At 65.7% G+C, this 42,124-nt stretch carries 42 protein-coding genes, 1 other RNA gene and 3 riboswitches (1 of these 46 running past the window's edge); of the genes, 23 read left to right on the top strand and 20 right to left on the bottom strand.

Going from position 1 to position 42,124, the window contains the following annotated elements:
* Window positions 1–509 precede the first annotated feature (509 nt).
* Entirely contained in the window at window positions 510–1,376 is an 867-nt protein-coding gene (locus tag AO716_RS09415) for a GNAT family N-acetyltransferase (RefSeq protein WP_055240638.1), read from the bottom strand.
* A 159-nt stretch (window positions 1,377–1,535) separates the two neighbouring features.
* On the opposite strand from AO716_RS09415, the gene ffs reads away from it, so the two are divergent.
* The 3 genes from ffs (at window position 1,536) to recR (ending at window position 5,660) form a co-directional block, all read left to right on the top strand.
* Window positions 1,536–1,631: signal recognition particle sRNA small type (gene ffs, locus AO716_RS17035), an RNA gene on the top strand.
* Window positions 1,632–1,707: 76 nt separating this feature from the next.
* The gene (locus AO716_RS09410) at window positions 1,708–5,016 is read left to right on the top strand and encodes a DNA polymerase III subunit gamma and tau (protein ID WP_082413458.1); all 3,309 of its coding nucleotides are present in this window, start codon (window positions 1,708–1,710) and stop codon (window positions 5,014–5,016) included.
* 47 nt (window positions 5,017–5,063) lie between these two features.
* Window positions 5,064–5,660: a recombination mediator RecR gene (recR, locus tag AO716_RS09405; RefSeq protein WP_055240637.1), complete on the top strand. Its 597-nt coding sequence runs from the start codon at window positions 5,064–5,066 to the stop codon at window positions 5,658–5,660.
* Between the two features lie 372 nt (window positions 5,661–6,032).
* On the opposite strand, the gene AO716_RS09400 is transcribed toward recR, so the two are convergent.
* Window positions 6,033–7,097: an ABC transporter permease gene (locus AO716_RS09400; RefSeq protein WP_055240636.1), complete on the bottom strand. Its 1,065-nt coding sequence runs from the start codon at window positions 7,095–7,097 to the stop codon at window positions 6,033–6,035.
* A complete protein-coding gene (locus tag AO716_RS09395) occupies window positions 7,094–8,029 on the bottom strand; it encodes an ABC transporter ATP-binding protein (protein WP_055240635.1) in 936 nt (311 codons plus the stop codon). Before AO716_RS09395 ends, AO716_RS09400 begins: the two co-directional genes overlap by 4 nt.
* Window positions 8,030–8,301: 272 nt before the next feature.
* Here AO716_RS09395 and AO716_RS09390 point away from each other — a divergent pair, with 272 nt between their 5' ends.
* Window positions 8,302–9,588: an aspartate kinase gene (locus AO716_RS09390; RefSeq protein ID WP_055240634.1), complete on the top strand. Its 1,287-nt coding sequence runs from the start codon at window positions 8,302–8,304 to the stop codon at window positions 9,586–9,588.
* A 99-nt stretch (window positions 9,589–9,687) separates the two neighbouring features.
* Here AO716_RS09390 and AO716_RS09385 read toward each other — a convergent pair whose 3' ends face one another.
* Window positions 9,688–9,924, bottom strand: a complete 237-nt coding sequence (locus AO716_RS09385; RefSeq protein ID WP_055240633.1) for a hypothetical protein — start codon at window positions 9,922–9,924, stop codon at window positions 9,688–9,690.
* 92 nt (window positions 9,925–10,016) lie between these two features.
* Window positions 10,017–10,232: a hypothetical protein gene (locus AO716_RS09380; RefSeq protein WP_055240632.1), complete on the bottom strand. Its 216-nt coding sequence runs from the start codon at window positions 10,230–10,232 to the stop codon at window positions 10,017–10,019.
* A gap of 111 nt (window positions 10,233–10,343) precedes the next feature.
* Here AO716_RS09380 and AO716_RS09375 point away from each other — a divergent pair, with 111 nt between their 5' ends.
* The 5 genes from AO716_RS09375 to AO716_RS09355 all read left to right on the top strand — a co-directional run bounded on the left by AO716_RS09375 (window position 10,344) and on the right by AO716_RS09355 (window position 15,107).
* Window positions 10,344–10,808 (top strand): MarR family winged helix-turn-helix transcriptional regulator, encoded by a 465-nt coding sequence (locus AO716_RS09375; protein WP_055240631.1) that lies wholly within the window; start codon window positions 10,344–10,346, stop codon window positions 10,806–10,808.
* Between the two features lie 188 nt (window positions 10,809–10,996).
* The gene (locus tag AO716_RS09370; RefSeq protein WP_235472047.1) at window positions 10,997–13,057 is read left to right on the top strand and encodes a BCCT family transporter; all 2,061 of its coding nucleotides are present in this window, start codon (window positions 10,997–10,999) and stop codon (window positions 13,055–13,057) included.
* A gap of 32 nt (window positions 13,058–13,089) precedes the next feature.
* The gene (locus AO716_RS09365; protein ID WP_235472046.1) at window positions 13,090–14,073 is read left to right on the top strand and encodes a 3-methyladenine DNA glycosylase; all 984 of its coding nucleotides are present in this window, start codon (window positions 13,090–13,092) and stop codon (window positions 14,071–14,073) included.
* The gene (locus AO716_RS09360; RefSeq protein ID WP_055240630.1) at window positions 14,010–14,534 is read left to right on the top strand and encodes an SRPBCC domain-containing protein; all 525 of its coding nucleotides are present in this window, start codon (window positions 14,010–14,012) and stop codon (window positions 14,532–14,534) included. The genes AO716_RS09365 and AO716_RS09360 overlap by 64 nt, the downstream gene beginning before the upstream one ends.
* Before the next feature lie 84 nt (window positions 14,535–14,618).
* The gene (locus AO716_RS09355) at window positions 14,619–15,107 is read left to right on the top strand and encodes a hypothetical protein (RefSeq protein WP_055240629.1); all 489 of its coding nucleotides are present in this window, start codon (window positions 14,619–14,621) and stop codon (window positions 15,105–15,107) included.
* Here the strand turns inward: AO716_RS09355 and AO716_RS09350 are convergent.
* Window positions 15,070–15,588 (bottom strand): DUF4442 domain-containing protein, encoded by a 519-nt coding sequence (locus AO716_RS09350; RefSeq protein ID WP_235472045.1) that lies wholly within the window; start codon window positions 15,586–15,588, stop codon window positions 15,070–15,072. The genes AO716_RS09355 and AO716_RS09350 overlap by 38 nt on opposite strands.
* A 142-nt stretch (window positions 15,589–15,730) precedes the next feature.
* Here AO716_RS09350 and AO716_RS09345 point away from each other — a divergent pair, with 142 nt between their 5' ends.
* The 7 genes from AO716_RS09345 to purL all read left to right on the top strand — a co-directional run bounded on the left by AO716_RS09345 (window position 15,731) and on the right by purL (window position 21,990).
* Complete coding sequence (locus tag AO716_RS09345; protein ID WP_055240628.1) at window positions 15,731–16,159, top strand: hypothetical protein; 429 nt, start codon at window positions 15,731–15,733, stop codon at window positions 16,157–16,159.
* Between the two features lie 84 nt (window positions 16,160–16,243).
* A complete protein-coding gene (locus AO716_RS09340; protein WP_055240627.1) occupies window positions 16,244–17,029 on the top strand; it encodes an amino acid ABC transporter substrate-binding protein in 786 nt (261 codons plus the stop codon).
* 9 nt (window positions 17,030–17,038) lie between these two features.
* Window positions 17,039–17,707, top strand: a complete 669-nt coding sequence (locus tag AO716_RS09335) for an amino acid ABC transporter permease (RefSeq protein WP_055240626.1) — start codon at window positions 17,039–17,041, stop codon at window positions 17,705–17,707.
* Window positions 17,694–18,470: an amino acid ABC transporter ATP-binding protein gene (locus AO716_RS09330; RefSeq protein ID WP_055240625.1), complete on the top strand. Its 777-nt coding sequence runs from the start codon at window positions 17,694–17,696 to the stop codon at window positions 18,468–18,470. Before AO716_RS09335 ends, AO716_RS09330 begins: the two co-directional genes overlap by 14 nt.
* Before the next feature lie 180 nt (window positions 18,471–18,650).
* Window positions 18,651–18,905, top strand: a complete 255-nt coding sequence (gene purS / locus AO716_RS09325; RefSeq protein WP_055240624.1) for a phosphoribosylformylglycinamidine synthase subunit PurS — start codon at window positions 18,651–18,653, stop codon at window positions 18,903–18,905.
* Between the two features lie 2 nt (window positions 18,906–18,907).
* A complete protein-coding gene (gene purQ, locus AO716_RS09320; RefSeq protein WP_055240623.1) occupies window positions 18,908–19,681 on the top strand; it encodes a phosphoribosylformylglycinamidine synthase subunit PurQ in 774 nt (257 codons plus the stop codon).
* Window positions 19,681–21,990 (top strand): phosphoribosylformylglycinamidine synthase subunit PurL, encoded by a 2,310-nt coding sequence (gene purL, locus AO716_RS09315; RefSeq protein ID WP_055240622.1) that lies wholly within the window; start codon window positions 19,681–19,683, stop codon window positions 21,988–21,990. Before purQ ends, purL begins: the two co-directional genes overlap by 1 nt.
* Before the next feature lie 63 nt (window positions 21,991–22,053).
* Here purL and AO716_RS09310 read toward each other — a convergent pair whose 3' ends face one another.
* The gene (locus tag AO716_RS09310) at window positions 22,054–23,280 is read right to left on the bottom strand and encodes an acyl-CoA dehydrogenase family protein (protein WP_055240621.1); all 1,227 of its coding nucleotides are present in this window, start codon (window positions 23,278–23,280) and stop codon (window positions 22,054–22,056) included.
* 47 nt (window positions 23,281–23,327) lie between these two features.
* Window positions 23,328–24,566: an acyl-CoA dehydrogenase family protein gene (locus AO716_RS09305; RefSeq protein WP_055240620.1), complete on the bottom strand. Its 1,239-nt coding sequence runs from the start codon at window positions 24,564–24,566 to the stop codon at window positions 23,328–23,330.
* Between the two features lie 79 nt (window positions 24,567–24,645).
* Window positions 24,646–24,758: riboswitch (SAM riboswitch) on the bottom strand.
* Between the two features lie 179 nt (window positions 24,759–24,937).
* Between AO716_RS09305 and AO716_RS09300 the strand changes: the two genes are divergently transcribed.
* A complete protein-coding gene (locus AO716_RS09300) occupies window positions 24,938–25,492 on the top strand; it encodes a GNAT family N-acetyltransferase (RefSeq protein WP_055240619.1) in 555 nt (184 codons plus the stop codon).
* A 31-nt stretch (window positions 25,493–25,523) separates the two neighbouring features.
* Here AO716_RS09300 and AO716_RS09295 read toward each other — a convergent pair whose 3' ends face one another.
* A complete protein-coding gene (locus AO716_RS09295) occupies window positions 25,524–26,114 on the bottom strand; it encodes a DUF1990 family protein (protein WP_235472044.1) in 591 nt (196 codons plus the stop codon).
* Window positions 26,111–26,503 (bottom strand): MmcQ/YjbR family DNA-binding protein, encoded by a 393-nt coding sequence (locus AO716_RS09290; protein WP_055240618.1) that lies wholly within the window; start codon window positions 26,501–26,503, stop codon window positions 26,111–26,113. Before AO716_RS09290 ends, AO716_RS09295 begins: the two co-directional genes overlap by 4 nt.
* 123 nt (window positions 26,504–26,626) lie before the next feature.
* Between AO716_RS09290 and AO716_RS09285 the strand changes: the two genes are divergently transcribed.
* Window positions 26,627–27,460, top strand: a complete 834-nt coding sequence (locus AO716_RS09285) for a DUF1206 domain-containing protein (protein WP_055240617.1) — start codon at window positions 26,627–26,629, stop codon at window positions 27,458–27,460.
* Here the strand turns inward: AO716_RS09285 and AO716_RS09280 are convergent.
* Genes AO716_RS09280 through AO716_RS09260 form a run of 5 tightly spaced genes read right to left on the bottom strand, consistent with a single transcriptional unit; the run spans window position 27,457 to window position 32,476 of the window.
* A complete protein-coding gene (locus AO716_RS09280; RefSeq protein WP_055240616.1) occupies window positions 27,457–28,332 on the bottom strand; it encodes a MetQ/NlpA family ABC transporter substrate-binding protein in 876 nt (291 codons plus the stop codon). The genes AO716_RS09285 and AO716_RS09280 overlap by 4 nt on opposite strands.
* 29 nt (window positions 28,333–28,361) lie before the next feature.
* Complete coding sequence (locus AO716_RS09275; protein WP_055240615.1) at window positions 28,362–29,576, bottom strand: acyl-CoA dehydrogenase family protein; 1,215 nt, start codon at window positions 29,574–29,576, stop codon at window positions 28,362–28,364.
* Complete coding sequence (locus tag AO716_RS09270) at window positions 29,573–30,997, bottom strand: NtaA/DmoA family FMN-dependent monooxygenase (protein WP_055240614.1); 1,425 nt, start codon at window positions 30,995–30,997, stop codon at window positions 29,573–29,575. The genes AO716_RS09275 and AO716_RS09270 overlap by 4 nt, the downstream gene beginning before the upstream one ends.
* A 29-nt stretch (window positions 30,998–31,026) precedes the next feature.
* Window positions 31,027–31,692 carry a methionine ABC transporter permease gene (locus AO716_RS09265; RefSeq protein ID WP_055240613.1) on the bottom strand — a complete coding sequence of 222 codons (666 nt, stop codon included), beginning with the start codon at window positions 31,690–31,692 and terminating at the stop codon, window positions 31,027–31,029.
* Entirely contained in the window at window positions 31,685–32,476 is a 792-nt protein-coding gene (locus AO716_RS09260; protein WP_055240612.1) for a methionine ABC transporter ATP-binding protein, read from the bottom strand. The genes AO716_RS09265 and AO716_RS09260 overlap by 8 nt, the downstream gene beginning before the upstream one ends.
* Before the next feature lie 102 nt (window positions 32,477–32,578).
* A riboswitch (SAM riboswitch) is annotated at window positions 32,579–32,684 on the bottom strand.
* A gap of 212 nt (window positions 32,685–32,896) precedes the next feature.
* On the opposite strand from AO716_RS09260, the gene AO716_RS09255 reads away from it, so the two are divergent.
* Window positions 32,897–33,460: an SAP domain-containing protein gene (locus AO716_RS09255; protein ID WP_055240611.1), complete on the top strand. Its 564-nt coding sequence runs from the start codon at window positions 32,897–32,899 to the stop codon at window positions 33,458–33,460.
* A gap of 10 nt (window positions 33,461–33,470) precedes the next feature.
* Here AO716_RS09255 and AO716_RS09250 read toward each other — a convergent pair whose 3' ends face one another.
* The 5 genes from AO716_RS09250 to AO716_RS09230 form a co-directional block, all read right to left on the bottom strand.
* Complete coding sequence (locus AO716_RS09250; protein ID WP_055240610.1) at window positions 33,471–33,887, bottom strand: CoA-binding protein; 417 nt, start codon at window positions 33,885–33,887, stop codon at window positions 33,471–33,473.
* A 71-nt stretch (window positions 33,888–33,958) separates the two neighbouring features.
* Complete coding sequence (locus tag AO716_RS09245; protein WP_055240609.1) at window positions 33,959–34,732, bottom strand: alpha/beta fold hydrolase; 774 nt, start codon at window positions 34,730–34,732, stop codon at window positions 33,959–33,961.
* 32 nt (window positions 34,733–34,764) lie between these two features.
* The gene (locus tag AO716_RS09240; RefSeq protein ID WP_082413454.1) at window positions 34,765–36,039 is read right to left on the bottom strand and encodes an MFS transporter; all 1,275 of its coding nucleotides are present in this window, start codon (window positions 36,037–36,039) and stop codon (window positions 34,765–34,767) included.
* Window positions 36,036–36,380: an ArsR/SmtB family transcription factor gene (locus tag AO716_RS09235; RefSeq protein WP_055240608.1), complete on the bottom strand. Its 345-nt coding sequence runs from the start codon at window positions 36,378–36,380 to the stop codon at window positions 36,036–36,038. The genes AO716_RS09240 and AO716_RS09235 overlap by 4 nt, the downstream gene beginning before the upstream one ends.
* A 54-nt stretch (window positions 36,381–36,434) precedes the next feature.
* Window positions 36,435–37,829 (bottom strand): LLM class flavin-dependent oxidoreductase, encoded by a 1,395-nt coding sequence (locus AO716_RS09230; protein WP_055240607.1) that lies wholly within the window; start codon window positions 37,827–37,829, stop codon window positions 36,435–36,437.
* Between the two features lie 37 nt (window positions 37,830–37,866).
* Window positions 37,867–37,982, bottom strand: a riboswitch (SAM riboswitch).
* Between the two features lie 307 nt (window positions 37,983–38,289).
* On the opposite strand from AO716_RS09230, the gene AO716_RS09225 reads away from it, so the two are divergent.
* From AO716_RS09225 to acs, 4 genes are all read left to right on the top strand, one after another.
* Window positions 38,290–39,117, top strand: a complete 828-nt coding sequence (locus AO716_RS09225) for an ABC transporter ATP-binding protein (RefSeq protein WP_055240606.1) — start codon at window positions 38,290–38,292, stop codon at window positions 39,115–39,117.
* A gap of 98 nt (window positions 39,118–39,215) precedes the next feature.
* Entirely contained in the window at window positions 39,216–40,262 is a 1,047-nt protein-coding gene (locus AO716_RS09220; RefSeq protein WP_055240605.1) for an aliphatic sulfonate ABC transporter substrate-binding protein, read from the top strand.
* The gene (locus AO716_RS09215) at window positions 40,262–41,113 is read left to right on the top strand and encodes an ABC transporter permease (RefSeq protein ID WP_082413453.1); all 852 of its coding nucleotides are present in this window, start codon (window positions 40,262–40,264) and stop codon (window positions 41,111–41,113) included. The genes AO716_RS09220 and AO716_RS09215 overlap by 1 nt, the downstream gene beginning before the upstream one ends.
* Window positions 41,104–42,124, top strand: partial view of an acetate--CoA ligase gene (gene acs / locus AO716_RS09210; protein WP_055240604.1) — the 5' portion only. 959 nt of this gene lie beyond the right edge of the window; the window shows 1,021 of its 1,980 coding nt (coding positions 1–1,021); its start codon is at window positions 41,104–41,106; its stop codon lies beyond the right edge, outside the window. The genes AO716_RS09215 and acs overlap by 10 nt, the downstream gene beginning before the upstream one ends.

Raw genomic sequence — 42,124 nt, 5'->3', positions numbered from 1 at the left:
AACTTGGCACACTATTGAGTTCTCAAACAACAGGCACATCCGGCCTACTCAGAAAAACCATTCCCAACCGGAAACTTTCTTTTCTTTTCGCACCGCTGTGGTGTTTTACCAGCATATTCCATCCAGGCCGTTTTAGCAATTCGGTGAATTCCGAAGAATTCCCACCAAACCGGCTATAAAAGCCCTTCCGAACCCAGCATCCAGTCCCAGGCTTTCCCGCCGGCACACAAGGCGCGCAGCAGATCCACCATCAAAAGGAAGTTGGGGTTTGGCCGCCATGCTTCGGGCGCTTCATGCTTTCCAGCAGAGCGTCCCGGCCGCGGCGACTCAGAAAACATTACACGTGCCCGGGCACCCGTGCAAATCCACAGGATGTGGTCTCGGACACCTGCGCGACCCCTCCTCGCGGCCCTTGCGAACCGTCTTTCCCGGCTTCCTCCCTTACCTATATACGTACGCCTATATAAGGGCCCTGAACAGTGCCTGCGTAAAACGTTTGCGGCGGAGCGCTACAGCCCGCGGTGGAAGTCAGCAACTACGGGGAAGGGCTTGAACCCGGCAGCCGTGTAAGTGGCGGTGGCTCCCTTGTTCGCGGACTCCGCGCACACAACCGCGGTGGAGGAACCCAGCTGCTGCAGGCAGAGGGCGGCCGCCAAGGTAATTGCCCTGCCGTGGCCGTGGCCCCGGTGGGCGCGGTGCACTCCCATAGGTTCGATCAGCCCCGGGCTGCCCGGACCCGACGACCAGACCGTGGCAGTGGCAACCGCCCGCCCGGCGGCGTCGTAGGCCAGCAGGCGGCGCGCCTGGGCATACAGCGGACCTGCGGCCATAGTGTGCCACCGATCCAATGTGAACCTGGATGTCCCGAAGGAAGCGTTCTGTACCTCCACCCGTGTCTGGGCCAGGTTCGGTCCAACCACTTCCAGCCGCAGCCCGGGGTCTTCCACCGGCTGACCAAGCTCACGGACTAAGGGAGTCCACAGCTCCCCCGGGGTCCAGCCCGCCTCCTTAATGCTCTGGCGCAGCGCTTCTCCTACGCGTGCCTCCACGGACGCTTCACCGGCCGGCAGGACTCCGCGTTTCGGATCTGCGGCGTCTGCCGCTATCCGGGCGGCAAGTTCGGCGTCCAGTGATGCCTCCGGGTCTATTGCCACGCGCAGCAGCGAAGCACCGTCCTGGAAACCGACGGCGAGCATCTTCCCGTCTCTGGCCCAAACCCTCAGGCGGGCAGCCAGATTCCGGGCACCGATCTGCCACGCCCAGCCCAAATCTCCCGGATGCAGCTGAACAGGGAGCCAGTCGAGCTGCCAGGCGCCCAGTGTCCGGGCAACCTCCGGCAGCTCCGGCGGCCTGGGAGTCTTCAGGATGATTGCCATAGTCCATGACACAACAAACGCCCCGGAGACTGGAGCCGCCGCGCCGCTTTTTGAGCCGGCGTGGTACATCCGCTCTCCTCTGCATGGTCCACGGCTGCAACAACTCCCAGGAGCGGACGCAGGACGGAAAGGGCGCCTGAAAAATCGGGTAGACTGTTTTCCGGCCCCTCATGTGGTGTCATCCTGTGAACTCCCCCAGGACCGGAAGGTAGCAAGGGTAAGCGGGCTCTGGCAGGTGCATGGGGGGTCTTTAATTTATCCGGAAACGGCGGTTTTCCACCGCCCCGGGTCCGGATGCGAACCGTCAGTGCCAACCGATAGGGTTCTATCTGTGAGTACAGCCCTTTACCGCCGCTACCGTCCCGAGAGCTTCGCGGACGTGATCGGCCAGGAGCATGTCACCGAGCCGCTGATGGCGGCCCTCTCAAAGAACCGCGTCAACCACGCCTACCTCTTCTCGGGTCCGCGCGGCTGCGGCAAGACCACCTCTGCCCGCATCCTTGCACGCTGCCTGAACTGCGCCCAGGGCCCCACGCCGATCCCGTGCGGAACATGCGACAGCTGCGTTGAACTTGCCCGCAACGGTGCCGGCAGCCTCGACGTCATCGAGATCGACGCGGCCAGCCACGGCGGCGTCGACGACGCCCGTGACCTGCGCGAACGTGCCACCTTCGCCCCCGTGCGCGACCGCTACAAGATCTTCATCATCGATGAGGCCCACATGGTCACTTCGGCCGGGTTCAACGCCCTCCTGAAGATCGTCGAAGAGCCGCCGGAACACATCAAGTTCATCTTTGCCACCACGGAACCGGACAAGGTCATTGGAACCATCCGCTCCCGCACACACCATTACCCGTTCCGGCTGGTCCCGCCGGAACCCCTGCTGGCCTACCTTGAAAAGCTCTGCGTGCAGGAAAACGTGCCGGTGGCTCCAGGCGTGCTGTCCCTCGTTATCCGGGCCGGCGGCGGGTCCGTGCGCGACTCGCTTTCGGTGCTTGACCAGCTGATGGCAGGCGCCGGGGAAGCCGGGCTCGATTACGAACTTGCCGTTAACCTGCTTGGCTACACTCACGTTGCGCTGCTCGACGACGTTGTTGATGCCTTTGCCGCCGGCGACGCCGCCACGGTCTTCAGCGCAGTGGACCGCGTCATCCAGACCGGTCAGGATCCGCGGCGCTTCGTGGAAGACCTGCTGGAACGTTTCCGCGACCTTATTGTGGTCAGCGCGATGCCGGACAGCGCCGCTGCGGTGCTCCGCGGAGTTCCCGAAGACCAGATCAACCGGATGCGCACCCAGGCCTCCCAGTTCGGCGGGGCTGAGCTCTCCCGCGCTGCCGACATCACCAACACCGCGCTGACGGAGATGACGGGGGCTACGTCCCCGCGCCTGCACCTGGAACTGCTCTGCGCGCGGATCCTCCTTCCCGCGGCGGACAAGTCCGAGCGCGGCACCGCTGCACGGGTGGACCGGATCGAACGCCGGCTCAGCTACGCAGGCGACGCCGCGCAGGCTATGCCGCAGGACACCTCCTCCCAGGCGGGCGGCCGCCCGGCTGTCCGGCCGGTTTCAGGCCCGACGACGGCGCCGGCAGCTTCTCCTCGGACCGCAGCTCCTCAGGCCGCACCCGAAACCCCGGAGACGGCAGCCCCGGCCGCTGTGTCCGCACCTTCCCCTGTTTCAGCACCTTCCTCCGGTGGTTCCGCAGACTGGGGAGGAACGTGGGCAACTCCGGCTGCGGACTCCGTTACTTCGCCTGGCAACGGTGCTCCTGCCACCCCTGCTGCACCCGCTGCCTCAGGGCGGACATGGGACGACGTGTCCCGTGAAGCGGCCTCTTCGCAGCCGGTGCAGCAGCCTGCACAGGGAACCCGTCCCGACTCGGGGCAGTCCGCGCAGGCCGGTCCTGACGCAGGCCGGACTCCGCAGTCCGGCGTCTCCCCTGCCGGTGCACCGCAGGGGCAGCCCACCGGCGGGCCTGCCCAGCAGCAAACCCAGCCGGCCCGGCAGGTCCCGCCGCAGGGCCAGCCTTCCGGTGCACCCAGCGAGGCAACCCGGCATCAGGCACCGGCACAGCAGCAGGCCCCGGCACAGCAGGGCGCCGCGCCCGCAGCACCTGCAGCCGGCGGCGCGGGGCAAGTTGAAATGATCCGCCGTGCCTGGCCGGAAATCATGGACGCCCTGACCAGCATCCGCAGGGCAACCTGGCTGAACGTCAGCAAGAACGCTTCCCCGAGGGCCTTTGACGGACGGGTCCTGGAACTGGCGTTCTCGAACCCCGGTGCTGCGACCAACTTCAACCGGCCGGACCACCTGGAGAACCTGCGCAAGGCTATCCATCAGGTGCTGGGTGTGGACTGCCAGGTCAACGCCGTTCACGACAGTTCCGCGGCAGCGGGTGAACCCGGCCCAAAAGCTGGTAGCCGGCTAACCCCGCCGGCGCAGACTCCCGCACCGGCCCCTCAGGTCCAGGCCACTGCCCAGGCAGCAGCCTCGGTTCCGCAGGTCCAGTCACAACAGGCACCGGCACCGGCAGCCCAGGCACCGGCCGCCACAGCGCCAGCGCCGACCGTCCCGGCAGCAGTACCGGCTGACGTAACCCCGCCGGTTCAGCCGCAGTCCAACGCCCCGGCACAGGCGCAGCCCCAGGCTCACTCCGGTGCGTCTGCAGCTGTCCCTGGCCGGGCCACCGCCGATAGCGGCAGCGGTCCTGTGCAGGATGCCCCGGCCGCCGCCGTTCCTGCCGAATCACGCGCTGCATCCGCACCTACATCTGCATCTGCATCTGCAGAACAGCAGGCGCCCGCAGCCCAGGCTTCGGCACCAGCTTCGGCGACCCACGTTTCGGCGCCCCATGGCCAGGCACCCCAGGCCCCGGCAGAACAGTCACCGGCACAGCAGTCACCCGGTCGCCCGGATCCTGCCCGTCCGCAGCCTGCACCTCAAGCCCGGGACGACCGGCAGCGGCCCGCAGGCGCAACAACTCCGCCGCGCCGCACCGCCCCACTGCCTGAGGACTGGCCGCAGGAACCTTCGGAGCCGGCCGACGTACCTGAAAGCAATGCCTGGGAAACCGCTGCTGTCCCCGATGACATCCACGTCAGCAGTGCAGTCAGCGACGAGGAATGGGCAAGCACCAACTGGGCTGGAACCACTTCCGCCCGTCCGGGCACTGCACGCGCCGCGTCGGGACAGGCCGTTCCAGCGGGCCGCAATCCCTCAGCTGCAGGCCAGGGTTCTCCAGCCGCGCACGGAGCCAGTGCACACCTGCCCGGCCGGAACGCCACCCAGGGTCCCCCCGCCGGCGCCCAGCACGGCGCTCCCCCTTCCGCTGCACCGGCCCAGGAGCGCCCAGCTCCCGGGCACAATGGGCAGGGAGCTCCGGCCGCGCAGCAGCCGGCACCAGGACAGAAACTCAGCCGCTACCAGCAGCTGCTTCATGAGGCTGCCCAGCGCAACGGCACTGCTCCGGCTGCCGCAGCCCGCGGCAAAGTAGACTTGGGCTACGTCGAAGACGTTCCCAGTGCCGACGATGTAACTCTTGAAGATTCGGGACTGGTGGGCCGCAAGGCAATCGAACGGATCCTGGGCGGCCGGCTCATTGAGGAACGCAGCCTCGACGGCCATGGCGTCCACCGCTAGCCGGCAGCAACCAGCCGGAACAACAACTATTTCCCTAAGAAGGCCACGTGTACGAAGGTGCGGTTCAGGAACTGATCGACGAGTTGGGCCGCCTCCCCGGCGTGGGCCCCAAGTCGGCCCAGCGGATCGCGTTCCACATCCTTGAATCCAATGCCGAGGACATGTCCCGGCTGGCTTCGGCGATCGTCACCGTCAAGGAGAAGGTGAAGTTCTGCCAGGTCTGCGGCAACGTCACCGAGCAGGAGACCTGCAACATCTGCCGTGATCCCCGCCGGGACCCCACCATGATCTGCGTGGTGGAAGAGTCCAAGGACGTCATCGCCGTCGAACGCACCCGTTCCTTCCGCGGCCGCTACCACGTCCTCGGCGGGGCGATTAACCCGATCGCCGGCATCGGCCCTGACCAGCTGCGTATCCGGGAACTGCTGAGCCGTCTCTCCGATGAACAGATCAGCGAGATCATCATCGCCACGGACCCGAACCTCGAAGGCGAAGCAACAGCCACGTACCTGGTCCGGATGCTCAAGACCCTTGGCATCACCGTCACCCGCCTCGCCTCCGGCCTGCCGGTGGGCGGAGACCTGGAGTATGCCGACGAAATCACGCTGGGCCGCGCCTTCGAAGGACGCCGCAGCCTCAGTTAAGGGTCGAACCGCAGGGTCGGTCATGCCAGAGGTGCGGCGGCCAGCGTCGTCGTGCTGGCGGTGCGGTGAAGGCTGGAATCACTCGGCGCTGGTCTCCGCCGGTTCGGGACATTCCTCCGATTTGGGCAGTCATCCGCCGGCAATCCCCTGGTCTTTGGGACATTTCCGCCGATTTGGGACGCTGATCCCCGGCCCTTTCCCTGCACTTTGAGACATGCCTTCCGGTTTGGGACATTCCTGCGCGGCGCCACGGCTGGAATGTCCCAAACTGGCAGGAATGTCCCCACACGGAGGAAATCGGCGCCAGCTGTACTGCGGAAAGGCGGCGTCGCACCGGCCAAACGCTCGGGACCAGCATGCCGCTCCGAACAGCTAAGCGATACGGGTTCCCGCGGCCAGCTTCCGAGCAGGCGTCACCAGCCGGCGGCGGGCCAGCACGAGCAATATCCCGGTCCCCAGGACCTGTATTCCCAGTCCCAGCGGCCAGATCGGGAACGACGACGACGGCGCGGGAGCAGACGGGCTCCGAGCCTCTCCGTTGACGCACAGCGGCCCGCTGTATTCGGAGCCGCCCTGGGCATAGCGCACCGTTTCGCTGATGCCTTCCAGCGGGCCGCCGCTGAGGCTGCCCTCGCCGTAGGGAAGGGCATCTGCCAGCACTACAAAGGGGTTGGCAGCCAGGATCCAGGCGATCCGGTCGGTGTGGAGAACCTCGACCTCGTACATGGGACCCTCGCAGGTAAAGCCCGGTTCCTCCGCAGCCGGTGACGTGTAAGTCTCCGCCCACATCGGGGTGTTTGCTTCGGCAGTTCCGCGGACCAGCGGTGTGCTCAGGGCGAAGGCTATGAGGGTACCGATCGAGAGCAGCGCCACGAGCATGTAGGTCACCACGATCGAAAAGAGCGGCCGGTTGGCCAGCGTGGACACGGCCACACCAATCGCGCACACCAGGCCCAGTTCGACGCCGAGCATCAGCAGGGACACGACGGCGATCACCGGGTCCACTCCGCCGAGCGCCAGTGACCAGATCAGGAAGGGAAGGCTCGCCGCCAGGAAACCCAGGGACGCTGCCCAGGAGGCAAGCCATTTGCCGGCCAGCAGCTGACCGGGCCGCAGCAGGGTCACCTGCAGGACAGCCAGTGTTCCGGCGGCCCGGTCCCCGTTGACTGCGTTCGCGGAGAGCGCCGGAGCCACGAGCAGCCCGAAGAACAGCACAAAGGCGACCATCAGCTCGAACAGGACCTGTCCGGCGCTGGGCTCCTCGCCCGCAACCCACGCCGTGAAGGCTGCCACCAGTCCGATCACTACGAACCAGACGCCCAGCAGCACATACCAGCCCCTGGATCGGAGGCGCTGCTTCATTTCGAGCCCAAAGACGGTTCCAACGCCCCTGAAGTAACCGAGTCCCGCCTGCCGCGGTGCGAGCGCTGTGCTCATGCCTTCCCTGCTTCCAGGCTCATGTAAGTCTCTTCCAATGCTCCGGTTGCCGGGGCGAAAGCGGAAACGTCGACGCCGGACTGGACCAGGTGCCGCAGGACCGCAACGGCCTGCTCCTCACCTGCCAGCTGGACACGGACGTGCCGGCGGCGGGTTCCCTCTCCCACATCGGGAGTCAGCCCGCCGGCCTCGAGGGCCCGCAGCAGTGCTCCCGTGTTCCCCGCGCTGACCGCGTACCAGCGCAGCTGGGTTCCGACGTCGTCCATGTTTTGTGTCTTGACGGTCTCGCCGCCGGAAACGAACACGGCCCGGTCGGCCATTTCGTCGAGTTCGGAGAGCACATGGGAGGAGACCATGACGGTCTTGCCGTCCGCAGCCAGGCGGCGCAGCAGCAGCCGGAGTTCCACGCGGGAGCCTGGGTCGAGCCCGGACGCGGGTTCATCCAGCAGCAGGACGGCCGGGTCATGAATGAGGGCCCGGGCAAGGCTTAGGCGCTGCTGCTGTCCGCGTGAGAAGACGCGTGCGGGTTTGTGCGCCAGATCGGCCAGGCGCACCTGCTCCAGCAGTTCACCGGCCCGGGAAGCCGCCGCTGCCGGGGCCATTCCGTACAGCCGGCCCATCGTGATCAGGATTTCGGTGGCGGTCAGCGAGTCCCAGACGCCCAGTGTGTCCGGCATCCAGCCGACGGAGCGGCGGACGCTAAGCGGATCCTCCACCGGATCTGCCCCGGCGATGCGAATCGTTCCGGAGTCCGGTGCCAGCAGGGACGCCAGCATCAGCAGCAGCGTCGTTTTGCCGGATCCGTTCGGTCCAATCAGCGCGGTGACCGCTCCCGCCGGCGCTTCAAAGCTCATGCCGCGGACGGCCTGCACTGCGCCGAAGCTGCGTTTGACGTCCTGGGCGGATATGCCGCCGGTCTCAGTAGTCCCCATACGGTCACACTATCTGCCCCGTTTGCCACACGGTGAGGCAGGCGCGGTAAAGACCGCCGGTTCCGGCGCCGCGCATGCGGCAACTATTCTTCCGACGGGTTCGTTAAGTACAGGTTGAGCGGCATGTCGGCATCATTTCAGTGGTGCCGCGGCCCCGCTATAGACTTTGAAGGTTGGCCGCCGAGCGCGGCCCTTTCCACGGACATTTAGTGCCGCAGCAGCCAAAGGCCGCCCCGGCAGCAACTTGGAAGAGTTCCAGAGAGCGTGTACGCATGAGCCTGATAGTGCAGAAATTCGGCGGGTCCTCCGTATCGGACGCCGAAGGCATCAAGCGCGTCGCCAAGCGCGTGGTGGATACCCAAAAGGCCGGAAACGACGTCATTGTGGTGGTTTCCGCCATGGGCGACAGCACCGATGAACTGCTGGACCTCGCCGGACAGATTACCACCGGGGCCTACCCGCGTGAGATGGACATGCTCCTGAGCTCGGGCGAACGCATTTCCATGGCCCTGCTGGCCATGGCCATCAACGAACTCGGCGCTTCCGCCCAGTCCTTTACCGGCAGCCAGGCTGGCATGATCACCGATGCCATCCACGGCAAGGCGCGCATCATCGACGTCTCACCGCACCGCATCAAGACCGCGATTGAGAAGGGCGACGTCGCGATTGTCGCCGGTTTCCAGGGCATGAGCCGGGACAGCCACGACATCACTACCCTGGGCCGCGGCGGTTCCGATACCACCGCCGTCGCTCTTGCCGCCGCCCTGGATGCCGATGTCTGCGAAATCTACACGGACGTCGACGGCATCTACACGGCGGATCCGCGCGTTGCCCACAACGCACAGAAGATCGAGAAGATCTCCAGCGAGGAAATGCTGGAAATGGCAGCCTCCGGTGCGAAGATCCTGCACCTGCGCTGCGTTGAATACGCGCGGCGCTTCGGTGTGCCGCTGCATGTGCGCTCCTCCTTTAGCCAGCACGAAGGGACCTGGGTGCTGCCCAGCCCGGATGACAAGATCAAGATTCAAGAGGGAGAACCCTTGGAACAGCCCATCATTTCCGGCGTCGCGCATGACCGCTCCGAAGCCAAGCTCACCGTTGTGGGCGTTCCGGACATTCCCGGCAAGGCAGCGGAGATCTTCGGAATCGTGGCCGGAGCCAACACGAACATCGACATGATCGTGCAGAACGTCTCCACCAAGGGCTCCGGCAAGACGGATATTTCCTTCACCCTGCCCATCGTTGACGGGCAGGCTGCGATGGCTGCGCTGAACGCGGCCAAGGCAGAGGTTGGCTTCGACAGCATCGATTACGACGAGCAGATCGGCAAGCTGTCCCTGATCGGCGCCGGCATGCGCTCCAACCCGGGCGTCTCACACAGGTTCTTCGAGGCCCTGCACCTGGCCGGCGTGAACATCGACATGATCTCGACGTCGGAAATCCGCATCTCCGTGGTTACCAGCGCAGCCCTGCTCGACTCCGCGGTCCGTGCCGTGCACGCTGCCTTCGGACTCGACGGCGAAGCAGAGGCCACCGTGTACGGCGGCACCGGCCGCTAGTCCCAGCCATCTCTCGAAGGGCGTCCGGACAACCGGGCGCCTTTCGTGTTTTCCAGGCAGCGCAGGATCCCGATACTCAGAGGTCCGGCACCAGGGCTCTCAGTACAGGTGTTCGCGGAAGAGCGGCGAATGCATGTAGTCCGGATACACCACCGGTTCGGCCGGCTCGCGGTGCGGCTTGCCGTTGATGTACTCGCGGTCCACCCCGTAATGGTGCCCTTCGCTGTCTATTTCGACTGCGTAGTCGGGCAGTTCGATCTGCGAAGGTTCCGGAATCTCATCTTCGGGTAAACGCGGTTCCTGCCCGCTGCCCGGATCCGGTACGACAGTTGCCATTTGGATCCCCTCCTTTAAGGGACACGATAAGTGCCTCAAGGATAGGATCGCGGCCGGGCAAAAGAGCCGCTGCGCCGAAACTTCCGGGGAGGTCAGTCCTTCTTGCGGGGCAGAATGTAGCTGCTGCCGTCAGCGCGGGTGACAGTCTCCCACATGGCTTTCTCCTCGGCCTGCTGGGCCTCGAGGAGCCGTTTATTTTCCTCAGTCATGTCATGGGTCAGGGAAGAGCTCTGCGCCGGCCCGAAGATCAGCCGTGCCTTGCCGGTCACGCGCATGAATTTTTCGGTGAAGCTTTCCCTGGCTGCCATAAGACGTCCCTTTCAGAGGTGTTCCTGTCGCCTATAGTACGCTAATTGTTAGTGCACTAAGCATTTGTGGCATCAGCCGCTGGGACCGGCAGACAGGGAAGAAGGACCTCAATGGACACCGGCACCGCAGACGACGATCTGCTGCTCGAACACCAGCTCTGCTTTGCCCTGTCCGTCGCGTCGCGCTCCGTCGTGGGGGCGTACCGGCCCGTGCTCGATGAATTGGGCATCACCCACCCGCAGTACCTGGTACTGCTGGCCCTCTGGGAAGATTCCCCCCGCACGGTCCGCAACCTGGGGGACACCCTGCTGATGGAACCGGCCACCCTTTCCCCCATGCTGAAGCGACTGGAAAGCGCGGGTCTGGTGGAGCGCAACCGCGCTCCCGGCAACGACCGCGCCCTGGCGGTGGACCTGACCGGAAAGGGGCGTGCGCTCCGCCAGCAGGCGACGCAGATACCGGCCGCCATGCTGGAGCGGCTGCAGCTGACCCGGGAGGAAGTCCGCCAGCTGAACACCACCATGCGCCGGCTCATCCAGGCCACCCAGCTTCCGGACCGCCACACACGGCAGTGAATGTGCAAATCGAGGACTCCAAGGAGCACAATAGTACGCACAGAATAACGAACCGCTAACGATCAGAACGTGGTATATAAGCCACCTTATAAGTCAAAACTGCAAAACGAATCGAACTACTCTTCTTCGCGTCCCACATAAAGCACCAAATGGGCGGGGGTGTCTCCGCCCACAAGGAGAAGATTCCCGTGGCAACACCCCCCTCATCGCGGCGCCAAACACCCCCCGCGACACCCGCCGGCAGCGCGGGAGGTGGATCCCCAAACGGTCCCGGGGCATCGGGGGCAACACCGCAAAAGGCCACACTAGGCCAGCGCGCTGCCCGTGCCCTGCGCAGGGAAAAGAAAAAATACCCGCACGACACCCATCCCGGACTGATTCCCGGCATCGCTGTCGACGAGCAGCGGGTACGCTACGGCACTGATCCCCTGGTATTTGGCGTTGCCGCCGTTCTCATCCTGGGCTTCGTTGCCTGGGGCGTGTTCTCCACGGAATCGCTGAAGTCGGTCTCCGATGTGGCCCTGGGCTGGGTTGTGACGAACACCGGCTGGCTCTTCAGCGCACTTATTGCCGTGGTCCTGGTCTTCATGCTTTTTGTCGGCTTCAGCCGCTACGGCAAGATTCCCCTCGGCGTTGACGGCGAAAAGCCGGAGTATTCAACCTTCTCCTGGGTCGCCATGATGTTCTCCGCCGGAATCGGCATCGGCCTCTTCTTCTTCGGACCGTACGAGCCGCTGACCTACTTCATGACACCAAACCCCGGCGAGGCAGCCCCCGAAAGCGCGGTGGCGCTGCACAAGGCCATGGCACAGTCCTTCTTTCACTGGGGCCTCAATGCCTGGGCGATTTACGCGCTGGTCGGCGCTGCTATTGCTTATGGCTCCTTCCGGCGCGGCCGGGTGCCCCTCATGAGCGCCATTTTCACCCCGCTGCTCGGACGGCGGAAGACCGAAGGCGTGGCCGGGCGCCTGATCGATATGTTCGCAATCATCGCGACCCTCTTCGGCACGGCGGCGTCCCTCGGCATTGGCGCCCTGCAGATTGGCCGGGGCGTGGAGATTATCAGCGGCATCGGCCGGCTTCCCAACGCTGTCCTGATCGGCATCATCGCCATCCTGACGGCAGCATTCATCGCCTCGGCAGTCTCCGGAATCGGCAGGGGCATCCGCTGGCTCTCCAACGTCAATATTTCCCTTGCCATCATCCTGGTCGCCTTCATCTTCCTGACCGGGCCAACCCTGTTCCTGCTCAACCTCATTCCCTCTTCGCTGGCCGAATACCTGTCCGATCTCCTGCACCTGATGAGCAAGGGCCCGTCCTGGGGTGCCGAAGCGGCGGACTTCTCGGCCAACTGGACCGTCTTCTACTGGGCCTGGTGGATTTCCTGGTCCCCATTCGTCGGCATCTTCCTGGCGCGCATCTCCCGCGGCCGGACACTGCGTGAATACGTTCAGTACGTGCTTGTGGTGCCCACCCTGGTCTCGGTAATCGCTTTCGGCGTCTTCGGCGGTACGGCTATCTGGATGCGCATGCAGGGCATGGACATCTCCGCCGACGGCGCTCCGGAATCGCTCTTCTTCCAGGTCCTGGACGGGCTGCCGCTGAGTACCATCACCCCGTTGCTGGCGATGTTCTGCATCGCCATCTTCTTCATTACCTCGGCGGACTCCGCTTCCCTGGTCATGGGCAGCCTGTCGCAGCGCGGCAAACCGCACCCTGACCGAAAAGTCACCGTCTTCTGGGGCCTGGCCATGATGGGCATTGCCGTGGTCATGCTGCTGGTGGGAGGGAACCAGGCCCTGTCCGGGCTGCAGAACCTGATCATCGTCTCGGCCCTGCCGTTCGCGGTAATCCTGCTGCTGATGATGGTTGCCCTGATCCGGGACCTGCAAACCGATCCGCTGATTATCCGCCGGGAGTATGCAACGGCTGCCCTGGAGAACGCCGTCCGCGCCGGGATCGACGAGCACGGCGACGACTTCGCCATCACGGTGGAGAAAACACCCCATGGGCAGGGGGCCGGAGCCGACTTCGATTCCCACGACCGCACCGTCACGGACTGGTACCAGCGCACCGACGAAGACGGAAAACCTGTGGAGTACGACTACGAATCGGGTGAGTACGCTGACGGGTGGACGGCCGACGACGACTCCGCGGCCGCCACGGAATCAGACGCAGGCGACGGTGACTCCGGCCAGGATCGAGGCAGCGGGGCGTCCGGGGACCACCGCCGAGCCCCGGTCAGCTAGGACCCTGGGCGGCACGGCGGGATAATGGGACTGTGAGCCTCCCTTATCCCGCCGTGCTGACCGAGGACCAGTGGCTACCCCGGCAGGCCGCCCATGAGCAGCGTGTGCGGCCGTTCACCGAAGGGTTCCTGCAGCGGCGCTCAGCCGGTACCAAACACCCGGTTGAGGACTTCCTGTTCACCTACTATTCCTACAAACCCGGCCAGCTGATGCGCTGGCACCCGGGTGCCGGCGTCGTCCTTACCGGTGCCGCCGCAGCGGAGCGTGAGTCCTGGAAGTTCTACCGCTCACTGTCGCAGGAGGAACTGGCTGCCGCCGGACTGGCCAGGGATACACCGGCGGTCACCGTCGACTGGGCCGGATTCACCGCCGCCCGTGGGCCCGCGGCGGACTTCACCAGGATGCTGCTCTCCCGCACCGCTGCCCGGAAACCGTCGCTGGGCTGTTTCGGCATGCACGAGTGGGCCATGGCCTACAGGTCCGAGGTGAACGGGATCCGGCATGACTACCTCGGCCTGCGGCTGGGCGCCCAGGGGACGAATGACCTGGTGGAGAAGAGCAGGATCCGCTGCACGCACTTTGACGCGTTCCGGTTCTACGCCCCTCAGGCCGTGGAGCTGAATGAGCTCACCCCCACCCGCGAAAACCAGCGGGACCTGGAACAGCCCGGCTGCCTGCACGCGAACATGGACCTCTACAAATGGGCCTACAAGCTCACCCCAGTGCTGCCCAGCGAACTGGTGATGGACTGCTTCGAACTGGCCTGGCGCATCCGTGAAATGGACATGCGGGCTTCCCCGTACGACCTCCAGGACTGGGGGTACGAGCCAATTCGGGTGGAAACACCGGAAGGCCGGGCCGAGTACGCTTCCGCCCAGCGCGGATTCAGCGCAGAATCCCAGGCGCAGCGGGCCCGCATCCTGGACCTGCTTGATTCCCTCGAGGAGAAGCCATGCAGTCCCAGCCCACTGGACGGGTCCACCGCACCGGAGAACAGTCCTACAACCTGGTCCTGACCCGCCGCCTGGCGGAACCGCCGGAAGAAGTGTGGCATTCGTTCGCCGATCCGGATCAGGCCGCCGCGTGGATTGGCCGCTGGGACGGCTCCCCCGGCACCGGATCATCCTTCGATTCCCAGATGCTCTATGAAGAAGGGCAGCCGCACAGCAGCACCCGGGTAGTCGACTGCACCGCCGGCCAACGGGTGCGGGTCCTGATGGAGGACGAGGGTGGAAGCTGGGACCTCGAAATCCGTCTCTGGGACGACGGCGGCGCCACCGCCCTTGAGTTCATCCAGCATCTGGCGGATCCGGCTGCCGCTGAGGACACAGGGCCGGGCTGGGAGTACTACCTTGACCGGCTCTCCGCCGCCCGTACCGGGGGCACCATGCCGGATTTCGACGACCGCTACCTGGACCAGGGTCCGTACTACGCGGCCCAGGCCCGGGCCGCGAAAGCCGCACCTGCGCCGTCGTAATTCCACGGCAAGCAGGCAGGTGGGCCCTCCGCTGCCGGCGATTGGCTAGGCTGTAGCCAATTCACTCCCGGAGGTTATGCCGAAATGCCGATCCGTCTGCACCGCCCAGCCCTTGTGCTCGCTGCCGCCGCCGTCCTCCTCACCGGATGCGCCGATTCGACCCCCGGCACCGCACCCGCCTCCTCCTCACCGGCGTCGTCACCCTCCGCGTCCGCTTCCAGCCCGGCATCCGAAGCAGCCACGTCCCTGACGGTGGAAATGATGTCCGACGGCGAGTCGGTCACGGACACCTGGACCCTGGAGTGCGACGGCGCAGCACCGGCAGGTGAATCGGGCGCCCCCGACCCGGCAGCAGCATGCGCAGCGTTGGCGGACGGCGGGATCCGGCTCTTTGCGGAACCACCCGCGGACACTGCCTGCACCATGCAGTACGGCGGCCCCCAGCGGGCAGCAGTAACCGGAACGGTGGACGGCGAAACAGTGGACGCCGAATTCGCGGCAACCAACGGCTGCCAGATCAGCCGGTGGGAGGCCCTTACCGGACTGCTTGGTCCGGCAATGGCGGCAATGTAGCGGTCTCAGCCGCTGCAGAGAGCTCGCGCTTACGGCGCAGGTAGACCTGCTTGCGGACTCGGGCCACCACGTCGCCGTCGGAATCCTTTACTTCCACGGTGAACCACTCAAGCACCTTGGCTCCGCCGGCTGCAGCCGTGCGCAAACGCTCAATGTCCGCCTCCGTGATGGCGAAGTGCGCCACCACGTCTCCCTTGCCCGGCTTGATGAAGTCGATTTCGGCCGCGCGGTCCCAGATGACGTTCTCTTTTCCCAGGTGCCGCAGCAGCAGCATCATCCAGAACGGGTCCGTCATGGCGAAGAGACTCCCGCCGAACAGCACCCCCGCAACGTTGCGGTTCCACCAGCGCAGGCGCAGGCGGACCGTGGCGGACAGGAAGTCTTCGGGCAGCTCCGTGATCTTGATGCCGGAGAAGAGGAAAGGCGGCCAGAGGTTCATGGACAGCCGAATGAGGCCCGGTCGGGCGGCGACGAGTTTCACCGGCCCACTCTACCGACTGTGATCCAGGCCATTCCAGCTTTGATAGTAAGCACCCTTAGGTCTAATATTGAATCAGCTTGCTTACTATCCACGTACGGACCGCGCCGGGACAGGCGCACCGGGCTTAACCGGAGGAACCAAATTGTCGATCGAAGCAACACCCGAAGACCCGCAGTGCCCGGCAGATGCCGGCATGCAGGCACCCGCAGAGTACGTGCCGTGGTGCTCGTACTGCGGCACCGATGAGTACCTCATCATCGAATCAGTGGAGCCGTCCAGGACCGCCGATGCGGCGGAATTCCTTGAAATCAGCTACACCTGCGGCGAGTGCGACCGTTTCTACGGGCACCCGGTCCGCCACTCGCCGCTGTGGGCCCGCGTGGCCACTGCCGAGCCGGCTGACACCACCGAATACCTTCACTGCGGCGAACCCATGAAGCCGAAGGACACCCGGACCGTTTCCCTCTCCGAACCTCTCAGCACCGAAGCGGATGCGGACACCGGGGACGTACGGTTGGAGATCAACATTCTGCGCTGCGACTGCGGTTTCCAAATCGAACTCCCGGCCTAGCCGCCGGGGCCTGGGCGGGAGCGCTTCCGGATTGTCCGGAGGCGCTCCGCCTGTTTCCGGCCACTGCAAACTCTGGAGGCTCATATGCGAAGGCTGAAGATCGCGGCTGCCCTGGCAGCCGGTGCCGTATCGATTTTCCTGACGGCATGCGCCGGAGGAACTCCGACCAGCCTTGATGCGATCCAGGACCAGGGCAGGATTGTAGTGGGCACGGAAGGTACATACCGACCGTTCAGCTTCCATGCGGACGGCGTTGGGGACCTGACCGGATACGACGTCGAGATCACCGAAGCCGTCGCCGGGAAACTCGGTGTTGAAGCTCAGTTTGGGGAAGCGCCGTGGGACGCGCTTTTCGCCGGCCTGAACGCGGGACGCTTCGCCATGGTCGCCAACCAGGTGTCGATCACACCTGAGCGAGTGGATTCCTATGAGTTCTCCGATCCCTACACGGTGAGTCCCGGGGTGATAGTGGTGCCGAAGGGAGACACCTCCATCACCTCCTTCACCGACCTGGCGGGCAAGACAACGGCACAGTCCTTGTCCAGCAACTGGTACGAGCTGGCCCAGGAAAACGGTGCCAGCGTGGAAGCAGTCGAGGGCTGGGCCCAGTCCGTCTCCCTGCTGGAGCAGGGACGGGTGGACGCCACCATCAATGACCGCCTGACCTTCCTGGACTACATCCTGCAGACTCCGGACGCGCCGATTCAGGTCGCTGCCGAAACTGATGACCCGGCCCTCATGGCTTTTGCCTTCGCCAAGGGCAACACTGAACTGCGGAACGCCGTCAACGCAGCCTTGGAGGAACTGCGCGAGGACGGCACCCTGGCAGAGATCTCAATGAAGTACTTCGGCGAAGACGTTTCGCAGTAAGGGGGCGCCGTGGACCAGCCGACGTGGGACCTCATAGCCGCTTCCTTCCTGCCCCTGCTCCAGGGCGCCGTCACCGGCACCATTCCCCTGGCCCTCATCTCTTTCGCCGTCGGCCTGGTGCTGGCCCTGGGTGTTGCGCTGATGCGGCTGTCCAAAATCCGGCTGGTGTCCGGAATCGCGCGGGCGTACGTGTCCATCATCCGCGGCACGCCCCTGCTGGTTCAGCTGTTCGTCATCTTCTACGGCCTGCCATCCATCGGAGTCCTGGTCGATCCATGGCCCAGCGCCATCATCGCGTTCTCGCTGAACGTGGGCGGGTACGCCGCGGAAGTGATCCGGGCTGCGATCCTCTCGGTGCCGCGCGGGCAGTGGGAAGCGGCCTACACCATCCGGATGTCTCCGGCGCAGACGCTTATGCGCGTGATCCTCCCCCAGGCCGCCCGGGTTTCGGTGCCGCCGCTGTCCAACACCTTCATCAGTCTGGTCAAGGACACCTCACTGGCCTCGCTGATCCTCGTGACGGAGCTCTTCCGCCGGGCCCAGGAGATTGCGGCCTTCAGCCAGGAGTTCATGGTCATCTACATCGAGGCTGCCCTTATCTACTGGCTTATCTGCGTCGTCCTCTCCACCGGACAGTCGGCGCTGGAGAGGAGGCTCGACCGCCATGTCGCAAACTGAGAAAGACGGCAGCACCCCGGTCCTGAGCGCCCGGGGGCTGCACAAGCGGTTCGGCAGCGTTGAAGTCCTCAAGGGAATCGACCTGGAAATCCCCCGGGGACAGGTCGTGGCACTGATTGGTCCCAGTGGTTCGGGAAAGACCACCGTGCTCCGCTGCCTCAACGGACTGGAGGTGCCGGATTCAGGCACCGTCCGGTTCGACGGCGGTGAGACCGTGGATTTCGGCGCCAAGCCTCCCCGGTCAGCAGTCTCCGGACTGCGCGAACACAGCGCCATGGTGTTCCAGCACTACAACCTGTTTCCGCACCGTACCGTGCTGGAAAACGTCATTGAAGGACCGGTCCGGGTTCAGCGGCGCCCAAAAGCCGAAGCCTCTGCCGACGCCATGGACCTGCTTTCCCGGGTGGGACTCGAAGACAAAGCCGGCGCCTACCCCAACGAGCTGTCCGGCGGGCAGCAGCAGCGTGTGGGTATTGTCCGCGCCCTGGCCCTCAAGCCCCGGCTGCTGCTTTTCGACGAACCGACATCCGCACTGGACCCCGAACTGGTTGGCGAAGTCCTGGAAACCATCCGCGAGCTCGCCTCCGAGGGCTGGACCATGCTTCTGGTGACCCACGAACTCCGCTTCGCCCGCGACGTCGCGGACCAGGTTGTCTTTATGGACGGCGGGGTGGTGGTTGAGTCCGGTCCGCCGTCGGAAGTACTTGCCGCACCCAGGCAGGAACGCACCCTCGCGTTCGTTCAGCGGCTGCTGAACCATTAGTCCCTTCCATCCCCCGGCACCAAATCGACATGTCAGAAAGTGCTCTTTTCAGCCCTGTAACGGGCACTTTCTGCTATCTCGCTGTACGGCCTTAGAATGAAGGAGCAAGCTCGCGGAGCGCTGAATCAGCGTGAGACGGCAAGGTCCGCGGCCACCCCTTTCACTCACAGGAGTTACCGGATGCCCCGGATCGTTGTTGACGTCATGCCCAAGCCCGAGATCCTGGATCCGCAGGGCAAAGCCATCGCCGGCGCACTTCCCCGACTTGGCCTGACCGGCTTCTCCGGTGTCCGCCAGGGCAAGCGCTTCGAGCTCACGGTTGACGGGGACGTTACCCCGGAAATCCTCGAGCAGGCCCGTGCTGCCGCGTCCACGCTGCTCTCCAACCCCGTCATCGAAGACGTAACCCGCGTCGAAGTTATTTCGGAGGCTTAGTCTTGAGCACCCCGCTGATCGGCGACTACTCCGCCGCGCCCGAGGACGCTGCCCTGCGCGCCGTCCGCGTTGGCGTCATCACTTTCCCCGGCACGCTTGACGACCGCGACGCCGCCCGCGCCGTGCGCCTGGCCGGCGGCACCGCCGTCGAACTCTGGCACGGAGACGCGAACCTGCACGACGTCGACGCCGTTATCATCCCCGGCGGTTTCTCCTACGGCGACTACCTGCGCGCCGGCGCCATTTCCCGTTTTGCTCCGCTGATGGAAAAGGTCGTTGACGCTTCCAAGGGCGGCATGCCCGTCCTCGGCATCTGCAACGGCTTCCAGATCCTCACCGAAGCGCACCTGCTGCCCGGTTCCATGATCAAGAACGACCACCTGAAGTTCATGTGCCGCGACCAGCTGCTCCGCGTGGAAAACAACGCCACAGCCTGGACTTCCGGCTACACGCAGGGCGAAGGCATGGTCATTCCGCTGAAGAACCAGGACGGCCAGTACGTCGCCGACGAAAAGACCCTGGACGAGCTGGAAGGCGAAGGCCGCGTGGTCTTCCGCTACGACGGCTTCAACCCCAACGGTTCTCGCCGCGACATCGCCGGCATTACCAACGCCGCCGGCAACGTCGTCGGCCTCATGCCGCACCCCGAGCACGCCGTGGAAGCCGGCTTCGGCCCGGACTCCTCTGCCCGCGGGGACGTCGCACTGCGCGGCGGCACCGACGGGATCGGCGTCTTCACCTCTGTACTCACCTCGCTCGTTGCCGGAGGCAAATAATGACCGTGTCCGCTAACTCCACCGCCGAGCAGAAGAAATTCAACATCGACACCGTTGAGCATGCGGCGTCCACCCCGGACACCCCGCTGCCCTGGGCCGAACTGGGCCTGAAGGAGGACGAATACAACCGCGTCGTCGAAATCCTGGGCCGCCGACCCACCGCCGCGGAACTGGCGATGTACTCGGTCATGTGGTCCGAGCACTGCTCCTACAAGTCCTCCAAGGTGCATCTGAAGCAGTTCGGTGACAAGGTCACCGAGAAGATGAAGGAACACCTGCTGGTTGGCATCGGCGAGAACGCCGGCGTCGTGGACATCGGTGAAGGCTGGGCGGTGACCTTCAAGGTCGAATCCCACAACCACCCGTCCTTCGTGGAGCCCTACCAGGGCGCCGCGACCGGCGTCGGCGGCATTGTCCGCGACATCATCTCCATGGGCGCCCGCCCGGTGGCCGTGATGGATCCGCTGCGCTTCGGTGCGATCGACCACCCGGACACCGCCCGCCTGGTGCACGGCATCGTCTCCGGCATCGGCGGCTACGGCAACTCCCTGGGCCTGCCCAACATCGGCGGTGAAGTTGTTTTCGACTCCGTCTACCAGGGCAACCCGCTGGTCAACGCGCTGGCCGTGGGCGTCATGCGGCACGAGGACATCCGTCTGGCCAACGCCTCCGGCGCCGGCAACAAGGTGGTCCTGTTCGGTGCGCGCACCGGCGGCGACGGCATCGGCGGCGCCTCGGTGCTTGCTTCAGAATCCTTCGACGACGCCAAGCCCTCCAAGCGCCCCGCCGTGCAGGTCGGCGACCCGTTCGCTGAAAAGGTGCTCATCGAGTGCTGCCTGGAGCTGTTCAAGGCCTCCGTGGTCGAGGGCATCCAGGACCTCGGCGCGGCCGGTATCTCCTGTGCGACGTCGGAACTGGCCTCCAACGGCGACGGCGGCATGCACGTTGAACTCACCAAGGTCCTGCTCCGCGACCCGTCCCTGACCCCGGGCGAAATCCTGATGTCCGAGTCGCAGGAACGCATGATGGCCGTCGTGACCCCGGAGAACGTCGAAGCGTTCGAGGCGATCATGGACAAGTGGAACGTCGAATACTCCTGGCTCGGTGAAGTCACCGATACGGGCCGGCTGATCATCGACTGGGACGGCGAGACGATTGTCGACGTCGACCCGCGCACCGTTGCACACGAAGGCCCGGTCTACAACCGGCCGTTCCACCGCCCCGAGTGGCTCGACGGCGTGCAGGCAGACTCCTTCGGCGAAGAGCGTCCCTTCGGCGGCGAAGCCGTGAAGAACGCCGTACTGGAGCTGATGGCGTCCCCGAACATGTGCGACAAGTCCTGGGTCACGAACCAGTACGACCGCTACGTCCAGGGCAACACCGCACTGGCCATGCCCGACGACGCCGGCGTTATCCGCGTGGACGAGGAGACCGGCCTCGGCGTCGCAATCTCCACCGACGCCAACGGACGCTACACCTACCTGAACCCGTACGAGGGCGCCAAGCTGGCCCTCGCCGAGTCCTACCGCAACGTCGCTACCTCCGGCGCCCGTCCGATGGCCGTCACCGACTGCCTGAACTTCGGCTCCCCCGAGGACCCCGAGGTCATGTGGCAGTTCGCCGAGGCGGTCCGCGGCCTGGCCGACGGCTGCCAGGAGCTTGGCGTGCCCGTCACCGGCGGCAACGTTTCGCTCTACAACCAGACCGGCGGCGTCGCCATCCACCCCACCCCCGTGGTGGGCGTGCTGGGCGTGTTCGACGACGTTGCGCGGCGCACGCCGTCGGGCTGGCGTGAAGACGGGCAGGCCATCTACCTGATGGGCGTCACCCGCGACGAGCTGGACGGTTCCGAGTTCGCCAACCTGCGCGGACACCTGGGCGGCCAGCCGCCGAAGGTCGATCTGCAGGCCGAGAAGCTGCTGGGCGACCTGCTGATCAACGCTTCACGCGACGGAATGATCGACGCCGCGCACGACCTCTCCGAGGGCGGCCTCGCGGCTGCGCTGTCCGAGATGGCGCTGCGTTTCGGCGTCGGCGCCCGGATCGGGCTGGATGAAGTGGCTGAGCGCGACGGCGTGGACCTGTTCACGCTGCTGTTCTCCGAGTCCCAGGCCCGTGCCGTGGTCTCCGTGGCCCGCAGCGAGGAAGTCCGGTTCAAGGACATGTGCTCCGCCCGCGGTTTCGCACACTCCCGCATCGGCGTCGTGGACACCGAGATCGGTGCGCTGGACTTCCAGGGACACTTCGTCCTGCCGCTCGATGAGCTGAAGGAAGCCCACGAGGGGACCCTGCCGAAGCACTTCGGCTAACCATCCCTCTGCAAAAGCACCCGCCCGGCATGCCGGGCGGGTGCTTTTGTGTTCCGCGGAGCCTTAGCCAGCCGTACCGCCGTCAGCTGAAGCAACGCCAATGCCCCAGACGAACGGCGGCTCCGCGGCGTTGACCTCCCAGTCCCCGACGATCCTGGCCTTGTAGATAAACGGATTATGGGTAGCCACCGTGCGCGCGTTGCGCCAGTGCCGGTCCAGGGCAGCGCCGGCTCTGGTGGAAGAAGCTCCCAGGGTGTTGAAGATGGCGCCCGCGGCCTCCGGCACCAGCGTGCTGAGGACAATTTGCGCGCGCGCGGCTTCGAGCTCAGCATCGATGTTGGCTGCCTTCTCGCTGCCGCTGTCCGCGTTCCGGGCCACATATGCGCGGTCCAGGCTCCGCGCCACCTGAACCGTAGTGGCACCGGCCGCGTACGCCTTGGCGCTGATTTCCCCGACCACCTGCAGTATTTGTGCATCGTTGCGGACCAGCGGCGCATTGCCGTTGCCAAAGACCCGTTTGCGTTCCCGGACGGCACGGCTCACGTCTTCGGCCGCGGCCCGCGCGATACCTGCGAGGCTGACCAGCAGGACGTGCTGGTAGAGGGCAGTTTGGTACGGAAACCGGTCACCAAACGCAAAGACGTGCGCAGGGTCCACCTCCGCGTCCTTGAAACCGGTGGTGCCGCTGCCCGTCAGCCGCTGGCCGAAGCCGTCCCAGTCGTCCTGCGTCTCCACTCCGCCGGACCTAGTGGAGACGATCACTGACACCACTGAACCGTCCGGCCGCTTCGCTGTCACATCGATCCAGTCGGCAAAGATGGTTCCCGTGGTGTAGAACTTCAGGCCGTTGAGCACCAGTTTTCCTGCGGATTCCGCCAGAATGGTCGCTGTGCCGCCGGCGCCGGGCTCCGTCCAGGCGTTGCCTGCCAGTTCCCCGGTGGCGAAGCGACGAAGCCAGGTGCTGCGGTCCGCGCCGCGGCCGTGGTGGTACAGCTGGTCCTCTACGAGGGCTATGTGCCCGCGCAGCGCCTGCGGAATGTTGCTGTCCGCCGCTGCCAATTCGATCAGCAGCTCAGTGAACTCAACCCAGTTCAGTCCGTCACCACCGAATTCGGCCGGGATACGGGCGGCACCGAAGCCGGCTTCCTTAAGCCAGCTAATCGGTTCGAACGGCAGCTCGCGGCTGAGTTCGCGGCGGAGCGCCCCAGCAGCGATCCGTGCAAAGACGGGGCGGTACCTGGCGGCGGCGGCATCAAAAGCCACGGAGTTCTCCGTGAGGGTGGTTGTCATAGCGGTGCTCCTGTTTTTGCGGCTGATCAGAATGTGCAGGACCGGTCTCAGGTGTAGAGGGAAATGGGCTGGACTTCGCCAAGCAGGTAGCGGGCACCAACTTCCACCTTCTTGTAGTCCACCGGGTCATGCAGGCTGTGGGTCCGGACGTTGCGCCAGTAGAGATCCAGTCCCACCGCTGTCTTTGCAGACGAGGATCCGGTCACCTCAAAGATCCGGTTAGCCGTGTCCACACCCACTTCACTTGAAACCACTTTGAGCCGGGCAATCTCGATGGCGATTTCTGCGCGCGCCTGGGCGGTGAGCTGTCCGCCTGCGGCTATTGCGCCGTCGAACCGGTGGTTCGTCCGGTCCGCGAGCGCTTCCACGGCAGCGATGCGCGAGTCCAGTTCGCCGTAGATGCGCTGGGTCAGCGGGTCCTGGGCATAGGTTTCCGCTTTGCTGAGGAACCAGGCGTTCCTGCGTCCCAGTGTGATCCCGCGCCCGCGTTCCAGCGCACCCTGGGCGATGCCGAGGTAGAGGTTGCCGAAGGCCAGCTGGATATATGGCGTGACGAGAGTGGAGAACGGTTCCTCGCCCACCTCCCCGATGATGTCCTCCGGAGTAATGAGGACGCCGCTGTACTTCACCGAGCCGCTTGCGGAAAGTCGCTGGCCCAGGGCGTCCCAGTCGCCAAGGTACTCGATTCCGCTCCGGTCGTGGTCGACGACGAGGGCGAGGAGCTTGCCGTTGTTTTCGCCACCGGTAACAACCGCATTGACCAGGATGGCATTGCCCACGGACGCACCGGTGGAAAAGTGCTTGGTACCCTGCAGCCGGTAACCGCTGCCGTCCGGAATCAGTTCCAGGCTGGGATCCACCGGGTTCACGGAATCCCCCCATGACCACCCAGACTGGGCCGAGCGGCGGAGCAGCCGCTCCTGGACCCCGGGATCACCGTAGAAAACCACGGCGCCGAGGTTGGCGTAGTGGTAGGCAAGGACCTGCGCAATCGAGGCATCAGTCCTGGCCAGGATGCGCACCGCGTTCAGTGCGCTTTCCCAGTGACCGTCCCCGCCGCCCCATACTGCCGGAATGAGCAGGTTCAGCAGGCCCGATTCCCGCAGCAGCTGCACCTCCGCGTGCGGATCGGCGTTTCGACGGTCCCGCTCCAGGACATCCGAGGAGAGTGCAGCGGCTACGTCTTCGGCGGTCCTGCGCCAGTGGACCAGCTCTTCGCGGGAAGCATGTCCGCTCCACGGCGAGCGTGCTGCCTGCAGGGTAACTTCATTGGTGGCGATGGTCATGTTTCATCCTTCAGTCATGGCACCCGCCTGCCGACGGCGCGCAGCACCTCACCATGTTGGGAGGACGCCCGCCGAGGGGGGGCCGTACTTGCCGGGCACCGTATGTGCCGGCCGGATCCTCATCTGGGGCACCCCGCTACGGGAGAGGGTTGCCGCCCAACCAGCCAGAGCTTTGCGTTGGGACTCGTGATCTTGCAGACGAGTATGCCGCGGAGGGTTCCGCGGAGGGTAGGACATGAAGGCCAATGACGTTGCGTGCCAAAGTGTTACGCCGCCTTCCAATGCGAGTGCGGCCTGCGGATGTGCGGCTTGGGCCCCTTCCCCGGACTCCGGGTGGAAGTGCCTCCTCCGCGAACGGAGCACCTGTCTGGATGGTGGACAATATTGCCGTGACCATCCTTTCGAATGAGCCGGTACCCGCCAGCAGCCTGCTGACTGAGCGGTTGGAACTGGCTGAGATGTCGGCGGCAGACGTCGACGCACTAATTGTCGGCACCCGCTGCGAGCTGTGGGCGGACGACTTTCCGCAGGGCGTCGATGAAGATGCCGCACTGCAGTTTTTCCAGGCCGGCCTGCTGGGCCCGCGTGCCGGTGTCTTTGGTGCCCGTCTCATCCGCGAGCGCGGAGGGCTGGTGGTTGGGACCATCGGCTTCCTGGGTCCGCCCCTCGACGGCGCGCTGGAAGTCACCTACAACATCGTTCCGTCGCGGCAGAACCTCGGGTACGCCACGGAAGCGCTCATTGCCCTCAGCAGGTTTGCTCTGAGCCAGCCGGGCGTCGAGTGCGTTACCGCATACACCGACGAAGCGAATGAAGCTTCAATCTCCCTGCTCCTGACCGCAGGGTTCATGCCGGTTGAATTCTCCGGACCGGCGTTCGCGTTCGTCCTGCACAGCAAGGACCAGCTGCCCGACGCCGAGGACTGACCTGGTAGGGCCGCACCTTTGTGCGGGCTATTTATCCCCCGCTCGGAGGCTGCTGCCCGCCCACGGCAAGACGCCGGGCGGTCCGGAAGTAGCGGCGGGTGATCATTTCCTGGGTCCAGCGGTTGGCCGGGCCGCCAGCAGCCACGAACCAGTTGGCCGGCCGGCTGTACGCCGCAACCCTGAAGAACAGCTGCCCGTCTGATGTGAGCTCCGCGTAGAACCCTTCTTCTCCCGCTTCGGGATGCCCGCGCAGGGTGCCGTAGCCGAATCCTGCGCGCTGGCCGGGAACCGGAACACCGCCGTCGAGCACCGGCTCCGCACTCCAGAGCACCCGGCACGGCGCCTGCCAGCGCAGCGGACCAACACCAACTCCGGAAGCCATCTCCACACCGGCAGCAGCCCTGGGGGTATCCGCGGCAACCCGCAGCCCGCTCTCCCGGTGCAGCCCCCAGCTCAGTATCCCGTCGGCCAGGCGCAGGAAGGCAGCGGCGGGGTCCGGCACATCCAGACGCACTGACCGCAGCACCAGCCGGTATCCCTCCGGCCAGCCGCCTTCCAGAGTCTGGGGATACGGCCGGTCAGTGAACCCGGCGTCCGGGTAGGTCAACCCGGCACTGCTCACCCTTCCGCCAATCCTTTCCAGGCCAGTGACTCGCGGTCCCGGCGCGGCAGCGAGGCCACCACCAGGTCATAGGAGTCCTCCACCAGGTTCCGCACCAGTTCTTCCTCGAGCTCGCCGGTGAGATCCAGCTGGTTCCAGTGGGTCTTGTTCATGTGCCACGCCCCGCTGATCTCCGGATGGGCTGCCCTCAGCTGCAGTGCCAGTTCAGGTTCGCATTTGAGGCTGATCATCAGCGGATCCGCTTCCAGCGTGCTCATCGCGAACATCTTTGCCGGCCGCGCGGGGCCACCTGCACGCACCTTGAACACAGAGGTTTCCGGCCCAAAGGGGAAGTCTTCGAAGGCCCCGGTCAGGGACAGGCAATACTCCCTCAGCGATACGGCATCCATGGATCGACCCTAACCCGCGGTAGGTCAGAGGCACCACAGATGGCAGGATGGAAACAAATTACTAAGCACACGAATAATTCCACCGGCGGTGTCACTGCCGCCGGCAACCCTTTGGAGGACCGATTGGCTACGGATCGTAAGAGCGGGAGCACAGGCAGGATCGCCCGGACAGCCGAACGCGCTGCGGATTCAAAGGCCTTCGAGCGTGCCGCCCGCATGGGATACGTGGCCAGCGGCGTGCTGCATGCCCTCATTGGCTTCATTGCCCTTCAAATTGCGGGAGGCGGCGGCGGTGATGCCGATTCCTCCGGAGCGGTGGCAGCCCTCGCCGACCAGCCGGGCGGCATCTTCCTGATCTGGGCCTGCTTCCTGGGCTGCCTAGCCCTTGCACTGTTCCAGGCGTCACGCGTGTTCCTGGATTCGGGCCAAGACCGCAAGGAAATCTGGAAGAAGCGGGCAACCGACGCCGGGTCGGCGGTTGTCTACGGCGCGATCGGCGTCAGCTTCGGGGTTTTTGCACTCGGCGGTTCCAGCGACAGCGAACAGAGCCAGGTCACCTGGACGGCACGCATCCTCAGCCAGCCCGCCGGACAGGTAGTGGTTGGCCTGGCCGGAGCGGTAATCGCCGGGATCGGTGTCTATTTCATCTACAAGGGCGCCACCCGCAAGTTCCGGAAGGACCTTGGCCCCATTCCCGAACGGACCTGGCAGCGTACGGCTACAGCCACCGGAATCGCCGGATTCGTAGCCAAGGGCGTCTCACTGCTGATCCTTGGCGGACTGGTAGTAGCCGCAGCCGTGACGGCTGACCCCGAGAAGTCCACCGGACTCGACGGCGCCCTGCACACCCTGCATGAGGCACCGCTGGGCTGGCTGGCGCTGGGCGCCGTCGGGGTGGGACTGGTTCTTTACGGGCTCTATATGGCCCTGATCCGGGCCCGGTTCGGCAAGCTCTAGGCCTGCCACCAGGAGTCGAGTTCCTCCAGCGGATCCGCATCCCAGGGGGTGGGCAGCACACCGCCCATGTAGCCGGCGAACCATTCCCGGACCTCCGGTGACTGGTAGGCCTCCTGCAGGACCTTCGCCTTCTCAGTGTCGGCGAACTCCGCGGTGCCGGCCACGACGCAGCGGAACGGAACCTGGTCTGCTTCCGCCTCGAACGCCAGGGCGTCGGCCGGGGACAGTCCAATTTCAGCGGCCAGCCGCACGAACAGCACCCCGGCATCCACATCCGGCAGGGTCTTGGAGAGGGACTGCTGGTCCACTTCCACGAATTCGAAGTTCTTCGGGTTGGCGGTGATGCTCTCCTGCGAGGTGTGGATGACGCCTACCCCGTCCTTGAGTTCCAGCAGGCCCGCATCGCGCAGCAGCACCAGCCCGCGGCCGTTGTTGGCGGGGTCCACCGGCAGGGCGATCCGTGCGCCGTCGGGAAGTTCCTGCAGGCTGGAGTACCGCTCTGACCAGATGCCCGCCGGCGAACCGTAAACGTAGAACAGCGGCTGCACCTCAAGTTTCTGGTCCACGTTGAACTGCTGCAGGTAGGCCCCGTGCTGGAAGTAGTTGGCATCGAACTCGCCGTTGGAGACGGCGAGGTTGGGCTGGATGATGTCCGTGACGTAGGTGGCCTCCAGCGTCCACCCCTTGGCCTTGAGCAGCTCGGCCGCAATCTTGGTGGGCTCCTGGTAGGGAGCGGATTCGGTGGCGATGATCTTGATGGTCTTGTCCCCGCTGGCAGCCGCGCCCCCGGTCAGGCCGCAGCCGGTAGCGGCGGTGAGGGAGGCAGCACCTGCGCCGGCGAGTGCGAGTTTGAGGAAGTTCCTGCGTTCCATGGTGTTTCCTTTGAAAGAGTGCGAGTGGTTTAGCGGTAGGCGGAGGGAACCGGTTCGGTTCCGTTGAGGAAGTACCGGCCGAGTTCGTTGTATTTCCAGGCAACGGGGTCGTGCAGGGTGTGGGTGCGGACGTCCCGCCAGTAGCGGTCGAACCCGTATTTGCTGCCCGCAGCCCGCGCACCGGTGACGTCGTAGATCCGCGCCGTGACGTCAAGCGACACCTCGTGGGCGGTGACCTTCGCAGCGGCGATCTGTTCGGCCACGCCGGCGCGGTCAGCGGCAGTCAGTGCGTCCCCGGCGTCGAAGGCCCACTGCAGTGCGGTGGTGGCCTGGTCGACGACGGCGGCCAGCGCCTGGAGCCGGGCCGCGAAGGAACCGTAGTGGTTCTGGATAAACGGATCGTCCGACGCCGATTCCACCTCGGCGTGGAACCACGGCCTTGCGCTGGAGAGCGTGTAGTCCCGGGCCGCGAGCACGGCGCCTTCCGCGGCGGCGAGGTACACGTGGGCGAAGAGCAGCTGGAAGGCGGGGGTGGTGAGCACCTGGTGCGGGCGGCGTTCGCCGTCGTGGGTTCCCAGGTTGGTGATCACCTCGGCATCGGGCACAAACACGTTCCGGAACTCGATGGTGTTGGTGGCGGTGAGGCGGGAGCCCAGGACGTCCCAGTCATCGTGGCGCACCACGCCGTCGGAGGCGGTGTCGATGATCAGCGCCAGCCGGTCACCGCCGTCGAGCACTGCCCGGGCGTAGATCTTCTCTGCGACCCGGCTGCCGGTGGCGAACGGTTTCCTGCCGGTGACCAGGTAGCCGCCCTCGGTGCGGACGGCGGTGGCCTGGGGTCCCTGGGGTGTGCCGGTGGAGGACCAGAGCCACTGGTGGACCAGGCACTGCTCCGCCAGTTCCTGCCCGCGTTCCGGATCGAGGTCAATGTAGGGGAAGGCCTGGAAAATGTAGTGGTAGCCCAGCAGCTGTCCGATCGAGTTGTCCGCCCGGGCCACCCGCTGCACAATTTCGAAGGCGGTGCTCCAGTTGATTCCGGCACCGCCGAAGCGGGCGGGAATGGTGAGCGGCAGCAGTCCGGACCGGCGCAGGATCTCCAGTTCCGTGAACGGCGGCTTGTTGGCGGCGTCGCGCTCGAGGGCATCCGCGCCGAGGATGGCCGCGACCTCGTCTGCGACGTCGAACCAGCGCTGCGCCTCTGCTGGCACCGTGTGTCCGTAGCGGGTGAGCAGGCTGGCAGTCATCGGGTAACTCCTGGGGTTGCAAGGGTGTTTTCGGGGGTGAAGGCGCCGCGGAACTGCGAAGCCCGGTGCCGTTCGTTCAGCAGCGGACCTGCGCCAAAGAGTTTCTCGCGCAGTGTCCCGGGGGCGTATTCGCTCTGTGCCAGGCCGCGGCGGCGCAGCTCAGGCAGCACACCGTCGATGAAGTCGGTGTAGGAGCCGGGCAGGATGGCGTTGATGATGTTGATGCCGTCCACCCCTGCGTCCTGCCAGCGTTCAAGTTCATCGGCGATCTGTTCCGGGGTGCCGGTGACCTGCTGGGCCTCGGTGCGGTAGCGGGCAACGTCGGCCAGGGTGGGATTGCCGCCCGGAGTGGAGTCGATGATCGCCTGCAGTACTCCCCGGCCCCCTTCGGTCTGTACGTCCCCCAGCGGGGTGTCCAGGTCCAGGCCGCCGAGGTCGATGCCCAGGCCGCCGCCGATGTGCGCGATCACGGCATCCAGGTCCAGGAATTCGTCCTGCTCGGCCTTTTTCCGCTGTGCTTCGGCTTCGGTGCCGCCCACCACGAAGGACAGGCCGGTGAAGACCTTGATGTCGTCGGGCCGCCGCCCGGCTTCTGCGGCGCGTGCCCGGACTCCCGCGGAGACCTTGGCCGCGTGGGCGTGGTTGGGGGCGAAGATGAACGTCGCCTCGGCGTTGGCTGCAGCGAACTGCTGCCCCCGCCCGGAACTTCCGGCCTGGAAGAGCACGGGCGTGCGCTGCGGGGAGGGTGAGCTCAGGTGCGGTCCGTCGATCGAGTACCGTTCGCCGCGGTGGTGGATCTTGTGGACTTTGTCCGGATCGGCGTGGACGCCGCTGGCCTTGTCCTGGACCAGGGCGCCGTCATCCCAGGACCCTTCCCAGAGCTTGTACACGGCGTCGGTGTATTCGTCCGCCCAGTCGTAGCGGCGGTCGTGTTCCGTCAGCCCGTCGCCGCCGAAATTGCGGTGCGCGTTCTCCAGCACGGAGGTGACGATGTTCCAGCCAGCCCGGCCACCGGAGAGATGGTCAAGGGTGGAGAGCTGCCGCGCGAACTGGAACGGATGGCTCTGCACCACGGACGACGTCGCGGCCAGGCCGATATCCCTGGTGGCACCTGAGAGTGCGGCGAGCAGCAGCAGCGGATCGTTGGCCGGCACCTGCAGGCCGCGGCGCACGTGGGATGACCAGCCGCCGTCGTGGTCCCCGTACAGGCCCACGACGTCGGCAAAGAACAGGGCGTCGAACTTCGCCGCTTCGAGCTGCCGGGCAAGGTCTGTCCAGAAGGACAGTTCGTTGAAGCGGTGCTGCTCGGCATCGGGGTGGCGCCACTGGCCGCCGCGGATGTGGCTGGTGGTGTTCATCAGGAAGGCGTTCAGCAGAAGGCGCGGACGCCCGCCGGGAAAACGGGTACTGGGAATGCTCATGGAAGTAACTTTCGGTAGGAGCGGGAAGGCTAGAGGCGCTTGTCGGCGCGGCGGGAGAGCCAGGAGCCGCCCAGCTGCACGGCCTGGACCAGCAGGACCATCAGCACAATGGCAGTGAGCATCAGCCCGGTCTCGTAGCGGTAGTAGCCGTAGCGGATGGCAAAGTCGCCGATTCCCCCGCCGCCCACCAGGCCGGCCATGGCGGAGTAGGAGATGAAGCTGACCGTCATGATGGTCACCGAGCTGATCAGGGCCGGACGGGCTTCAACCAGCAGCACGTCCCGCACAATCTGCCCGCGGGTGGCGCCCATGGAGCGGGCCGCTTCCACTACCCCGCCGCCGAGCGCGGTGATGTTCTGCTCCACGAACCGGGCAAAGTACGGGATGGCGTTGATGGTCAGCGGCACGATCACGGCTGCGGTGCCGATGGTTGTTCCCACCACGAAGCGGGTGAACGGGATGATCGCGATCAGCAGGATCAGGAACGGAAAGGAACGCACCAGATTCACCAGTGAGTCCAGGACCCGGTGCAGCCGCGGTTTGTGCCCCAGCCCGTCCGGCCCAAGGGAGTAGAGCAGCACACCCAGCGGGGTGCCGATCAGCACCGCCAGCGGGATCGCGACCAGCAGCATGGTGCCGGTCTGGCCCAGTGCGGCGAGCAGTTCCGGCCAGACTTCGGCAATTCGCTCAAGCAACGCGGGCTCCTTCCCGGCCGGCAGCCCGGTCCAGGGTGATTTCGTCGGAGATCAGGTACCGGCCGATTGCGGTGGCCGGCGTGAACCCGGGCCGGGCCAGCTCCGCGAGCGCGAACTGTTCCACCACCCGGCCTTCCTCCATCACGGCCACGTTGTCCGCAATCGCCTTGATGACGTTCATTTCATGGGTCACCACCACGATCGTGATGCCGAACCGTGCGTTGACGTCGCTGAGGTACTGCAGCACGGAGGCGGTGGTCCGCGGGTCGACGGCGGAGGTCGGTTCGTCGCAGAGCAGCACCTTGGGCCGCGTGGCCAGGGCACGGGCGATTGCAACTCGCTGCTTCTGTCCGCCGGAGAGCTTGGCCGGATAGGTCCCCGCCTTCTCCGAGAGGTCGACGACGGCGAGCGCCTCCAGTGCGCGGGCGCGGCGTTCGGCGGCGTTCTTCACTCCGGCGAACTTGAGCGAGAGCTCCACGTTCTGCGCCGCGGTCCGGTTGTTCAGCAGGTTGAAGTGCTGGAAGATCATGCCGATCTCATGCCGGGCTGCCCGAAGCTCGGCATCACCCAGACTGGTGAGGTCCGTTCCATCCACGAGCACGCGGCCGGACGTTGGGCGTTCCAGCAGGTTGATGTTGCGCAGCAGGGTGGATTTACCGGCACCGGAGAACCCGATAATGCCCTGGATGCTTCCCTTGGGGATCGACAGGGTGACGTTGTCCACTGCCGTGAAGGCCGATTCACCGCCCCCAAAGACGGTTGAGACGTTTTCGATCCGGATCATGCTGTCCTCCTGCGGTCTGAGCCCGGGAAGAGGTGCACGCCTCCGCAGGCTCACGCAGCCGTGCGGAAGGCACGGGGCAGCGGACCGCAAAGAGCAGGTGCTTCTCCATCGGTCCTGGCGGTAGCACCCTTCTTCGGCGGGTATGCCCGCGGAAGAAGGGTTGCTGCGGCGTCACGGAGCCAGGTCTCTCAGCCGCTCTGGATGGTTACGGGACTATCTAAACCGCCCAGGCACCGGCGGGGCCAGAAGATTTCCCCGTGCGGCCGAATGCGTCGGTACGTGACTCCGACCGGCGTCACACTCCGTTTTGTTACGTCCGCCGGGGCGCCGTCTTCCATCTCACGCGGCACCCGTGCAGACGTATGGGCGTGCTGCGGCGCGGGAGCACCGATTCTCCCGCCGATCCGCGAGGATGGGAACGTGAGATCTACGGAACGCCCCGCCCTTTCTTCTTCGCTCGGGGCGGCCGAATTCCGCCGCTGGTACTGGCTGAAGGAAGAGCTGCAGGCGTTCGCGCGCACGCAGGAAATATCCGCTGCCGGTTCAAAGGAGCAGCTGGCCGAACGCATCGCCGCATTCCTGGCGGGCACACCGCTTCCCGCGCCGGTAGCTCCAGCCCGCAGCTCCCGGCAGCGGCTCGTACCGCCGCTGACCATCCACACCGTGATTCCGGCGGGACATCCGTGCAGCCAGGTGCTGCGGGAGTTCTTCGTCAACGCCCTGGGTCCCGGATTCCGCTTCGATGCGCCGATGCGGGAGTTCTTCGCCGCCAATGACGGCACCGCAACGCTGGCGGCCGCCTTGGACCACTGGCACGCCACCCGGGATGCCGCCCCGCGGCCGATCAGCCCGCAGTTCGAACTCAACCGCTTCTCCAGGGACTGGCATGCAGCACATCCCGGCGGCAGCCGCGATCAGATGATTCAGGCCTGGAAAGCGTACCGGGCGCTGCCCGTGGACCAGCGGATCCAGGACAGCGTCTGATGTTCCGTCGCTAGAGTCCAAACCTTCCGGCCTCGATGACCGGGCAGGTGTTCATGACGACGTCGAGCCCTGCGTTTGCGGCGCGCTTCACGGCGTCTTCATCGACCACGCCCAGCTGCAGCCACACGGCCTTGGCGCCGATTGCAATGGCCTGGTCCACGATGTTTCCCACCTTGGCCGAATTCACGAAGCAATCCACAACGTCCACCTGGCCGGGGATGTCCGCCAGCTTGCTGTAGCCCTGCTGGCCGTGGACGGCCTGCCCGGAAAGGTTCACGGGGATGATCTCCATGCCCAGGGAATCCCGGACAAACCGTGAAACACCGACGGCGGGACGGGCCGGATTGTTCGAAAGGCCCACTACCGCCCAGCGGCCCTTGGCCGTGAGCAGCCGGGTAATGACCTCGGGATCGTTGAGGTGCACCATGCGGTCTCTCCTTTGAGTCTCTGCAGGGCTCCCACCCTACGCTCAGGGTACAAACGCGGCAGACTGCGGACCTATTCCAGGAAAGCGTCGACGGCGGCGGCCAGGGTCTGGTCATCCAGCCCGTGCCAGCTGCCCTCCAGCAGCTGGAATGACCCGTCGGGCAGCAGCTCGGCAGTCTCACGCGCCCATTCGCGCAGCCGGTCATCACTTCCGGAACTCGCCAGCACCAGCACCGGCACGCGGATTCCGGTCAGGGACCGCACGTCGGTTTCCAGCAGCAGGGTCAGGTCATAGGAGATGGTGTGAGCCGCCGGCTCAAACGGAGCCGGGTCCGAGGCCTCGATGATCTCCGCCGGCACTCCGATGGACTCCTGGAACAGCCGAACGGCTCCTGCCCGGTCACCTGCCGCAACCAGCTCATCCAGCTCAGGGCGGATGTCCGGATCTTCGTCAGTGTCCCCGGTGAGCGGAGGTTCCACGGCGATGACGCTGGAGATGACCGCGGACTCCGAGGCAGCCCGGAGCGCGAGGACGGCGCCGGAGGAGGTTCCCAGCAGATCGGCCGTGCCGCCGGCGGTTTCCACCACGGCCAGCAGGTCGTCCACCTCGGATTCCGGGGTGTACTCCTCCCCGTCCCCGCTCTCGCCCTTGCCTCGGCGGTCATACGTGTAGACGGTGTGGCCTGCGGCCAGCAGTTCGGCAACACCTGCCATCCCCGAGGTGGTCCGGTCCATCATGACGGGATCCACCACCACCAGCGGAGGCCCTTCCCCCCGGCGCTGCCACGCAATGGGCGTTCCGTCGGCGGAAAGCACACGTCCTGAAGCTTCGGCTGATGGATCCATGGGGTTCTCCTTACCTGGAGGCTGGGGGTCCCTCAACGGTAGGAGCGCGCTCCTACCCGGTCAATGCCCCGCGGTCGCTCGAGCCGCTCCGGCTGCGGCCCGGTGAAGCCATGGTTCTTCCTTGTCTGCGCCAACGCCGCGGCCAGTCCGGCAGCGGCCACGAGCGTCAGGACGCCTGCCGCACCCAGCAGGCTGCCCTCACCGAGCCAACCGGCTATGGGGTAGGTGATGAGGAAGCAGGCGTGCGACAGTGCAAACTGCGCCGTGTAGACCAGGTTTCGGTTGGCCGGCGTCGAGGATTCTGCCAGCAGCCGGGATGAGGGCGTGTTGACAAGCGAGGTTCCCATACCCAGCACGGCCCAGGCGGCCAGCAGCGCCGGCCACCCCGCGGGACCCGCCGCGAGCATTCCGGTCACGAAGACGGCTGCTGCAAGTCCCGCCACAATCACCGCCGAGCCCGCAAGCATCGTCCGGATGACGCCGAAACGGTCCACCAGCCACGGAACGCTGAGGGCCGCAGCCAGCGAGCCGACGCCGTAACAGCCGAGGGCCAGCGCGAGCGCGGCGTCATCCAGCCTGAACACTGCGCGCGCATAGACGACGGAATTCACCAGGACGATCGCCGTTCCGGCTGCCACGACCATGTTGGCCAGCATCAGGAACCGCAGCGCCGGCGTGCGGGCGAAGACCCTTATTCCAGTCGGAAGCCGGGTCCAGAAGCCGTCCCCTGAGGCCTTAGCGGCGGGCAGCCTGCACGCCAGGACGAGCACCGCGGAACAGAGGAACCCGAACGCGGTTCCGAGGAAAAGGTTGTTGTACGCAAGCACCGTCAGAAAGACTGCGGCAAGCGCCGGGCTCAGCAGCGATTCCAGGTCATAGGCAAGCCGGGACAGTGACAGTGCGCGGGTGTAGTCCCGCGAATCCGGCAGCACGCCCGGAATCAGTGACTGGAAAGCAGGCGTGAAGGTTGCCGATGCTGACTGCAGTATGAACACCAGGCCGTAGATCTGCCATATCTCGGTCACCCACGGAAGACCCAGTGCCACCGCGAACCTCACCGCATCGGCACCAACCAACACGGCCTTTTTCGGCAAGCGGTCCACCAGGGCAGCGATCACCGGAGCCACACCCACGTACGCCAGCATCTTGATCGTAAGAGCGGTGCCGAGCACTGCTCCGGCTGAGTCGCCCGCCAGGTCGAAGGCAAGAAGGCCCAGGGCAACGGTCAGCAAGCCCGTTCCGAGCAGGGCCAACACCTGGGCTAAGAACAGTGCCCGGTAGGTGGGATTGCGCAGAACGCGGATCATGAGTGGTGCCCGGGTTTCTCTTCCACGGCATGCTCGGCCTGCCGGATGGCTTCGACAACCAGCCGCATCGCATGCTCGTCCGTGAGGCGGTAGAACGCCCGGTTCCCGTCCTGCCGGACACGGACCAGCTTGCCCCACCTAAGCTTCGCCAGGTGCTGGGAGACAGCGGCCGGGCTGCGCTCCACGATTTCGGCCAGGTTGTTCACCGAGAGTTCGCCTTCACGCAGGGCCAGCACAATCCGAATGCGTGTCGCGTCCGCGAGCAGGCGGAAGACCTCAACGGCCACGTCAATGTAGGCGTTCGCGGGAGTGAGGTCATCAGCATTAGTATCTGCGTGCATACGCAGATACTAACAAACACCTTTCCTGGAGGCACCCTCCGGGGAAGCCCAGTCCTAGCCGGCGACGGCAGGAGCCAGGCGGAACTTCGCCCCGCGATGGTCTTCGGGCAGCTTATCCCCCGCTCCGAAGAGCTTCTGCCGCAGGGTTCCCGGCGCATATTCAGTGGGGTACGCGCCGCGCTTCTGCAGCTCCGGCACCACGAACTCGACGACGTCCTCGAACGTCCCGGGAGTGACGGCGTAGGCAAGGTTGAATCCGTCGACGTCGGTCTCCTCCACCCAGCGGATCAGTTCCTCGGCGACCTCCGCGCCGGAGCCTACAAGCCGCGGTCCCAGACCGCCGATTCCGGCGGACTCGGCTATGTCGCGCACCGTCCAGGGCTCGCCGTCGTCCTTCACCTTCTGGAAATTCGCCGCAGCGGACTGGATGGCGTTGGACTTCACGGCGCCCAGCGGTTCGTCCAGGTTGTAGGTGGAGAGGTCAACGCCCATCCAGCCGGAGAGCAGCGCCAGCGAACCTTCGTGGCTGGCGTAGCGCTGGTAGTCCTGGTGCTTGGCCTCGGCTTCCTCGGAGGTTTCCGCCGTGATGATGGTGAGCAGGGTGTAGATCCTAATGGAGTGCCGGTCGCGTCCTGCGGCCTCAGCGGCGTCGCGGATCTTCGTGACGGTCGCCTTCAGCTTTTCCGCAGTGGGGGCGCCCACGAACACTGCTTCGGCGTTTTCCGCGGCGAAGGCGATGCCCCGGGGCGACGCGCCGGCCTGGTAGATCACCGGCGTGCGCTGCGGGGAGGGCTCAGAGATGTGGATGCCGGGGACCTTGAAGTACTTGCCTTCATGGTTGATGTCGTGGACCTTGGCCGGGTCGGTGAACACGCCGGTTTCCTTGTCGCGGACAACGGCATCGTCTTCCCACGAGCCTTCGAGCAGCTTGTAGACCACTTCGAGGTACTCATCTGCGTGGTTGTAGCGCTCGTCATGTTCCAGCTGGTCTTCCTGGCCCATATTGCGTGCGGCGGAAGGCAGGTAGCCGGTCACCACGTTCCAGCCGACCCGGCCCTCGGTGAGGTGGTCCAGCGTGGAAAGCCGGCGGGCGAACGGGTACGGGTGCTCGTAGGCAGTGCCCGCGGTGACACCGAAGCCGAGGTTCTTGGTGACCAGCGCCATGGCGGAGACCAGCAGCAGCGGATCGTTGACCGGAACCTGGGTGCCCTGCCGCAGGGTTGCCTCATTGGAGGAACCGTAGACGTCGTAGGTGCCCAGCACGTCGGCAATGAAGATGCCGTCGAACAGTCCGCGTTCGCAGGTCTGGGCAAGATGGGTCCAGTAACTGAGCTTGGTGTAGTCGGCGGAGCGGTCTTCCGGGTGGCGCCACAGTCCGGGCGACTGGTGGCCCACGCAGTTCATGTCGAAGGCGTTGAAGCGAATGTGGCGGGCGGGCGTGGTGTCCATGAGGGTCCCTTACGCAAAGGACGCACCGCTGAAGGGAGCGCCGTACTTGCCGCCGGCGGTCTTGCCGGTCGACCGGATCGTCATCTGGGGCACCCCGCTACGGGAGAGGGTTGCCGCCCAACCAGCCAGAGCTTCGCGTTGGGACTCATGATCCTGCGGGTCCAGTATGCGCCGGAGCACCGGGGTGCCCGCAACCCCCATCTGTCACGCGGCGTAACGGCCGGGGCCCGAACCGAAATGTTACGCCGGGACTTGCCGGACACGGACTCTTGGGCGTTTAGTTGAGCCTTGACCATCCCGAGCGGCTGAGAGACCTGGATCAGTGAAGCCGCAGCAACCCTGGTCGGAGTGCTTCCTCCTTGAGGCACTGCGATAGCGAGGTGGACGTCGCAGGAGGCCGCTAACCCGGCCCAGGACGTTTTCCGTAGGGTGCTACTGCCAGGACCGATGGAGTGTTCACATGACTGCTGTACTTTCCTCTGGCTCCCATGCCGTGTCCGCTGCTGCGCGGACTGCACCCGATACTGCCCTGTCCGTGACGTTCGACGGCGTTGGCCGCAGCTTCGGTTCCGGCGCAGACGCCCACGTGGTGCTCCGCGACATCAACTTTGAAGTCCGCCCGGGGGAAGTCCTGGCGATCCTCGGGTCCAGCGGGTGCGGCAAGTCCACGCTGCTGCGCGCCACCGCAGGGCTCGACGCCGCTTCCACCGGCCAGGTGCTGATCGACGGAACCGCCGTGCGCGGCATCGACGACCGCTGCGCCGTCGCCTTCCAGGAACCCCGGCTGCTGCCCTGGCAGACCCTGCAGGCCAATGTCGCGATCGGCCTGCCGAAGGGCACGAGTGCCAGCGACGGCAAGGCCAAGGTCTCGGAGCTGCTCAAACTCGTGGAACTGGACCGCTTCGCCAAGCACCAGCCCCGCGCCGTTTCCGGCGGTATGGCCCAGCGCGCTTCGCTGGCCCGCGCTCTGGCCCGCAAGCCCGGCGTCCTGCTGCTGGATGAGCCGTTCGGCGCCCTCGATGCCCTGACCCGCTTGAAGATGCAGGACCTGCTGCTGGACGTGCACCGCGCAGCCCCGGCCACCGTCCTGCTCGTCACCCACGACGTCGACGAGGCGCTCCAGCTCGCGGACCGGATCATTGTGCTGGGCCGTGAACCCGGCAAGCCCGGCGCCACCATCACACAGACCATCACCGTCCCCGGTGCCCGTCCGCGGGACCGTGCCTCGGCCGAGCTGGCCCGAATGCGCGGCGAGCTACTGGCGAGCCTCGGCGTCGACCGCCACTAGTCCTCCCCAACCCAGGCAACACCGGGCCGGATCCGCGGACGCTCTGTGCCCGCAGCCCCCTTCTTCTTCCCTGCGTCACCCATTTCAAAGGAATCCCCATGAACAGCCGTTCCCGTTTCTCCCGCCGTCCCTTCGCCGCCCTTGCCGGGGCAGCCGCCGCCCTCACGCTGGCCCTGACCGGCTGCGTTGCGGGTGAAGATTCCACCGGCGCAGCCGCCAACGACGCCGCGGACGGCGGCACATTGAACATCGACTTCGCCACGTACAACCCGCTCAGCCTGGTCATCAAGGACCAGGGCTGGCTCGAAGCGACCCTCGAAGATCAGGGTGTGGAGGTCAACTGGGTGCAGTCCGCCGGGTCGAACAAGGCCAACGAGGCGCTGCGGGCCGGAGCGATCGACGTCGGCTCCACCGCCGGTTCGGCCGCGCTCCTGGCCCGCTCCAACGGTTCGCCGATCAAGACCATCAGCATCTACTCCCAGCCGGAATGGGCCGGACTCCTGGTTTCCCCCGGCTCGGACATCACCTCCGTAGAGGACCTGGCCGGCAAGTCAGTCGCCGCCACCAAGGGCACGGATCCGTACTTCTTCCTGGTCCAGGCTCTCGAAGAGGCCGGGCTGAGCACCTCAGATGTCACGGTTGAAAACCTGCAGCACGCCGACGGCCGCACCGCCCTTGAAAACGGTGCGGTGGACGCCTGGTCCGGCCTGGACCCGATCATGGCAGGCGCAGAGCACGCCGGTGCAGAGTTCCTCTACCGCAACCTGGACTTCAACACCTACGGCTTCCTGAACGCCACGGAGTCCTTCCTTGAGGAGAAGCCGGAACTGGCCCAGACCGTGGTGAACGTCTATGAAAAGGCCCGTGCCTGGGCTGCCGAGAACCCCGAGGAGACCGCGCAGATCCTCGCCGACGTCGCCGGTCTGGACCTGGAGGTGGCCCGCACCGTCATTCTGGAACGCAGCAACCTCGACGTCGACGCCGCCCCGGGCGATGCGCAGCGAAAGGTCCTGGAAAAGGTGGGGCCCGTATTCGTCGAAACCGGCGACGTCGCCAACCAGAAGGCCATCGACGACGCCGTTGCCTCCCTCCTAGATGATTCCTTCGTACAGAAGGCCGATCCGGAAGCCGTGAAGGAATCCTAATGAGCAATTCGTACCTGACCGGCAGCTCGGCGGTTCCCGGCGGCATCCAGGGTCCCCCCGCCGCGCCGTCCCGGAATACCGCAGCTGCCGGACTGCTCTCCAAGAGCTGGGCCCGCGTGGCGCTGGGCCTGGTGGTACCTTTCCTGCTGCTGGGACTGTGGCAGCTCGTCTCCGTCCTCGGGGTCTTCAGCGCGGTGCAGCTTCCGTCCCCCGGCGCCGTGCTGACCTCGGCTGCGGACCTGATTGAACGCGGCGAACTCGGCACGCACATTGCCATCTCCACGCAGCGCGTGCTGACAGGTTTTGCGCTAGGCGCTGCGCTGGGACTGGTTCTCGGTGCCCTGCTGGGGCTGTCCCGGCTGGCGGACGTCCTGCTGGGTCCGCTGTTCGGAGCCGTCCGCGCAGTACCGTCCCTGGCCCTGGTGCCGCTGCTGATCCTGTGGATGGGCATCGGCGAGGACTCCAAGGTCACCCTGATCACCATCGGCGCTTTCTTCCCGGTCTTCACCACCGTGTCCCTGGCCTTGAGGCACGTCGACAAGAACCTCGTTGAAGCAGCCCGGGCCTTCGGCCTGAACGGCATCAAGCTGCTCACCACGGTGCAGCTGCCCGCCGTCGTCCCGGCTGTTTTCTCCGGCCTGCGGCTGGCACTGGCACAGTCCTGGCTGTTCCTGGTGGCTGCAGAACTGATCGCATCCTCCATGGGACTGGGCTTCCTGCTCACGGATTCGCAGAACAACGGCCGCACTGACCGGATGTTCCTGGCGATCGTGCTGCTGGCAGTTATTGGCAAGACGACGGATGCCCTACTGGGCGTCGCTGAAAAGTGGGCAGTGAAGAAATGGGCGTAGGCACAGCAACGGAAACCGCAGCCGAACCGGAGTTCGCCACCGAGGCGGAGCGGATCGCGTTCTGGGAGGACGCTGCCCGCCGCCTGCAGTGGGATCAGCCGTGGCACACCGCGCACACCTTCCGTCCGCCGCAGCGGGTCAGCGGCCCGGACGTCCCGGAGGCCGACGCCGAGTACTCGGTCCCGGAGATCGAGTGGTTCGCCGGCGGAAAGCTCAACGTCGCCGTGAACTGCGTGGACCGCCATGTGGCGGCCGGCCGCGGGGACAAGGTGGCGCTGCACGCCGAAGGCGAGCCCGGCGACCGCCGAACCTACACGTACGCCGGCCTGCAGAAGGAAGTCTCCAAGGCAGCCAACGCACTGCTGGCCCTGGGCATCGAAAAAGGCGACCGGGTGGTCATCTACCTGCCCGTCATCGCCGAAACGATCATCATCACCCTGGCCTGCGCCCGCATCGGGGCCATCCATTCCCTGGTGTTTGGCGGCTTCTCGGCTGAGGCCCTGAAGTTCCGGGTGGAAGACACCCGAGCGAAGCTTCTGGTCACCACCGACGGCCAGTTCCGCCGCGGGGCAGCTGTACCAGTGAAGGAAAATGCGGACGAGGCAGTGTCCGGCGACAACGCGATCGAGCACGTGCTTGTTATTCAGCGCACCGGCTGCGACCTTGCCTGGACCGAGGGCCGTGACCTTTGGTGGCACGAGACCGTGGACGCCGCTTCCGACGTTCACGAAGCCGAGGCGTTCGACGCCGAGACGCCGCTGTTCATCATGTACACCTCCGGCACCACGGGAAAGCCCAAGGGCCTGGTGCACACCATGGGCGGCTACCTCACCCAGGCGTCCTGGAGCTACGAGTATCTCTTCGCCAACCCGGACGAAGCCGCCCGCGAGGCAGACGTGCACTGGTGCACCGCGGACCTGGCCTGGGTCACCGCGCACACCTATGAGATCTACGGCCCGCTCTCCAACGGCGTCACCCAGGTGATCTTCGAGGGCACCCCGAACACCCCGC

Origin of the sequence: Arthrobacter sp. Edens01 (genome assembly GCF_001307035.1) — a bacterium.
GTDB lineage: Bacteria > Actinomycetota > Actinomycetes > Actinomycetales > Micrococcaceae > Arthrobacter_B.
Note: the sequence above shows the minus strand (reverse complement) of the source record. Positions and strands in the feature narration are given on the sequence as shown.

What these genes read in the sequence shown, in the direction of transcription:
- AO716_RS09415 (WP_055240638.1), bottom strand. Translation starts at nt 1,376, where the DNA reads ATGGCAATCATCCTGAAGACTCCCAGGCCGCCGGAGCTGCCGGAGGTT.
- AO716_RS09400 (WP_055240636.1), bottom strand. Translation starts at nt 7,097, where the DNA reads ATGAGCACAGCGCTCGCACCGCGGCAGGCGGGACTCGGTTACTTCAGG.
- AO716_RS09395 (WP_055240635.1), bottom strand. Translation starts at nt 8,029, where the DNA reads ATGGGGACTACTGAGACCGGCGGCATATCCGCCCAGGACGTCAAACGC.
- AO716_RS09390 (WP_055240634.1), top strand. Translation starts at nt 8,302, where the DNA reads ATGAGCCTGATAGTGCAGAAATTCGGCGGGTCCTCCGTATCGGACGCC.
- AO716_RS09385 (WP_055240633.1), bottom strand. Translation starts at nt 9,924, where the DNA reads ATGGCAACTGTCGTACCGGATCCGGGCAGCGGGCAGGAACCGCGTTTA.
- AO716_RS09380 (WP_055240632.1), bottom strand. Translation starts at nt 10,232, where the DNA reads ATGGCAGCCAGGGAAAGCTTCACCGAAAAATTCATGCGCGTGACCGGC.
- AO716_RS09375 (WP_055240631.1), top strand. Translation starts at nt 10,344, where the DNA reads ATGGACACCGGCACCGCAGACGACGATCTGCTGCTCGAACACCAGCTC.
- AO716_RS09360 (WP_055240630.1), top strand. Translation starts at nt 14,010, where the DNA reads ATGCAGTCCCAGCCCACTGGACGGGTCCACCGCACCGGAGAACAGTCC.
- AO716_RS09355 (WP_055240629.1), top strand. Translation starts at nt 14,619, where the DNA reads ATGCCGATCCGTCTGCACCGCCCAGCCCTTGTGCTCGCTGCCGCCGCC.
- AO716_RS09340 (WP_055240627.1), top strand. Translation starts at nt 16,244, where the DNA reads ATGCGAAGGCTGAAGATCGCGGCTGCCCTGGCAGCCGGTGCCGTATCG.
- AO716_RS09330 (WP_055240625.1), top strand. Translation starts at nt 17,694, where the DNA reads ATGTCGCAAACTGAGAAAGACGGCAGCACCCCGGTCCTGAGCGCCCGG.
- purS (WP_055240624.1), top strand. Translation starts at nt 18,651, where the DNA reads ATGCCCCGGATCGTTGTTGACGTCATGCCCAAGCCCGAGATCCTGGAT.
- purL (WP_055240622.1), top strand. Translation starts at nt 19,681, where the DNA reads ATGACCGTGTCCGCTAACTCCACCGCCGAGCAGAAGAAATTCAACATC.
- AO716_RS09310 (WP_055240621.1), bottom strand. Translation starts at nt 23,280, where the DNA reads ATGACAACCACCCTCACGGAGAACTCCGTGGCTTTTGATGCCGCCGCC.
- AO716_RS09305 (WP_055240620.1), bottom strand. Translation starts at nt 24,566, where the DNA reads ATGACCATCGCCACCAATGAAGTTACCCTGCAGGCAGCACGCTCGCCG.
- AO716_RS09300 (WP_055240619.1), top strand. Translation starts at nt 24,938, where the DNA reads ATGGTGGACAATATTGCCGTGACCATCCTTTCGAATGAGCCGGTACCC.
- AO716_RS09290 (WP_055240618.1), bottom strand. Translation starts at nt 26,503, where the DNA reads ATGGATGCCGTATCGCTGAGGGAGTATTGCCTGTCCCTGACCGGGGCC.
- AO716_RS09280 (WP_055240616.1), bottom strand. Translation starts at nt 28,332, where the DNA reads ATGGAACGCAGGAACTTCCTCAAACTCGCACTCGCCGGCGCAGGTGCT.
- AO716_RS09275 (WP_055240615.1), bottom strand. Translation starts at nt 29,576, where the DNA reads ATGACTGCCAGCCTGCTCACCCGCTACGGACACACGGTGCCAGCAGAG.
- AO716_RS09270 (WP_055240614.1), bottom strand. Translation starts at nt 30,997, where the DNA reads ATGAGCATTCCCAGTACCCGTTTTCCCGGCGGGCGTCCGCGCCTTCTG.
- AO716_RS09260 (WP_055240612.1), bottom strand. Translation starts at nt 32,476, where the DNA reads ATGATCCGGATCGAAAACGTCTCAACCGTCTTTGGGGGCGGTGAATCG.
- AO716_RS09250 (WP_055240610.1), bottom strand. Translation starts at nt 33,887, where the DNA reads ATGGTGCACCTCAACGATCCCGAGGTCATTACCCGGCTGCTCACGGCC.
- AO716_RS09245 (WP_055240609.1), bottom strand. Translation starts at nt 34,732, where the DNA reads ATGGATCCATCAGCCGAAGCTTCAGGACGTGTGCTTTCCGCCGACGGA.
- AO716_RS09240 (WP_082413454.1), bottom strand. Translation starts at nt 36,039, where the DNA reads ATGATCCGCGTTCTGCGCAATCCCACCTACCGGGCACTGTTCTTAGCC.
- AO716_RS09235 (WP_055240608.1), bottom strand. Translation starts at nt 36,380, where the DNA reads ATGCACGCAGATACTAATGCTGATGACCTCACTCCCGCGAACGCCTAC.
- AO716_RS09230 (WP_055240607.1), bottom strand. Translation starts at nt 37,829, where the DNA reads ATGGACACCACGCCCGCCCGCCACATTCGCTTCAACGCCTTCGACATG.
- AO716_RS09225 (WP_055240606.1), top strand. Translation starts at nt 38,290, where the DNA reads ATGACTGCTGTACTTTCCTCTGGCTCCCATGCCGTGTCCGCTGCTGCG.
- AO716_RS09220 (WP_055240605.1), top strand. Translation starts at nt 39,216, where the DNA reads ATGAACAGCCGTTCCCGTTTCTCCCGCCGTCCCTTCGCCGCCCTTGCC.
- AO716_RS09215 (WP_082413453.1), top strand. Translation starts at nt 40,262, where the DNA reads ATGAGCAATTCGTACCTGACCGGCAGCTCGGCGGTTCCCGGCGGCATC.